47 protein-coding genes and 1 other RNA gene (1 of these 48 running past the window's edge) are annotated in these 57,671 nt (G+C 53.7%); 12 read left to right on the top strand and 36 right to left on the bottom strand.

The genetic code is table 11. The annotated features are described in order from the left end of the window. The 5 genes from ACFPQ4_RS06840 to ACFPQ4_RS06820 all read right to left on the bottom strand — a co-directional run. A protein-coding gene (locus ACFPQ4_RS06840; RefSeq protein WP_378111036.1) for a stalk domain-containing protein crosses the window boundary here: on the bottom strand, positions 1 to 783 show its 5' portion. Its footprint begins 801 nt before the window's first position; 783 of the gene's 1,584 nt are visible here — the first part of the coding sequence; the start codon lies at positions 781 to 783; the stop codon falls past the left edge of the window. A gap of 69 nt (positions 784 to 852) precedes the next feature. Beyond that, the gene (locus ACFPQ4_RS06835; RefSeq protein WP_378111035.1) at positions 853 to 4,161 is read right to left on the bottom strand and encodes a FecR domain-containing protein; all 3,309 of its coding nucleotides are present in this window, start codon (positions 4,159 to 4,161) and stop codon (positions 853 to 855) included. Between the two features lie 17 nt (positions 4,162 to 4,178). Continuing rightward, entirely contained in the window at positions 4,179 to 6,005 is a 1,827-nt protein-coding gene (locus tag ACFPQ4_RS06830; RefSeq protein ID WP_378111034.1) for a CHASE2 domain-containing protein, read from the bottom strand. A gap of 191 nt (positions 6,006 to 6,196) precedes the next feature. Continuing rightward, positions 6,197 to 6,433 (bottom strand): ferredoxin, encoded by a 237-nt coding sequence (locus ACFPQ4_RS06825; protein ID WP_378111033.1) that lies wholly within the window; start codon positions 6,431 to 6,433, stop codon positions 6,197 to 6,199. Positions 6,434 to 6,553: 120 nt separating this feature from the next. Further along, positions 6,554 to 7,837, bottom strand: coding sequence for a DNA polymerase IV (locus tag ACFPQ4_RS06820; RefSeq protein ID WP_378111032.1), 1,284 nt, complete (start codon positions 7,835 to 7,837; stop codon positions 6,554 to 6,556). 156 nt (positions 7,838 to 7,993) lie between these two features. Here ACFPQ4_RS06820 and cimA point away from each other — a divergent pair, with 156 nt between their 5' ends. Further along, the gene (gene cimA / locus ACFPQ4_RS06815) at positions 7,994 to 9,607 is read left to right on the top strand and encodes a citramalate synthase (RefSeq protein ID WP_378111031.1); all 1,614 of its coding nucleotides are present in this window, start codon (positions 7,994 to 7,996) and stop codon (positions 9,605 to 9,607) included. Positions 9,608 to 9,696: 89 nt separating this feature from the next. Here cimA and ACFPQ4_RS06810 read toward each other — a convergent pair whose 3' ends face one another. Then, complete coding sequence (locus ACFPQ4_RS06810) at positions 9,697 to 10,284, bottom strand: TlpA family protein disulfide reductase (RefSeq protein ID WP_378111030.1); 588 nt, start codon at positions 10,282 to 10,284, stop codon at positions 9,697 to 9,699. A 199-nt stretch (positions 10,285 to 10,483) separates the two neighbouring features. On the opposite strand from ACFPQ4_RS06810, the gene ACFPQ4_RS06805 reads away from it, so the two are divergent. Both ACFPQ4_RS06805 and ACFPQ4_RS06800 read left to right on the top strand, forming a co-directional pair. Then, positions 10,484 to 11,794, top strand: coding sequence for an MFS transporter (locus tag ACFPQ4_RS06805; protein WP_378111029.1), 1,311 nt, complete (start codon positions 10,484 to 10,486; stop codon positions 11,792 to 11,794). Between the two features lie 83 nt (positions 11,795 to 11,877). Continuing rightward, complete coding sequence (locus tag ACFPQ4_RS06800) at positions 11,878 to 12,309, top strand: M67 family metallopeptidase (RefSeq protein WP_378111028.1); 432 nt, start codon at positions 11,878 to 11,880, stop codon at positions 12,307 to 12,309. Between the two features lie 2 nt (positions 12,310 to 12,311). On the opposite strand, the gene ACFPQ4_RS06795 is transcribed toward ACFPQ4_RS06800, so the two are convergent. Genes ACFPQ4_RS06795 through ACFPQ4_RS06785 form a run of 3 tightly spaced genes read right to left on the bottom strand, consistent with a single transcriptional unit; the run spans position 12,312 to position 15,553 of the window. Next, positions 12,312 to 13,058, bottom strand: a complete 747-nt coding sequence (locus tag ACFPQ4_RS06795) for an exonuclease domain-containing protein (RefSeq protein WP_378111027.1) — start codon at positions 13,056 to 13,058, stop codon at positions 12,312 to 12,314. Positions 13,059 to 13,063: 5 nt separating this feature from the next. After that, on the bottom strand, positions 13,064 to 14,143 hold the full coding sequence (locus ACFPQ4_RS06790) for a DUF294 nucleotidyltransferase-like domain-containing protein (protein ID WP_378111026.1): 1,080 nt from the start codon (positions 14,141 to 14,143) through the stop codon (positions 13,064 to 13,066). Positions 14,144 to 14,188: 45 nt separating this feature from the next. Beyond that, a complete protein-coding gene (locus tag ACFPQ4_RS06785; protein WP_378111025.1) occupies positions 14,189 to 15,553 on the bottom strand; it encodes an ammonium transporter in 1,365 nt (454 codons plus the stop codon). A gap of 410 nt (positions 15,554 to 15,963) precedes the next feature. Between ACFPQ4_RS06785 and ACFPQ4_RS06780 the strand changes: the two genes are divergently transcribed. After that, positions 15,964 to 16,419, top strand: a complete 456-nt coding sequence (locus ACFPQ4_RS06780) for a MerR family transcriptional regulator (RefSeq protein ID WP_378111024.1) — start codon at positions 15,964 to 15,966, stop codon at positions 16,417 to 16,419. A gap of 54 nt (positions 16,420 to 16,473) precedes the next feature. Continuing rightward, positions 16,474 to 17,154, top strand: coding sequence for a zinc metallopeptidase (locus tag ACFPQ4_RS06775; protein WP_378111023.1), 681 nt, complete (start codon positions 16,474 to 16,476; stop codon positions 17,152 to 17,154). Between the two features lie 75 nt (positions 17,155 to 17,229). Here the strand turns inward: ACFPQ4_RS06775 and ACFPQ4_RS06770 are convergent, their stop codons facing one another. Continuing rightward, the gene (locus tag ACFPQ4_RS06770) at positions 17,230 to 18,132 is read right to left on the bottom strand and encodes a LysR family transcriptional regulator (protein ID WP_378111022.1); all 903 of its coding nucleotides are present in this window, start codon (positions 18,130 to 18,132) and stop codon (positions 17,230 to 17,232) included. A gap of 113 nt (positions 18,133 to 18,245) precedes the next feature. Between ACFPQ4_RS06770 and tpx the strand changes: the two genes are divergently transcribed. Then, complete coding sequence (gene tpx / locus ACFPQ4_RS06765) at positions 18,246 to 18,758, top strand: thiol peroxidase (RefSeq protein ID WP_378111021.1); 513 nt, start codon at positions 18,246 to 18,248, stop codon at positions 18,756 to 18,758. A gap of 63 nt (positions 18,759 to 18,821) precedes the next feature. Here the strand turns inward: tpx and ACFPQ4_RS06760 are convergent, their stop codons facing one another. The 4 genes from ACFPQ4_RS06760 to ACFPQ4_RS06745 form a co-directional block, all read right to left on the bottom strand. Beyond that, entirely contained in the window at positions 18,822 to 19,208 is a 387-nt protein-coding gene (locus ACFPQ4_RS06760; protein WP_378111020.1) for a DUF1499 domain-containing protein, read from the bottom strand. 79 nt (positions 19,209 to 19,287) lie between these two features. Beyond that, a non-coding RNA gene (gene ssrS / locus ACFPQ4_RS06755) (6S RNA) lies at positions 19,288 to 19,471 on the bottom strand. 34 nt (positions 19,472 to 19,505) lie between these two features. Further along, entirely contained in the window at positions 19,506 to 20,276 is a 771-nt protein-coding gene (locus ACFPQ4_RS06750) for a YesL family protein (protein ID WP_378111019.1), read from the bottom strand. Between the two features lie 34 nt (positions 20,277 to 20,310). Continuing rightward, positions 20,311 to 21,963, bottom strand: a complete 1,653-nt coding sequence (locus tag ACFPQ4_RS06745) for a degradosome RNA helicase CshA (protein ID WP_378111018.1) — start codon at positions 21,961 to 21,963, stop codon at positions 20,311 to 20,313. Positions 21,964 to 22,156: 193 nt separating this feature from the next. Between ACFPQ4_RS06745 and ACFPQ4_RS06740 the strand changes: the two genes are divergently transcribed. After that, a complete protein-coding gene (locus ACFPQ4_RS06740) occupies positions 22,157 to 22,993 on the top strand; it encodes a YitT family protein (RefSeq protein WP_378111017.1) in 837 nt (278 codons plus the stop codon). 115 nt (positions 22,994 to 23,108) lie between these two features. Further along, on the top strand, positions 23,109 to 24,338 hold the full coding sequence (locus ACFPQ4_RS06735; protein ID WP_378111016.1) for a putative glycoside hydrolase: 1,230 nt from the start codon (positions 23,109 to 23,111) through the stop codon (positions 24,336 to 24,338). 178 nt (positions 24,339 to 24,516) lie between these two features. Here ACFPQ4_RS06735 and ACFPQ4_RS06730 read toward each other — a convergent pair whose 3' ends face one another. The 11 genes from ACFPQ4_RS06730 to ACFPQ4_RS06680 form a co-directional block, all read right to left on the bottom strand. Further along, positions 24,517 to 25,476, bottom strand: coding sequence for an ABC transporter permease (locus ACFPQ4_RS06730; RefSeq protein WP_378111015.1), 960 nt, complete (start codon positions 25,474 to 25,476; stop codon positions 24,517 to 24,519). After that, entirely contained in the window at positions 25,477 to 26,553 is a 1,077-nt protein-coding gene (locus tag ACFPQ4_RS06725) for an ABC transporter permease (RefSeq protein ID WP_378111014.1), read from the bottom strand. Next, positions 26,546 to 28,087 (bottom strand): ABC transporter ATP-binding protein, encoded by a 1,542-nt coding sequence (locus ACFPQ4_RS06720; protein ID WP_378111013.1) that lies wholly within the window; start codon positions 28,085 to 28,087, stop codon positions 26,546 to 26,548. The genes ACFPQ4_RS06725 and ACFPQ4_RS06720 overlap by 8 nt, the downstream gene beginning before the upstream one ends. A gap of 21 nt (positions 28,088 to 28,108) precedes the next feature. Continuing rightward, positions 28,109 to 29,170, bottom strand: coding sequence for a BMP family lipoprotein (locus ACFPQ4_RS06715; RefSeq protein WP_378111012.1), 1,062 nt, complete (start codon positions 29,168 to 29,170; stop codon positions 28,109 to 28,111). 66 nt (positions 29,171 to 29,236) lie between these two features. Continuing rightward, positions 29,237 to 30,037, bottom strand: a complete 801-nt coding sequence (locus ACFPQ4_RS06710; RefSeq protein WP_378111107.1) for a purine-nucleoside phosphorylase — start codon at positions 30,035 to 30,037, stop codon at positions 29,237 to 29,239. A gap of 88 nt (positions 30,038 to 30,125) precedes the next feature. Next, positions 30,126 to 31,427 (bottom strand): pyrimidine-nucleoside phosphorylase, encoded by a 1,302-nt coding sequence (locus tag ACFPQ4_RS06705; RefSeq protein ID WP_378111011.1) that lies wholly within the window; start codon positions 31,425 to 31,427, stop codon positions 30,126 to 30,128. A gap of 18 nt (positions 31,428 to 31,445) precedes the next feature. Then, complete coding sequence (gene deoC / locus ACFPQ4_RS06700; protein WP_378111010.1) at positions 31,446 to 32,117, bottom strand: deoxyribose-phosphate aldolase; 672 nt, start codon at positions 32,115 to 32,117, stop codon at positions 31,446 to 31,448. Between the two features lie 17 nt (positions 32,118 to 32,134). After that, positions 32,135 to 33,082, bottom strand: coding sequence for a sugar-binding transcriptional regulator (locus ACFPQ4_RS06695; protein ID WP_378111106.1), 948 nt, complete (start codon positions 33,080 to 33,082; stop codon positions 32,135 to 32,137). A 287-nt stretch (positions 33,083 to 33,369) separates the two neighbouring features. Further along, complete coding sequence (gene pfkA / locus ACFPQ4_RS06690) at positions 33,370 to 34,338, bottom strand: 6-phosphofructokinase (RefSeq protein ID WP_378111009.1); 969 nt, start codon at positions 34,336 to 34,338, stop codon at positions 33,370 to 33,372. Between the two features lie 31 nt (positions 34,339 to 34,369). Continuing rightward, positions 34,370 to 35,449, bottom strand: a complete 1,080-nt coding sequence (locus ACFPQ4_RS06685) for a tetraprenyl-beta-curcumene synthase family protein (RefSeq protein ID WP_378111008.1) — start codon at positions 35,447 to 35,449, stop codon at positions 34,370 to 34,372. A gap of 27 nt (positions 35,450 to 35,476) precedes the next feature. Further along, positions 35,477 to 35,821 carry a hypothetical protein gene (locus ACFPQ4_RS06680; RefSeq protein WP_378111007.1) on the bottom strand — a complete coding sequence of 115 codons (345 nt, stop codon included), beginning with the start codon at positions 35,819 to 35,821 and terminating at the stop codon, positions 35,477 to 35,479. Between the two features lie 180 nt (positions 35,822 to 36,001). Here ACFPQ4_RS06680 and ACFPQ4_RS06675 point away from each other — a divergent pair, with 180 nt between their 5' ends. Together ACFPQ4_RS06675 and ACFPQ4_RS06670 are read left to right on the top strand one after the other, a co-directional pair. Beyond that, entirely contained in the window at positions 36,002 to 37,324 is a 1,323-nt protein-coding gene (locus tag ACFPQ4_RS06675) for a multi antimicrobial extrusion protein MatE (RefSeq protein WP_378111006.1), read from the top strand. Positions 37,325 to 37,357: 33 nt separating this feature from the next. Continuing rightward, positions 37,358 to 38,524 (top strand): MFS transporter, encoded by a 1,167-nt coding sequence (locus tag ACFPQ4_RS06670; RefSeq protein WP_378111005.1) that lies wholly within the window; start codon positions 37,358 to 37,360, stop codon positions 38,522 to 38,524. Between the two features lie 212 nt (positions 38,525 to 38,736). On the opposite strand, the gene ACFPQ4_RS06665 is transcribed toward ACFPQ4_RS06670, so the two are convergent. The 8 genes from ACFPQ4_RS06665 to hisS form a co-directional block, all read right to left on the bottom strand. Continuing rightward, positions 38,737 to 40,074, bottom strand: a complete 1,338-nt coding sequence (locus ACFPQ4_RS06665; protein WP_378111004.1) for a hemolysin family protein — start codon at positions 40,072 to 40,074, stop codon at positions 38,737 to 38,739. 233 nt (positions 40,075 to 40,307) lie between these two features. Then, positions 40,308 to 41,387 (bottom strand): GGDEF domain-containing protein, encoded by a 1,080-nt coding sequence (locus ACFPQ4_RS06660; protein WP_378111003.1) that lies wholly within the window; start codon positions 41,385 to 41,387, stop codon positions 40,308 to 40,310. A gap of 92 nt (positions 41,388 to 41,479) precedes the next feature. After that, positions 41,480 to 42,787, bottom strand: a complete 1,308-nt coding sequence (locus ACFPQ4_RS06655) for a replication-associated recombination protein A (protein WP_378111002.1) — start codon at positions 42,785 to 42,787, stop codon at positions 41,480 to 41,482. Positions 42,788 to 42,888: 101 nt separating this feature from the next. Next, on the bottom strand, positions 42,889 to 43,533 hold the full coding sequence (locus tag ACFPQ4_RS06650; protein WP_378111001.1) for a CotH kinase family protein: 645 nt from the start codon (positions 43,531 to 43,533) through the stop codon (positions 42,889 to 42,891). A gap of 160 nt (positions 43,534 to 43,693) precedes the next feature. Then, positions 43,694 to 43,918, bottom strand: a complete 225-nt coding sequence (locus tag ACFPQ4_RS06645) for a hypothetical protein (RefSeq protein WP_378111000.1) — start codon at positions 43,916 to 43,918, stop codon at positions 43,694 to 43,696. Between the two features lie 124 nt (positions 43,919 to 44,042). Further along, positions 44,043 to 44,789 carry a tRNA threonylcarbamoyladenosine dehydratase gene (locus ACFPQ4_RS06640; protein ID WP_378110999.1) on the bottom strand — a complete coding sequence of 249 codons (747 nt, stop codon included), beginning with the start codon at positions 44,787 to 44,789 and terminating at the stop codon, positions 44,043 to 44,045. Positions 44,790 to 44,806: 17 nt separating this feature from the next. Continuing rightward, the gene (gene aspS / locus ACFPQ4_RS06635) at positions 44,807 to 46,648 is read right to left on the bottom strand and encodes an aspartate--tRNA ligase (protein ID WP_378110998.1); all 1,842 of its coding nucleotides are present in this window, start codon (positions 46,646 to 46,648) and stop codon (positions 44,807 to 44,809) included. Continuing rightward, positions 46,638 to 47,927 (bottom strand): histidine--tRNA ligase, encoded by a 1,290-nt coding sequence (gene hisS / locus ACFPQ4_RS06630; protein WP_378110997.1) that lies wholly within the window; start codon positions 47,925 to 47,927, stop codon positions 46,638 to 46,640. Before hisS ends, aspS begins: the two co-directional genes overlap by 11 nt. A gap of 704 nt (positions 47,928 to 48,631) precedes the next feature. On the opposite strand from hisS, the gene ACFPQ4_RS06625 reads away from it, so the two are divergent. Both ACFPQ4_RS06625 and ACFPQ4_RS06620 read left to right on the top strand, forming a co-directional pair. Further along, positions 48,632 to 49,678 carry a LacI family DNA-binding transcriptional regulator gene (locus tag ACFPQ4_RS06625; RefSeq protein ID WP_378110996.1) on the top strand — a complete coding sequence of 349 codons (1,047 nt, stop codon included), beginning with the start codon at positions 48,632 to 48,634 and terminating at the stop codon, positions 49,676 to 49,678. A 187-nt stretch (positions 49,679 to 49,865) separates the two neighbouring features. After that, positions 49,866 to 54,266, top strand: coding sequence for a carbohydrate binding domain-containing protein (locus ACFPQ4_RS06620; protein WP_378110995.1), 4,401 nt, complete (start codon positions 49,866 to 49,868; stop codon positions 54,264 to 54,266). An 89-nt stretch (positions 54,267 to 54,355) separates the two neighbouring features. On the opposite strand, the gene ACFPQ4_RS06615 is transcribed toward ACFPQ4_RS06620, so the two are convergent. The 3 genes from ACFPQ4_RS06615 to ACFPQ4_RS06605 all read right to left on the bottom strand — a co-directional run bounded on the left by ACFPQ4_RS06615 (position 54,356) and on the right by ACFPQ4_RS06605 (position 57,260). Then, on the bottom strand, positions 54,356 to 54,538 hold the full coding sequence (locus tag ACFPQ4_RS06615; protein ID WP_378110994.1) for a hypothetical protein: 183 nt from the start codon (positions 54,536 to 54,538) through the stop codon (positions 54,356 to 54,358). A gap of 67 nt (positions 54,539 to 54,605) precedes the next feature. Further along, the gene (gene dtd, locus ACFPQ4_RS06610; RefSeq protein ID WP_378110993.1) at positions 54,606 to 55,049 is read right to left on the bottom strand and encodes a D-aminoacyl-tRNA deacylase; all 444 of its coding nucleotides are present in this window, start codon (positions 55,047 to 55,049) and stop codon (positions 54,606 to 54,608) included. A 15-nt stretch (positions 55,050 to 55,064) separates the two neighbouring features. Beyond that, entirely contained in the window at positions 55,065 to 57,260 is a 2,196-nt protein-coding gene (locus ACFPQ4_RS06605) for a RelA/SpoT family protein (protein WP_378110992.1), read from the bottom strand. Between the last annotated feature and the right edge of the window lie 411 nt (positions 57,261 to 57,671).

The following is a 57,671-nucleotide window of genomic DNA, read 5'->3' as shown; positions in this document are numbered from 1 at the left end:
TAGATTGCCTTTCGCATCGATCGCAAGCCCGCTAGGCTCGTTGAACATCGCCGATGCGATCGGTCCGTCCTTGAAATTACCCGCGTAGTCGACGGCGCCTGGGAAATATTCGATCGGGCGATCGGAGTTCGCCGTCAGCGTCGTGACTTGGCCGTCTGCCGAAATTTTGCGGATCGCGTTATTCAACGTATCGGCTACGTATACCGTTCCGTTCTTGTCCACTGCCACGTCGGACGGATGGTCGAAGCTAGCCGCCTCGCCCGCGCCGTCATCCGAGCCGAGCTTGCCGCTGCCCGCCAACGTCGTTACTTGACCGTCTTTGCCAATGCGGCGAATGGCGTTATTCTCGCTGTCCGCGAGGAAGACGTTGCCTTGCGCATCGATCGCCATCCCGGCCGGATGTTCGAACGCGGATTTCAGCAATGGACCGTCGCCATAACCGCCGATCGGCAAGTTCGATTCGTCTTGGCCGAGATCCAAACCCGCATATGTCACCGTGCCGGTCGCCGACACCGCGCGAAGCAGATGGTTTTCAAAATCCGATACGAGCAATCGCCCGTCGGGGAGTGCCACAGCCGAATACGGATGGAAGAACGTCGTATCGTTCAACGCTCCGTTAGTGTGGCCGAGCTCGGATTTGCCAGTCCAAGTACGTACCTCGTACAGCTTGGACGACTTCGTCCAGCCCGTATCCGCAGCGGCGGATGCGAGAGTAGGAACGGAGAGCGCGAGAGATAAAGTCAGTGCGAATGATATTTTTGTCTTCGTGCGAATATTAGGCATTTTTTAAACTCCTTTGAGTGAAGGTGCTAGATTGCTAGTCAATGAGCAACCAAATCAATAGAGAACAGACTAGCGCGGAATGGTTACGGACAGCTTCGATGACACGATATATTGACCGTCCTGGACGACAACATAATAGGTTTCATCAGCGAGGCTGGCCTCTATGTGATACGTGCCATCACCCGATGGTTGAACGAGTTGGCCGCGACCATCGTAGACGCCGACGAACGCTTTGCCAGACGGCACCATTGCGGGATCGACAATTACATCGCCGCCCTCATAGTACAGTTCAGCCGGATCCCAATATGGGAAATCCTGTAGTGCGTAGTCGGCCGGATGGAGCGTTTCGATACCGTTATATATAACCAATTCGTATTCAGCATACAGTTGACGCGTAATCGGGTCTAGTAGCCCCATAGTGATGGAATTGACTCCTGGTAGCAGCCCGTATAACGTAAAATATCCATAATCTTGATTGAAATTGTTCGTGCACTCTACGTAACTACCATATACGTTCGGCGAAATGCAGAGCGTGTCCAGCGAATTCAGCGAGTAGATATCAAGCGAAGTTGCCAAGTCTTGCGAATTGACGATCCACTTATTATCTCCTCCGAATCTCGCATCCAAGAGAGTCGTATTATTCTCGCTATCTTTTGCATCGATTTCGTCTAACTGAAGTGGCGGTTGCCGCTCCCCAATGAATACGACAATTCTATAAATGCTCGTATAATCATTCCGGTCCGTCAATAGTAGCGTGTATTCGTATTTGCCAGGCTCTAACGTTGAGTTCTCCTTGAAATGCGCTAAATCGATCACTATTGGTTGATTCGCCTCAGGCGGCAGTTCATTACCTACATAATCTTCGCCTTGATCCAGTTCATAACCCATAAGCTTCGTGCCGTCCAACGTCATCGCCAGCCTTACGCCATTATCTTCATCATTGTCGATATGAGCGAAGTAGCAATTGTAGTACTCGCATTCGCCTCCGACTGCATTGCGTGTTAGCGGCAGCGATGCAACCGACTGGAATCCGTCCAAAGAATGTTCGATGGACCAACTTACCATTCCAGTAGGCTGATCGCTTCTATTAACGGTTAACTCGTACGTATACGATCCGAAGCCATAGTAATCAATGACATAGACTTTGAATTTATTGATACCGACATCTAAATTTAAGCAGAAGCCAGAATGCTCGTTGCAAGCAATGGAACTGTAATCTGATTCGAACGACATCTTTTGTTCGTCCCAGACCCCCGCAACGTAGAATCTATCTCCGTACTCGAAATAGGCTGGCAAGCTAATCCGTGAGACGTCGATGCCGACATCGGCGGTATATACGTTGCCTTCATGCTCGAAGTCTACCGATTCGCTTTCGTAATCCGGATAGAAGTTCAATTGATCCTCGAACACTTGCGCCCAATCTGTCTGCTCGATTTCGTTCCCGAGAGTGAATCGCAGCGCAAGCGAATGATGGCTATTTTGCAAATAAAGCGTGAATTCGTAGATTTCTCCGGCCATGAGCCCGCTAGCCTGCATGCCATTGACATCAACGCCTTCGCAATTCATGCTATCGCACGACAGCGTCGCAATATCGTATAGCGTCCCGTAACTCGGGTTAAACGTTATCGAATCGATCTCCGACGACGCAATCGCGCTAAACGTTCCCGACCATTTCGATTTCCAATTCAAGCTTTCCTCGGTATCCGTCGAGGTTGTAAAGCTAATACCTTCCGGCAAAGAAGGTCTAATGACCGTTAAAGTAAATCGCTTCGTATTGGCTTCGGTAGCCGGCTCGCCATGCGGCTTCACGTCGATCGTTATCGTCGTTAGTTCATCCATTAAAGGTATGTGATAACCGTCGTATTCATCGAAATAGGCTGGAACGCCATTCGCTACGACATTCAGATCGCCGCCTGCTAGCGGATTGGAATCCTCCAACGGGTCCAACGTCTCGATCTCGAGACGGATGTCATCTAGCATGTCTGGCACCTTAAGCTGATAGGTGCTTTCTTCCAATGGAATATGAACTTCCATTGGCGAAGGAGATGCAGAAATCTCATCCGAGTATACGTCGTAGACCAGCATAACCGACTTCAACGGAGCCACATAAGGCTCCACGCTAGGAGATCCGCTAGAATTGGAACCACCCGACCCTGTCGTACCGGTCGGCACTGTTCCTTGCTCCGCGTCCCGCTTAGCCTTGTCTTCCTTCAACCGGTCTTTCTCCAGTTGATCTAGCTGAGCTTCGTAATCGTCGAACGCCTTCTTCTGCTTTTTCTTCAGCAATTCGGCGTTCTCTTTTTCTTTTTTCTTTTTCTCGTCCTTTAGCTTCTGCTCTAACTCCAATTGCTTGTCCCGCGCTTCCTTTTCCAACTGCAAACGTTTCTCGGCATCTTCCTTCGCTTGCTTTCCTTTAAGGCGTTGCTGCTCCTGCTGCTTTTTCTCCGCATCCGTCAAGTCCAACTGTTTGCGGCTTAGATCGATGTTCGCCGCGTGCTCGTTCGCTTGCTGGACCAGCCTGCTAAGAGTCGCTTGGTCGATCTTATTCGCGTTAAGCGCTTGGTTGAGGACCGCTGCAAGTAGATTTTCGATATTGCCCTGCACGCGTTGCACATCATTTTGTTGGATTTGCATTTCGTTCATGTAAGCATCCTGCAATCGTCTATTTTCCTCGTTAATCTCTGCCGCTGCACGAAGAAAAGATTCTAGTATGACGGAATCCATCTCATCCACCAGCGCCGAAAGATCGACCGTCGCGGTCGTTATGTCCGATTGTCCCGAACCGTTCGTCGTAACGAGTGCGTTCTGCGTCGGATAGATGAACTGTTGCTGCTTTTTGTTTTTATCTGTGCCCGTCGTCTCCGTCGATACGACGCCCGCCGCTACCATTACGCTGGTCGCCCCCGTAACCGGGTCGACTACAATGAATAGATGCGTGCCCCGGACACCCATGACAGCGGTCGGCGTCTCCAACGTGAAGTTATCTTCCGCGCTCGTGATCGACTTGACGTCGGACCATGCGGAGCCGCTCCATATGCTGACTTTCGTCGTCGTGCCTTTCTTGTTCGACAGCTTGGAGAACGTCAGCTTCGAATTCGAGGATACCGTCATCCGGTCGTCCTCCGAAGTTCCGTTCGCGAATTGCAGCACCGCCGAACCATTCGCGCCTACGGACAAGACGTCGCCTTCGTTCAGGCTCATTTTGGCGAATGCCGAAAACTCCTTCGAGCCTCCGGCCTTCTTGACTTTAACTGTGCCTTTCATTTCCTTAATGACCGCGACGCGCGACGTAGCGGCCGACGACTCGTTCGCCCATACGCCGAGAAACGGCATGACGATCAGTAACAACGCCATCAATCGAATCAAACTTTTACGCATTAAGTGTTCTCCTCTCATTATTCGATAATGCCTAAAACTTCATATACTTTAATAGGATGGGATTTGCCTTTGAACATGCGATCCTCGCCCTCGTCGAAGCGGAAGAACGCTTTGGTTTTCTCGTACACTTGCTCCGAGACGTGGACTTGTCCCTTCTTCGTCTGCGACTCGATCCGCGCCGCGATGTTGACGTTGTCGCCGATCGCCGTATAATCGACCCGCAAATACGAACCGATGTTGCCGACAACGACGTTCCCCGTATGTATGCCGATGCCTACGTTGACCTCGCAACCGTATTTTTCGAGAATATCGTCGCGAATTTTGTTCATGCCCTGCTGAATCTCGTAAGCCGTCTTGACGGCCATACGCTCGTGTTCCTCGACGTTCAGAGGCGCGTTGAATAGAATCATCGCCGCGTCCCCGATAAATTTATCGATCGTTCCTTCGTTCTTAAGCGTCGTCTCGGTGATCATGTTGAACATCGTGTTCAACGTGTCTACTAGCTCGGGAGGCGTCAGCTTCTCCGATAGAGGCGTAAACCCGCGAATATCGAGGAACAGAATCGTAATCAGCTTCAAGTCTCCGCCAAGCTCGATATCGATGTCTTTCTCGACGATTTGCTTAACCAAATCCGGAGAAATGTATCGGCCGAACTGCCTCGTAACGAAGCTCTTCTGCACGCTATCCAAATACGATTTGAGCGAGACGTTGGCCAAGTATGCCAGTACCATCGCCAGCAACCCGTACACGATGTCGATTCGGAACGTCGCGGCGTCGTACACCGCGTACTGTCCGTAAAGGACGCCGAGCGCGACCGCTACGAAAATCAGGAACGAGTACACATTCTTTACTCGCCACGGCAGCCATAAGAACAAGGCGAACAGCAGCAACGCCAGCAGCATTTCCGCCCAATCCGGGCTATATGACACGTAAATGCCCGTCATCAGCTGGTTGGCGATATTTGCATGGGCATAGACGAGCTTGAAGCCTTTCTCGATCGGAGATACGCCGGTATCTTGACCCCCGTCGCTCGAGAGTCCGACCGCCGTGAAGCCGATGAAGACGACCGCGTCTTTGAACCGATCCGTCTGAGCCGTTCCGTTCAATACGTCGACGAAAGAGAACGTCGTGAAGTCGTCCGTCTCCAGCTGGTAGTCGATCGTGATCGTATTTTTGGCGACGGGCTCGTCGTTCTTCTTCGGGTCGGTCATGTCGTCGTATCGGCTAAGATCCGCGCCAGCCATCTCCGCGGCTTTGTAGGCGAGAGACGGAATGACTTCCCCGTCCGGTCCTTGCAGCTTAAGCCAAGTCTGCCGGATAACGCCGTCCGGGCTGCTGACCTTGTTAATGTGCGCCTGCTGCACGAGATCTCCGAACAACTCGTAAGGCTTTAACACCGACGAAGGCTTGATCAGCTCGTCCCGTTTAGCGACGGACGTACTGAACACATCGCCCATATTGCCAACGACGGGTAAAATCACGTTAGGATACGTGGAGAGCGCCTCGGCGAACGCCATATCGCTATCCGGATCGTTGCTTGGCTCGCTGAAAATAACGTCGAACGCAATCGCCTTCGGCATATTGCCTTCTTGGTTCAAATTAGCTAACAATTGCGCGTATACGTCACGCGGCCAAGGGAATTGCCCCAACGCCTCGATGGACGGCTCGTCGATCGTGACGACTATGATGTTAGGATTCTCGACATGATCTGCCGTGGCCTCCATATTGAAGTCCGCCAACAAGTTATCAAGCTTGGAAAGCGCATGGGAATGATAGAGAAAATATACCGCCGCTAACAAAATAACGTTCAGCACGATAGCGATCCGCTTAATCTTTTCCTTCAAAAGATATCCCTCCCACTCTAAGAAAATCGTTCCATATTCCCTTTTATTATAACTGAGGCTCTATGATTTTTGTTGAATTTTGTCCAAAAAATGACTAATGTGACGACAGTAATGCATAGAACGACAAAAAAGCCCTTTCCTAGGACTTAGTCCCTAGAAAAGAGCTTTGTTTCATCGCTTGTCAGTTAAGATTACATATTGAACGGAGAGTCCGCTACTTTAATCGAATCTGTAGGACATCCATCCGACGCGTCTTGAAGATCGTCGTACAAGCTTTCGGGAATTTCCTTAGTACCGTGATTTCCATCGCCGGCATAGATCGTTTCAGCAAGACCTTCATCGTCGTAATCATAGATGTCGGGTGCCGTCGCGCCGCAAGCGCCGCAAGCAATACAAGTGTCTTTATCTACATAGGTAAACTTGGCCATGGAATAACCTCCTAATATCAATACGACTCTAACGATAAGTAGTCCATCTACTGTTCAATATAATACAAAACGTATGCGAGATCAAACAAATTTACAGATCGGTTCCATCGCTATACGGTCTTAATAATCATTCTCATTGCGAGAATGGTTTTCGCGTAAAAAGTCTTTCTGCAGCGACGTCCCCCGGCGCTGCTTATTGCGAATGAGCGAGGAGGGATCATCGCCTAACATGCCCGCGGTCAGCACGGCGTCTTCTCCGTATTTGTTCCTCAGCTTATCCATGGCTAGGGTCAATTTGTCTTGCTTCGGTTGCCGTTCGAACGAGAACAAATCCAATTGCACGGGGGTCTCCTTCTTAGCGGTCAACGTTTGCAGCGTCACGCCGAGCAGCCTTACGGGATTTCCGGCATTCCAGTGGGCGTCCATTAGCCGGCAAGATTCTTGATAGACCGTCTGCGCATCGTCCGTTGCTTCCAGCATCGTGGCCGACCTCGTAATCGTTCGCATGTCCGGGTCGCGGATCGTCAGCTGCACCGTTCTGCATACCATGCCCTGATGACGGAGCCGTCTTGCCGTCTGATCCGCCAAATTCAGCAGCACGCGATGGTATTGCTCCCGCTCCGTCAAATTTTCGGGCAGCGTCGTCGTATGTCCGATCGACTTCGGCGCCTCGTGCACCGGCTCGACGGGAGCGTCGTCTGCTCCGTGGGCAGCCTTCTTCATCCATGCGCCGTAAACCCCGAACCGTTCTTCCAACATGCGCTCATCCGCAGCCGCCAGCTGTCCGATCGTCCGAATGTTGAGCCGTAATAGTTTGTCCGCGGTTTTCGATCCGATTCCGTACAGCGTCTGACAAGGTTTATCCCACAATAGCGCCGGAAAATCCCGCTTGCGGAGCACCGTCACCGCGTTAGGCTTGCGCATGTCGGACGCCATCTTCGCGAGCAGCTTGTTCGGCGCGACGCCGATCGAGCACGGGAGAGACAATTCCTCGCTCACCCTGCGGCGGATCGTATCGGCGATCTCCAGCGGCGTTCCGAATTGCGAGCTGCCCGTAATGTCGAGGTAACATTCGTCGATCGATACGGGCTCGACGAGCGGCGTGTAGTTGCCGGCGATCTGCATGAAGCCTTTGCTGTATTTGCGGTACAGGTCGAAATCGGGCGCGATCAAAATCAGCTCGGGGCAAAGGCCAAGCGCCTGCCGAACGGTCATTCCGGTCCGAACGCCGAACGCCCGCGCTTCGTAAGAGCTCGTAACGAGTATTCCCTTGCGTAGTTCCACGCTGCCCGCCACGGCGGTCGCCTTGCCTTTGTACAACTCGGGTTGCTCGGCGGCGTGCACGGAGCAATAAAACGCGTTCATATCGATATGAAGGATAATTCTGCGTTTGCTATCGCTCACCGTCGCCGCCTCCTTGTTGCCGTTAAGATGTAAGTTTCATTATACAAATAGATCGGATGCCGCGGCAATAATAGCGGATCGCTCTCTACATTTAATGCAAGCCATGCTATAATAGTTTAACTTGTTTTTTGATCCGAAGGAGGCTTTTCTTTACGCATGTCAACACCCTTATGCATATTCGATACGACCTTACGCGACGGCACGCAAGGTGAAGGCATCAGCCTGACAGCAGAAGACAAAGTAAAGATCGCGCTCAAGCTCGACGCTCTGGGCATCCACTATATCGAAGGCGGCAATCCCGGCAGCAACAGCAAAGATATCGAGTTTTTTAAGCGCGTGCGCGAAATGAAGCTGCAGGCTAAGTTGACGGCGTTCGGAAGCACCCGCCGCAAAAATATCGCCTGCGAACAAGACGTGAATCTGAAGCATTTGATCGAGTCCGGCGCGCAAGCGGCGACCCTTGTCGGAAAAACATGGGATTTCCACGTACATACGGCGCTTCAGACGACGCTTGAAGAGAACCTTGCGATGATCTACGAATCGCTTGCGTTCGTCAACCGCGGCGGGATGGAAGCGCTATTCGACGCGGAACATTTCTTCGACGGCTACAAGGCGAACCCGGAATACGCGCTCGCCGCGCTCCAGAAGGCGAAGGAAGCCGGCGCCGCGTGGATCGTCCTTTGCGACACGAACGGCGGAACGCTGCCTAATGAAATCGCGGAAATCGTCTCCCGCGTCGTCTCCGTCATCGATGCGCCGATCGGCATCCACACGCACAACGATTGCGAATTGGCCGTGGCGAACTCGCTGGCCGCCGTCACCGCGGGCGCGAGACATATCCAAGGCACGATCAACGGTTACGGCGAGCGCTGCGGCAACGCGAATTTGTGCTCGATCCTGCCGACCTTGCAGCTGAAAATGGGATACTCCTGCGTTAGCGACGATCAATTGAAAATGCTGACGAACGTAGCCCGTTACGTAGGCGAGATCGCCAACGTTCATCTACCGGTTAATCAGCCGTACGTCGGAAATGCCGCTTTCGCTCATAAGGGCGGTATTCACGTTTCCGCGATTATGAAAGATTCCAAGACTTACGAACACATCTCGCCTGACCTTGTCGGCAACAAGCAGCGCGTGCTCGTCTCCGAGCTTGCCGGCCAGAGCAATATATTGTCCAAAGCGCAAGAGATGGGCCTCGACATGCAATCGGACGGCTTGAAATCTCGCGAAGTTATTGACAGAATCAAGGAATTGGAGCATCAAGGCTATCTATTCGAAGGCGCCGACGCTTCGCTGGAATTGTTGCTTCGCGACGCCGCCGGCGGAGCCAAGCAAGTGTTCACGGTCGATTCCTTCAAGATCAACGTCGAGAAATCGAGCGGAACGCTGAATACGGAAGCGATCATGAAAATTACGGTCGGCGGAGAACAAGTGTACACGGTAGCGGAAGGGAACGGCCCGGTTAACGCGCTCGACAATGCCCTGCGCAAAGCGCTCGTACAATTCTATCCGGGTATCCGCGACGTACACTTGACGGATTATAAAGTACGCGTGCTCGACGAGAAAGACGCGACCGCGGCCAAAGTGCGCGTATTGATCGAATCGACTGACTTCAAGGACACTTGGAGCACGGTAGGCGTCTCCTCCAACGTTATCGAAGCGAGCTGGGAAGCACTTGTCGATAGTATCCGCTACGCCCTGCTCAGCATGGTGAAGGACGAAATTCCATCCGGTGGGCGTAGGGAAGAGCTCGGGTTAATCAATCACTAATCGGAATCATTAAAGAAGGCTGTGTCGCAGCTCATCGGGTGAATCGATGAGTCGCGGCACAGCCTTTTTGTCTATTCTACTCGCCCCATTTAAGAAGCGATCGCTTGTTCCAAGTACGTCTCCCATTGCTCTCTGTCGATAACGCCTTCGATTCGCTGGAGGATGACCCCGTTGCGATCGACGATGAAGCTCGTCGGATAAGAAAACACTTTGTACAAATCCCCGGCTTCTCCTTTGTCGTCGGTGAGCACGGGCATCTTGAACCCTTGCTCTTTCACGAAATCCTTCGCTTCCCTCAGCTTGTCGAACTTAGTTACGTTAACTGCATATAAGTCGACTTTGTCCTTATGCTTGTCGTATATATCGACAAGATCGGGAGCTTCCAGTTCGCACGGACCGCACCATGCCGCCCAGAAGTTAATGATCAATACTTTATCCCGCTTGCCCCCGACTTTAAATTCCGAAGTTCCGTCGAGCGACGCAAGCGTGAAGCCCGGTGCGATCGCGCCTTGCTTCGGAGCCTTCGAGATGTCCCCGTTGACGCCTTGCACGTCTTCGTACGAAGCTTCCGGACTGTTTTCCTGCGTACCGGCACTGCTGTTGCCGTTATTATTCGTAAGAACGACGACCACGACCGCCGCCAGCACTAGCGCTAATATTACGATGTTCTTTTTCATGTGCATCCTCGCTTTTCAAGCATTCCTCATTGCACTTATTCTACCCCATTTATCGTCTATGTTCCAAGCGTTGTCACCGAACTGTAACGCCTTTCGTCCGTCAAGCCAAGCGCATAGCCCCCAGCGTTCGCGGGTACATTAGGTCTGTTCTACACCCGAATTCATTCCCGCAAACTCGTTAGGAGGACCGAAACACGCCATGGCGGCTACAAAATCCAGATCAAGGCTCACCGTAACGTTCACTAGCGACATTACGCCAACACATGAAGAAGCCGAGAAGGCGAAGTCCGGCGACAAAGGCAAAACCGAAGGCGGTCGCAAAAGCAAAGTATGGGAATATATTGCGCTTGCAACCGTCCCGCTAGTCCTCGTGCTAGGCAATTCGATGCTCGTCCCCGTATTGCCTACGTTACGCCGGGAGCTTGCCATCTCGCAATTTCAAAGCAGCTTGGTCATCAGTTTATTTTCCATTTCGGCGGCGATCATCATTCCTTTTGCCGGGTACTTATCCGATCGGTTCAGCCGCAAAGCGGTTATCATCCCTTCGCTTATTATTTATGGCGGCGCGGGTATATTGGCCGGGTTCGGAGCCGTATGGGATTCCTATGGCGTGCTCATTAGCGCGAGAGCTCTGCAAGGGATCGGCGCAGCCGGTACGGCACCGATCGCGATGGCGCTAGTCGGCGACATGTACAAGGATGGACAGGAAAGCCAAGCGCTCGGGCTAATCGAGGCATCCAACGGCGCGGGTAAAGTCATTAGCCCGATCTTGGGCGCGTTGCTTGCGCTTATCGTCTGGTATGCCGCTTTCTTTGCTTTTCCCGCTTTTTGCGCGCTATCGCTCCTGGCGATCATTTTCCTCATCAAGGAACCGAAGCGACAACAAGAACCGAAGCCGATTCGCGAGTACATCCGCTCGATACGCAAAATATTCGCCAAGCACGGACGATGGCTCATCTCTTCGTTTTTCAGCGGCTCTTTGGCGCTATTCATTTTGTTCGGCGTACTCTTCTTCCTGTCCAATATTTTGGAGGATAAACCTTATTCCATCGCCGGCGTACGCAAAGGCTTCGTCCTGGCTATTCCTTTGTTCGGTATGGTCACGACCGCCTACATTACGGGTACCGTGATTCGGAAAAACGGCGTGCTCATGCGATGGCTCATGAATATCGGCCTGATTATGATGGTTGTGTCGCTCGCGCTGGCGATCTGGTTCAACTCTAACCTGTACGTATTTATCGGATTGTTGACCGTAAGCAGCATCGGCACGGGTTTGCTTCTGCCCTGCTTGAACACGATGATTACCGGCGCCGTCGAAAAGGCGGAGCGCGGCATGATCACGTCGCTCTACAGCAGCTTGCGCTTCTTCGGCGTCGCGTTCGGTCCGCCGTTGTTCGGTTGGATGATGAGCGTTTCGCACCGAATGGTGTTCATGACGGTATCTATTTTATCGCTAGTCGCGCTTGGTCTCGTCTTCTTCCTCGTTAAGCCGGGCAAGCAGGTGCAATAACGTTTAAATGCCGTTAGTGATTCCCGATTGCCTAGCTCTCTTCGTTCACGCATACTAGCGTATGAGAGGAGGCAATTTCGGTTATGTCCAACGTAATGAGCGTCAAGCTTGCGCAACAGATGAACAACGATTTGATCGCGGCATGCCGCAGCCGTCTTCCCCAAGAAGCATGCGGCGTCATCTACGGGAAGAAGTCCGAATCCGGCGAGACGTTAATACCCGACGGCTTCTCGCTCGTTCGCAACGTATCGTCCTCGGCTAACGACAGCTTCGCCTTCGACCGCAACGATTGGATCGCAGCCTGTTACGAAGCACAAAAAAACCAACGACACATCGTTGGCGTGTTCCATTCCCATCCTGCCGGCACTTGCGCGCCAAGCGTACGGGACGAGCAAGCGCTCGTGCCCTGGGAATCGTATTGGATCGTCGGCTTTGCCGGACCGCATCCGAATACAGCTGTATTCAAGCATACTGGCGACGAATGGATACCTTTACCGCTAACTTGCGTACCCTAGCGTTAATGTCGGCTTAAATAGGCGTATAACTCGCCCAATGAGGACACTTGCCGATTCGCGATCATTTTCAAAAAATGAAAGTATAGTTTGGCGGTCATAATCGAATCGTGCAGCGCATGATGGCGCGTCGTAACGGCGATGCCGTATCGTTCGAGCACTTCGTCGAGCCCGTAATGGATGAGCTTCGGTTCCAGCCACTTGGCGATCATCATCGTATCGACGACGCGATGCGTCAAGTTGACTTTGGAAGTCCGCCACAGCGCGGAATTCAGAAATTGCTTGTCGTGTCCGCTGCCGTGGCAGATCAGTACCCGCTTGCCCGCGAAGTCCATGAAATCATGCAAGCTTTGCATAAGGTCCGGCGCTTTCTCCGCCATTTCGTTCGTAATACCCGTCAATTCCGTAATATGTCTAGGGATTTTACGTTTCGGATTTACGAGCTGATAGAACGGTTCCGCGTCCTCGAATTGATCGCCGCGAATATGCACTCCGCCGATCGATATAATTTCATCCCCGTTATAAGGGTTAAATCCCGTCGTTTCCAAGTCGAACACGACTGCTCCCATCTCCGAGAGCTGCATTTCGAGCGAACTTTCTTTGCGTTGATCCCGCGACATCGAACGAATGAACGCCATTTGCTGCGCATTGGACATGCCTAGCATTGACGCGATCGCCGGCGTCAGTCCACCCATTTTGTAGAGATTCCACATTCTCCCCATCGAATTCGTGCTTTTGGGTGGTTCCTTCATTCCTCTCACCTCCCGCCGAAGCGGCCCTTCATCTCCCGTTCAACCTTCCGTTGATAAAATTTACCCGCCTTCAGCGCTTTTTTGAGCGGTAGCATAAGCTCTTTCGTGAGCCTTGCCCGCGAAATTTTACCCGTTCCGATCATTTGGCCGTCTTCGCCCGCGATCGTAGCGATCAGCCTTAACCGCAAGAAGAAGGAGAACGCCTGCGAAGCCGTCTCGGCCTCTCCGATCGTCAGCAAGCCGGAGTGGCGCAACGCGGCGATTCTGCCGAGCGTGCTAGTCTCTCGAATCCCTGACCGCAAAGCCAACAGCCGAAACGCGTTAACCATCGGGATATACGCGCCATATTTAATATCCAAGCTTCCGGCATCGTCGCCGTACGGCTCCCTTAGCAACTGTCCGAAAAAACCGAGCAGCACTTTGTGCCTTAGCGTGTTCTCTAGCATTCGTTGCGCGATAATCGGATTGCCTAGCATATCGTTGAAAAAACGATCTTTAAGCTGATCCGCGAGAGCGACATGACCCGCGATCGGTCGGACGTCCGCCGCTATCAGCAAGTAACGGACGTTCTCCCAGTTCGGTTCGGTAAACCACCTGTCGATCTTGCTTTCCCACTCCGATATCGGCAAGCACCATTCGGCGTTAGATGCGATAACATTGCCTTCGCAAGGCGGATAACCGAGCGCGACTAGAGATTGCACGATGATCTCGGCAAGCCGTAAATAATAGTGACGGTAGCGCGTTGCTTGTTCTTCATCCGCCGGATTCGCGTACACGAGACCGCTATCCTGATCGCTGCACATCGTCTGCTCCGAGCGACCTCCGCTGCCGAACAACAAATATGCGTAAGGCACGGGAGGGGCGCCATGCCCCAACCGTGCCATTTCGATTTCCGCGAGCTTAATCGTCCTAGCGATCAACGCGTCATGCAGATGATTTAAGGCATCCACCACCGCATGAACCGGAGAGAAGGAGATTTTAGCCGATAACCGGCTTTGCTCCGACTCTCGCATCGACCTTAGCTGCTCAAGGTTCTCGGCGACGGCGATATCAAGCAACCGCTTCTCCCGCGGGGGATTAGACATGCGGCTTATGCCTCCTAATAAGGTCGCCGGTAGGTGATTGCTGAATTAGACCGACGTGCCAGCTTTTTTCATTTGTTCCGGATAGCCGTAGTTGCCGTGTTCGCTGAGATCGAGACCGATGATCTCTTGCTCTTCCGTTACGCGGAAGCCGATCACTTGTTTAACGATCCACAGTACGACGAACGATGCAGCGAATGCGAACGCGCCGCACACGACGACGGATTCGAATTGTACCCACAATTGCTCTCCGCCACCGCCGTCTAACAAGCCGGGTTTACCGACGCCTACTTTGCCGACCAGCTCTTTCGTTGCAAAAATACCATTCGACAGCGTGCCCCAGACTCCTGCCGCGCCGTGTACGGACAAGGCGAAGATCGGATCGTCGACTTTGATTTTCTCGAAGAACATAGCGCTGAAGAATACAAGCGTACCCGCTACAAGACCGATTACGACCGCAGCCCACGGTTCAACGTAAGCACAAGATGCGGTGATGGCAACGAGACCGGCCAAAGCGCCGTTCAGCATCGCCGTAATATCTGCCTTGCCTTTTACGAGCCAAGAGATAAGGAGCGCTGCTACCGCGCCGCCTGCGGCGCCGAGTTGCGTGTTGAACGCGACGTATCCGAAGAATCCATCGCCTACTGCAAGCGCGCTACCTGCGTTGAAGCCGAACCAGCCCACCCACAGCAACAATACCGCAAGCGCCGTGAATACTTGGTTATGACCGAGAATTTCGTTGGCGGATCCGTCTTTGTTGAATTTACCGATACGCGGTTTCAACAAGATCGTTGCCGCCAAGGCACCCATGGCGCCCGTTAAGTGAACGACCGTGGAACCGGCGTAGTCTTGCGCGCCGTCATCGGCGAGCCAGCCGTAGCCCCAGATCCAGTGAGCGATAACCGGATAGATGACCGAGGAGAACACGATCGTGAAGATTAAGTATGCGGATAGCTTAGCACGCTCTGCGAAGCCGCCCCATGCGATGGAGAGAGATACCGCCGCGAATGCCAGTTGGAATATGAAGAAGATCGAGGAAGGATAGCCTTCTCCATCGCCTGCCGTCAAGCTTGGTTCGAACAGGAAGCTTCCGGTACCGATAAATTTGTTCAGCGATTCGCTTGCTTCCGTACCGAACGAGAAGCCGTAACCTACGGCCCAGTAGATCAAGGAGCAGAGACCTAACGTGAAAATCGTCTTGCCTGCTACGTGACCCGCGTTCTTCATCCGGGTGGAACCGGACTCCAGCAAGATGAATCCGCCTTGCATGAGCAGTACGAGTACGCCCGCGACCAATACCCAAATCGCGTTCAGTCCCATGTTCAGCTGCGCTACGGATGGATCATCCGCAAATGCAAGCGTTGGAAACAGGACAAGCAGAGCCCCAATTGCTAACAAACTTTTCTTGACCACGACAACCACTCCCCACATGTAATGTTTCATGACACAATAAGAAAGACTTAGTGTCATTATAGGTTGATCTTCACGATTTGACAATACGTTTTTTGTAAATTCTTTAATGGATTACGCCAAAAATCTAACATTAACTTAATAAAAGTGAACTAATGTTAGGATTTAGACTACAAAATCATGAAATCGCGTTTCATTTTTGCTATTTCGTGGACAACCGCCTGGCTTTTGCCGTTCAAATCTCCCATGCATTCTGTATGTACTTTATATGTGTTAGTTTATATGTCATCCCGGTAGAAAATGACTAGACTTTGGGCGCGCAGAGTCAAGCATTACGTTTGACTGTATGGTTAGCCTTTGAGTATGATATTAATAGGATTGAAGCTGAATATCAGGAAGGAATGGTGAACGCCATGCGTCAAGGATCGATGAATGCCCCGCGCCTGTACCGGATCGGCGAACTATCCGACTTGTCCGGCATTAGCGCAAGAACGATCGATTATTATACCGGGCTCGGCCTTCTGGCGCCGGCCAAGCGATCGACCGGCAATTATCGCTTATATGATGATGAAACTTTATCGCGCATCCGACGTATTGAACAATTGAAGGCGCAGAAGTTCTCATTAGAAGAAATTCGAGAGCAGTTCGCTTCGCTTGACCGGGTAACGCACGACGAAGCCGTCACCCGCAAGCTGGAGGAGCTCCAGAACCATCTCTCCCAATTGGAACGGGAAGTCAAGGAACTCGAGCCCGTTCTCGACCAATTGAAGCCTCAGCAAGCCAAAAAGCTGTTTCGTGCCATTACACCGCAGACCGCAGCATGCGTAGAAGCGCTTCTTTTGCTTTTAGGGAAAAGTAACTTCATGTGACGCGCCTATCCTCAGCAGGCTTATCGGCTACAGACTCTTGGAAGGAGATTCACCATGTTCTTTCACCCGATGGATTTTCTAATCATTATCGCTTTTCTGTTATCGCTGTGGGCTCAATTTCGCGTGAAAGGTACGTTCAATAGCTGGTCGGAAGTACGCGCGCGCAGCGGATTGACCGGTTACGAAGCCGCCCGCCGAATGCTCGACCGCAACGGACTTCACGACGTGCCGATCGAACCCGTACAAGGCCGCTTGACCGACCATTACGATCCGATCCATCGCGTCGTCCGGTTGTCCGAGCCCGTCTACTACGAGCATTCGATCTCGGCCATATCGGTCGCTTGCCACGAAGTCGGCCACGCGATCCAGCACGCGCACAGTTATCCAATGCTTACGTTGCGCCACCGGATGTTCCCGTTAGTAAGGTTCGCTTCCGGTATCGCTCCATTCTTGCTTATCGCTGGTTTTTTATTCCACGCGATGAACTTAGTCGGTGTCGGGATCATCTTCTTCTCGGCCGCGGTCGCTTTCCAGCTCGTGACGTTGCCGGTCGAGTTCAACGCCAGCTCCCGCGCTCGCGATATTATGATATCAGAAGGCTTCATAGCCCAAGACGAGGAACACGGCGTCGCCAAAGTTTTGAACGCTGCCGCGCTAACCTATGTCGCAGCCGCTCTAATTTCGTTGCTGGAGCTCATCAAGTACATTATGATTTTCACTCAAAATCGAGAATAACCGGCTATTTAATAAAAATGGGCTATCCCGATAAGGGATAGCCCATTTTTATTAAACTTTGGAGAATCATTATTTTTACTTGTCCTTATACTCGCCATTAAAGAAATCAATCAAGAACGAATGGAACATCTGTACGACCATCGGCATCTTTTCGCCGGAACGTCGGATAAGCGCAATCGATCTGGTAACGTGCGGCTCGCTGATTTTGACAACGGCCGGCATCATCGCACTCGTCTGATACATCGCAATCTCCGGAAGCAAGCTAACGCCCATTCCCGCCGCAACCAAGCCCCGAATCGTATCCGTCTCTTCGCCTTCGAAGCCTATCTTCGGCGTGAATCCAGCTTCTTTGCAGGCATCCCAGACGATCGGCCTCAAGGAGTAACCTTGGCTGAACAGAACGAATTGGTCATCCTTAAGCTCGCTAAGCTTAATCGAATCTTCCATGGCGAGACGATGGTTGGCCGGCAAAATCGCGAACAGCTCTTCTGTCAGGATGATTTCGCCCGTCACGTGATCGCTCTTGTCCGGATAAGGAGAGATAAACGCTAGGTCAACTTCCGCTTCCGTGACATCCCGGATCAGCGACGGATACATCCCTTGCCTGAATTTGAACTTCACGTTCGGATGCAGCTTTCGGAATGCGGCGACGACTTTCGGCACGAGTTGAATACCGAGGCTATGCGGGAAACCGAGCCGGATTTCTCCGACTTCAGGGTCTAGAAATTCATGAATTTCCGTTACGGCGCGATCCAAATCGGCTAGAACGCTTTCCGCTCGCTTAAGGAACAATTGGCCCACCGGAGTCAATTGGACGTTGCGTCCTCGCTGCATGAACAATCGAACGCCAAGTTCCTCTTCCAGCCGATGAATTTGCCGGCTGACCGCCGATTGAGCGACGTGAAGCTCCTCTGCCGCTTTCGTTACATGCTGCATGCGCGCGACTTGCACGAAGTATTGCAGCTGCCTAAGTTCCACGATTTCGCGCCTCCCCTGACGTTCCCATCCACAATTCCAAAGATTGGACAACGGTATTCGATAAAGATTATAATGATTACGGCAACCCTTATCAACGAAGGAGGAACAATTTCATGTCTCAAGAACGCTCCGCTACGCTTAAAGGCAATCCGATTACGCTAGTTGGCCCATCGCTCGCGCCAGGTCAACCGGCTCCTGACTTCACGTTAAACAAAAACTTGCTCGAAACTTCTTCGCTGAAAGACTTCGCTGGCAAAGTTAAGCTCATCAGCGTCGTGCCTTCGCTCGATACCGGCGTATGCGATGCCCAAACTCGCCGCTTCAACGAAGAAGCTTCCAAGCTTGGCGATAACGTCGTTATCATTACCGTCAGTGCTGACCTTCCATTCGCGCAAGCGCGTTGGTGTGGTGCGGCAGGCGTGGATCGCGTCGTCCTTCTGTCCGACTACAAGGACAACGTCTTTGGCAAATCCTATGGTGTCTTCATCAAAGAATTGCACTTGGACATGAGAGCGATCTTCGTCGTAGACAGCAATGATCAAATTACTTACGTCGAAGTACTCGGCGAAATGACGGAGCACCCGAATTACGAAGCAGCGGTAGCAGCGGTTAAAGCGCTGATCTAACTACATCGTAAAAACAACAAAAGCGAGGGATGGGCTAACGCCTTCCTCGCTTTTTTAGATTCATCATGAGGTTTTGTATGAAGCAAGTTTACGATCGAGCACGCTATAAATTTCTTGGATGATTCGATAATTGGCACCGAGATCGCCTAGCGATCCACGCGATGCGGAATAAATATCGACCGCCGTGCTGCCGGGGCTTGTACCGACGACCTGGATAGTGATATCCATCGTCCGACCGACCGACGTCTTCTTCTCCATTACGATCTCACCGACGTTTTGCACTTCGTGAAGGACTTTATATCCCTTCATCTTCTTAAGAATCGAGCTGACTTCATCCCAAGCGCGGTCTTTAGAAAGCCGATAGTAATGGGACTTGAGCTTCGGGTCTTTCGCACGATCGCTCGTATGTTCGTGGCTTCGGATCAATCCGATCAGCACTCGCTTCAGCAAAGCTCTCTCTCCCTCCGGGTGCCATTGGCGCTACCATCTATCTTACCACGCCTAACCCGGCGATTAAAGAGTAAGGTTAGAAAAACCCGCCTATGCCGTCCGGCGTGTATGTTCCGAACCCGCTCTCGCAGGTGGGTGCTCGCAGCGCATGCATTTGACTTCCCCTTTCGGGGGCGTGTCAGCCGCAGGGCAATTTAGGGCTCCCTTGGAAACAAACATTGGTTCAAAACAATTAAGCGCCGTAACGTACATCGCAGGAATAGCTCCATTATAGATCAGGCGAATACGTAAGTAAACTTACGCCTCTTTACCTTCTTCTTCCTCGGCCTCTTCGGCTTGTTTCGCCTCGAGCGCATCCTTCAGCGACATCATCTTCTGCATAACGAGATTAAAGTTATAGAAGGTGTATACCGCGATAATGCTTCCGAAGAAGAACGGGATGAGGAACGTGAACTTAAAGCTTAAGTACAGAACGGCTGCCGTACCCATAGCCATGACGACCGAACGGAAAGGTCTTCCGATCGTCAAGATCAGAGCGTTCTTGATCAATTGCACCGTTTTCATATGAAAATGGGACAAGAGCGAGAAGAAATGCAAAAGCGAAATCGTTAACAACGCCATGAGCGCAATAAACAAATACGCTACGATCTGGAATCCGTCGATCTGGGTAAGGTATACCCGGAAATCGATGATCATAATCGCGAAGAGCAACGCGTAGAAGATGCCGCCTACCATTGATTGCACGTAATTTTGCTTGTAGTTCCGGAAGAACGTCTTCAAGAGCGGAACGTCCGTATCGCCTAACACCCATTTCCGGGCGACCGAGAACATAGCCGAGGTCGCCGGAAACAGAGTGAAGGGAGCAAGGACCGCAAGCAAGATTACGCTGGTTTGGAACGAACTGAGTACTGCCTCATCCGTCTCCGCCAGCTGCAAGCTCTGAAATCCGACCAATGCGAAATACCAAAACGGCAATGCCGTAACCAACCAAAGTACGTTCGTAACCGATAGCCGCATGACCCATTCAGACAGCCGATAGAAGCCACCCATCATGCCCCGCATCTCCATGGGGTTTCCTCCCTGATGACAAGCGTAGATATACTTAGATGTTTACGAAGTCTTCGCTATGCGATCTGTTGCCTTTCGGCTCGTCGCGACGCTCCGTGCGTCCACCGCGATAGCCTTCGCCGCCGCGACTGCCGCCGCTGCTGCTGTTGCCACCATTGTATGGCTTGCGTTGCTGACCGCCGTAGCCCGTGCCAGGACCGCGGGAATCGCTGCGTCCTTGGCCTTGACGCCAAGAGCTTTGTCCGCTGCTGCTGCCGCCGCTGCTGCCACCACGGTAGCCGCCGCTCGATCCGCCGCTCGATCCGCCGCCGCGATAGCCGCCGCCGGAACCGCTGCGATTGCCTTCGAACTTGCGCTTCTTGCCGCGAATTGGATCTTCTGGCGTCAGCTCGATGTTTACGTCCTTCTTATCGCCGGTAAGCAGCTTCATTGCCGCCGCCAACAATTGAACGGAATCGTACTGCTCCAGAAGCTGCATCGCAACCCATTTGAATGCAGCTGTGTCTTCTTCGCCGCTCACGGTTTCGATAATGCGCTCAGCCATAAGCTTTTGCTTGCCTTCCATCGCTTCGGACATCGTCGGCAAAGGCTTCTTAGCGATCCGATGACGCGTGATCTTCTCGATGAAGTGAAGGTGATCCGTCTCGCGTGGCGTTACGAACGACCAAGAAGTACCTTCTCTGCCTGCGCGGCCCGTACGGCCGATCCGGTGAACATAGCTCTCGGGATCTTGCGGCAAGTCGAAGTTAATAACGTGCGTGACGCCGGATACGTCGAGACCGCGAGCCGCAACGTCCGTCGCTACGAGAACGTCGATGCTTCCGTCGCGGAACTTACGCATAACCGTATCGCGTTGATTTTGGGACAAATCTCCGTGCAAGCCATCGCAAGCGTATCCGCGCTTCATGAGCGCCTCGGACAATTCAGCTACGCGGCGTTTCGTACGTCCGAAAATAATGGCGAGCTCGGGCGGTTCCATGTCGAGCAAACGGCAAAGTCCGTCGAATTTCATCCGCTCTTGCACTTCGATGTAAAATTGCTGGATCAAAGGCGCGCTCACTTGTTTCGGAATTACCGAGATGTGCTCCGGATTACGCAGGAACTGCTGCGCCAGTCTTTGGATGTTCGACGGCATCGTAGCCGAGAACAACAACGTTTGGCGTTCTTCCGGTACAAGCTTCAGGATCGATTGAATGTCTTCCATGAAGCCCATGTCGAGCATTTCGTCCGCTTCGTCCAGTACGACCGTGCGTACGTCGTCCAAGCGAATCGTCTTGCGGTTGATATGATCGAGCAAACGACCAGGTGTACCGATGATGATTTGCGGTTTCCGCTTCAAGGAGCGGATTTGACGCGAGATGTCTTGACCGCCATATATAGCCAAAGAACGGATTCCCTTGAATCGTCCAAGCTTCTCGATTTCCTCAGCTACCTGAATAGCTAATTCGCGCGTAGGCGCCATGATCAATGCGACGATGCGTTCCTCGTTAACGGGAATACGGCTAATAAGCGGAATACCAAAAGCTGCAGTCTTGCCTGTACCTGTCTGTGCCTGACCAATCATATCTCTGCCGGAAATCGCGACAGGGATAGCTTTCGCTTGAATCGGAGTCGCTTCTTCAAACCCCATCTCTGAGATGGCTTGAAGAACGTCCGGCTCCAACCCAAATTCTGCAAATGTACTCAAATTCTCTAACTCCTTCTGTATTGGGCCTACTAATTACGGCTTCCAAAAAAAATAATCAGTTCATTATAACACAAACCTGTTTGTAAACTCCACTATGAGGAAACGAGTACCATTTTTTTTCGCATGATCGGCTCTCTCCAGGAGAACCTAACCCCATATCCTTCCTTGGATGCTAACGACAGGAGTGCTAACGATGAAAAGATTTGCCGCATTAGGGCCCGCAGTATTGATGGTGCTTAGTTCCGTTGCTGTCGCTTGCGGGTTTAAATGGTTGCTTATTCCCGAAGAACTTCTCAGCAGCGGCGCATCCGGCGTGGCCATGATTATCGGGTACGTGAGCGGCTGGGATATCGGCTGGTTGTATTTTGCCCTGAACTTGCCGATTTTGCTCTGGGGATATCGCGTGCTTGGACGGCGGTTCGTCGTGCTTAGCATGGTCGCCGTCGTGTCCACGACCTTGTTAATGCAAATCATTCCTGAAATCGAGATCACGAACGGAGATCGGCTGCTCGGTTCCGTTTTCGGAGGCGTACTTGTCGGTTTCGGAAGCGCCATATCGTTACGTTACGGGGGTTCTTCAGGTGGATTCGATATCGTAGCTTCCATCGTTTCCCGGTATCGGGACGTCCCGATCGGCTTGCTCGTAATTGTGCTCAACATGTTCGTCGTCACCGCGCTCGGTTTTTTGATCGACGATTGGAACGCCGCCCTATATTCTATGCTGTCGATCTACTTAACGGGAAGAATTGTTGATATGGTTCATACCCCTCATCGAAAAATAACCGCCTTTATCATCACCAAAAATACGCAGGAGCTGGCGGAACGTCTAATGTCGATCCCCCGCGGCGTTACCATCATTAAGACTAGAGGCGCATATACGAGCGAGGAACGAGATATGCTGATGACCGTAGCGACGCGATACGAGCTGGCGGAATTGCGTAAAATCATTTTGGAGGTAGATAAGAAGGCATTCGTCAACATCGTTCAAACGATCGATGTCATAGGCGAATTCCGCCGCCGGACGACCTAGGCGAAATAATCGATTCATATTCGCCACGAAGCTACAAAATACTACAAAATACCTGTGTCTCCCCCAGTCAAACTCGTTTATAATCAACTTACAGAGCTGATTGGGGAGAGATTATATGGATATTTTATTCGCATTGTTCCTACTGCTTAACACCGCCTCTGGCAGCGGACAACAACAAGATCATTCGGCAATCGGCAAGCTATGGAACACGGTAAAACTCACCCTAGCGCACGAAGCTCACGCAAAGCCAGGCACGACGCAAGATAACGGAAGTACCGATCCCGCCGTTACGGATCCAACCGACGCGCCTACCGAAACGGAACCGTCAACCGATCCGCATGCGGACCCGCAAAAGGATGCCCCTAAAGTCAAGGGCGTTTATGTTACCGCTTACAGCGCGGGCGGCGAACGAATGTCCAAATTGCTTCAACTGCTGGACACGACCGACTTGAACAGCATGGTCATCGATATCAAAGACGACACGGGTTATATTACTTACAAGACAGATAACGAAACATTGAAGGCGCAGGGCGATCCTAAACCTTTCATCAAAGACATCGGCAAGCTGATGACGACGCTCAAGGAGCATGAGATTTACCCGATCGCTCGGATCGTCGTTTTCAAGGATAGCATTCTCGCCAAAAAACATCCCGAGCTATCTTACGTTCAAAAAGACGGCACCCTCTGGCATAACGGCAACGGGGATAAATTCGTTAACCCTTACCGCAAAGAAGTATGGGACTATAACGTAGAAATCGCCAAGGAAGCGGCCAAGATGGGCTTCAAAGAAATCCAATTCGACTACGTCCGGTTCCCGGAAGGCTTCGAGAAGAAATCGGACTCTCTCACGTTCACGAAAAACGAACTGAGTCGCGTCGATATCGTAGCCGGTTTCGTGGAATATGCTAAGGAGCAGCTCGAGCCGCTCGGCGTAAGAGTATCGGTAGACATCTTCGGTTACGCGGCCTCCGTGCCAGCCGCCGAGGGAATCGGGCAAGACTTCGTCAAAATTTCGAACGCCGTCGACGTCATCTCCCCGATGATCTATCCGAGCCACTACAGCACCGGATGGTTCAAGCAGAAAGATCCGGACAAAGCACCTTACGAGACGATCAAAGGCGCAATGCTCGACACGCACAAGAAGCTCGATCCGCTAGGCGATTCGCAGCCGATTATCCGGCCTTGGATCCAAGACTTCACGGCCAAGTGGCTCGGCGCGGGACATTACACGAAGTACGGCGCCGCCGAAGTCGAAGCGCAAATCAAGGCGCTGCGAGACACGGGCGTCGACGAATTCCTCTTATGGAACGCAGGCAACACTTACTCGACAGGCGTAAAATATTAATGCACTTATCATTAAGGCCGTCCCTTCCCGGACGGCCTTTTATTTGCTTGGCGGAGGGTTAGCGGTACCTCGTGCCGCTAATGGCGGCCATTAAAAAAATGGCTGCTGTCACGGTTAGGACCGGACAACAGCCATTTTCAATTCACTTAGGATTTATCTGCAACCGTTCCATTCCCCGCTAACGCTTGCCGGCGAAGTACGGTTCCCCTAGCGCCCCCGGCGCTTTGGAACGTCCTACCGCGCCTACGAGCACGACAATCGTCAGCACGTACGGCAGCATGTAGATAAATTCCGGCGGAATGTTCGACGACCAATCGAACAGCTGAAGAATGTTGTTGATCGACTGCGCGAATCCGAAGAAGATCGCCGCACCCATCGCGCCTAGCGGATTCCATTTGCCGAATATTACCGCGGCAAGCGCGATAAAGCCTTGGCCGGAAATCGTGTTATGCGAGAAGCTGCCCGTCGTCGTCATGGCTATCGTCGCACCACCTAAGCCAGCGAGTACGCCGCTCAGCAAAACCGCGATATAACGCATGCGAAGCACCTTGATGCCGACCGTGTCGGCCGCGCTCGGATGCTCGCCTACCGCGCGAAGACGCAGACCGAAAGGCGTTTTGAACAGCGTGTAATAAATGACCGCGACGAGGATGAATGCCAAGTACGTCGTCGGATACGCATGGAACAGTCCTTCGCCGATCACCGGAATATCGGACAAGAGCGGTATCGCGACTTTGTGGAAAGTCTCGTTGACGAGACTCGTTTCCCCTGCCCCTTCGAACATCAATTTAACGAGATACAGCGTCGAGCCTGCCGCTATAAAGTTGATTACGATACCGCTGACGACCTGGTCGGCACGGAACGTAATGGTGGCTACCGCATGGATTAGCGCATACAAGACGCCGAACAATCCGCCAGCCAACAAGCCGATCCACGGCGTCGCGCCTCCAAAGCCGGCTTCCTGCGCATGGTACGCGGACACCGCCGACGCGAACGCTCCGGCCGTCATCAACCCTTCCAGACCGATATTGACGACGCCGGAGCGCTCGGATAGAATGCCTCCCAGCGCCGCCAGAATAAGAGCGGTCGAGAACACTAAGGCGGTGTTTAGCATATTTCCGAGTGTAACCAGATCCATCTAAGCCACCTCGCCTTTGCTTTTCCGAATTCTAAGTTGTTTTAGAACCCAACGGATAATACCGGGAGTCGCCACGAAGAAAATAACCGAGCCGATAACGATTCGGATAATTTCCGGCGGAACGTCCGCGCCGAAGCTCATGCCTGCCGCGCCGTACGAGAGCGAACCGAATAGGATCGCTCCGAACAGTACGCCGACCGGCGTATTGCCGCCAAGCAACGCGACCGCGATGCCATCGAATCCATGACCGGTATGGCTTGCGGAGATCGCTTGGTTCAAGAACACGCCCAGCACTTGGAATACGCCCGCGAGTCCCGCTAACGCTCCGGAAATGAACATCGCTTTGACGACGCCGTTGTTCACGTTAATGCCGGCGTATTTCGCTGCATCGGGGTTGAAGCCGACGACGCGCAGCTCGTAGCCTTGCTTTGTCCGCCATAGATACACATAGAAGAAGACGACCGCCAACAGCGCGAAGAACATTCCCCAATGCATACGGGCGTCGTCTAGAGCGCGGGAAAGCCAACCGATCGTCACGTTCGCCGAATCGTCGACGAAGTAGGAACGGCCTTTGCCCGGCTCAAGCAAAAACCGGTTGACGAGATAGTTGCCCAAATACAGTGCGATCCAGTTAAGCATGATCGTCGTAATGACTTCGTTGACGCCGCGGGCTGCTTTTAGATAACCCGCGATCATGCCCCAGAATCCCCCGAACAACGCTCCGACGATTATCGCAAGCGGTGCATGGATAAACCATGGCGCATGCACTTGCACTCCGATAATCGTCGCACCGGTCATCCCCATAATATATTGGCCTTCCGCCCCGATATTGAAGAGACCCGTACGGAACGCGAACGCGACCGACAAGCCCGTAAAGACGAGCGGCGTAATCGCCGTCAAAGTCTCTCCGAATTCGTAGCGGCTGCCGAATATTTTATCCAATAAGGAGCGATATGCCAGTATCGGATCATAGCCGCCGAAAAGCATGATGATGGCCCCGACGATTAGTCCCAGCAAAATGGCGACGAACGGAACGACCGCGGAGTCTTTCGTGACGACTTTAATGAGCTTATTCACGTTGTTCGCCTCCCTGCGGCGCTTTGTAGTCGGTCATCATTAAGCCGAGCTGCTCGTCGTTCGTCTGCGACGGATCTACTTCCCCGACGATCCGGCCTTCGTATATAACCGCGATTCTATCCGACAGCTGCATGATCTCGTCTAACTCGTACGAGATCAGCAACACGGCTTTCCCCATGTTTCGTTGCTCGACAAGACGCTTATGAATAAATTCAATTGCGCCTACGTCCAAGCCGCGCGTCGGTTGAGCGGCGATCAGCACTTCCGGGTTTTTGTCTACTTCCCGGGCAATAATCGCTTTCTGCTGGTTACCGCCGGACAAAGCGCGCGCCTGCGTGTGGATGCTCGGCGTACGCACGTCGAACTCGGCGATCAACCGCTTCGCATGCTCGTCGATCGCGGCATAATCCAAGAAGCCGCCTTTGTTGAACGGCGGTTGGTAATACGTCTCGAGCACCATGTTCTCGCGCATCGGGAAATCGAGCACGAGCCCGTGTTTGTGGCGGTCCTCCGGAATAAGCGATACACCGGCCTCGGAGATGACGCGCGTCTTCGAGCCCGTCAAGTCCACTCCAGCAATCTTCACGGTTCCGCTATCGATCGGACGCAAACCGGTAAGCGCTTCGATCAACTCGCTCTGACCGTTGCCTTCGACGCCCGCAAGACCTAGAATTTCGCCGCGTTTCAAGACGAACGACGTTTCGTTCAATGCGCGAAGTCCTTGGCGTCCCTTGACGACAAGCTTGTCGACTTCGAGCACAGGCTCGCCTAGCACGGCGTTTTTTTTATCTAGCTTAAGCGATACTTCCCGACCGACCATCTTCTCGGCCAATTGGTTCGGATTCGTGCCGGCCACGGGCAAGCTGTCGATCACTTTGCCGCGGCGAACGATTGTTACCCGATCCGCGATCGCCATTATTTCCTTAAGTTTGTGGGTAATCAAGATGATCGACTTGCCTTGCTCGACCAGCTTGCGCATGATGACAAGCAGCTCTTCGATCTCTTGCGGAGTAAGGACGGCCGTCGGTTCGTCGAAAATAAGAATGTCCGCGCCCCTGTACAGCGTTTTTAATATTTCGACCCGTTGCTGCATGCCGACCGAGATTTCATCGATCGTAGCAAGAGGGTCGACGTTCAATCCGTATTGCTTGGAGAGTTTCTCGACGTTCTCGTTCGCTTGCTTGTAATTGACGGCTAAGCCATGCTTCGGCTCGCTTCCTAGAATGATGTTCTCCGTTACGGTAAAAGGGTGCACCAGCTTGAAATGCTGATGCACCATTCCTATGCCAAGCTTAATGGCTTTATTAGGGCCGTCGATCGCGACCTCTTGACCGTTAACGAAGATTTCCCCTTCTTCTGGCTGATACAGTCCGAACAAAATGTTCATGAGCGTCGACTTGCCCGCGCCGTTCTCGCCGAGCAGGGCGTGAATCTCGCCCTGCTTCAGCTCGAAGTTGACGCGGTCGTTGGCGACGATGCCGGGGAAACGCTTCGTTATGTTCCGCATTTCTACGACTGTTCTCGCCATGTTCATAGTAGCACCCTTTTATCGATATTATTGGGCAGTCGGTACCGTGATTTCGCCGCTGATGATTTTAGCTTTGTACTCTTCCACTTTGGCAAGCACGTCCGCAGGAACGTTCTTCGTGGAAGTGTCAGGCAAGCCTACCGCGTTCTCTTTCAGACCGAGAACCGTAACTTTACCGCCTTCGAATTTACCGTTGATCATGTCGTTCGTTACGCGATATACCGCTTCGTCAACGCGCTTAAGCATCGAAGTGAGCGTAACGTCGTCGCCGAACTCGATGGATTGGTCTTTGTCTACGCCGATAACCCATACTTGCTTGCCCGCTGCTTTGCGTTCTTTGGCTTCGTTGAATACGCCGTTGCCCGTTCCGCCGGAAGCGTGGAAGATGATGTCCGCGCCGTTGTTGTATAGAGTAGCTGCAGCCGCTTTGCCAAGGTCGGGTTTGTCGAATGCGCCAGTGTAGTTTTTCGTGACCACAGCCTGTGGATTTACCGCTTTAACGCCGGCTTCGAAGCCGAGGTCGAAACGTTTGATAACCGGGATGTCGATACCGCCGACGAAGCCGATTTTGTTCGTTTTCGTCATAAGTCCCGCAACAACGCCGACCAAGAAGGAACCTTCGTTCTCAGCGAACGTAACGGATTCGACGTTAGGCGCTTCAACGACGTTATCGATGATTGCCAGCTTCGCGTCAGGGTTGTTCGTTGCTGCTTCTTTAACCGCATCGCCCATCAAGAAGCCGATGCCCCAAGTGAGATCGTATTTGTCGTGAACGAATTGGTTGATGTTCGTCAAATAGTTCGTAGCTTCTTTGGACTCGAGGTACTTTACGTCTGCACCAGTGTCTTTGGACAGCTTTTGCAAGCCTTCCCAAGCGCTTTGGTTAAACGATTTGTCGTTAACGCCGCCAACGTCGGTAACCATAGCGAACTTTTTGCCGACACCGGCAGTGCTAGCAGGGCTAGCTGCTTCGCTTGGGCTTGCACCTTGATTCGTGTTGTTGTTGTTGTCGTTCTTTGCTCCGCAAGCCGTTAGCGCGAGCGAGGCTACGAGCATAATGCCTGTTAAGATTTTCGCTGTCTTTTTCATTTCATGACTCTCCTTTGTCTAATAGATATATAATGTGTTGCGTAAAACCATGAGTGGGGTGGCGCTTTACAGCTTCGCGACGATTTCTTTCACGAGGGAAATGAACTTCGGTTTCGTGCGATTCGCCACTTCGATAACTTGCTCGTGGCTTAGCGGTTCGAGTTCTTCTCCGATCGCCATGTCGGTCACGCAAGAGATGCCGATGACCTGCATCGCCATATGGCTCGCCACGATCACTTCCGGCACCGTAGACATGCCTACGGCGTCAGCGCCTAAGCGTCGTAGCATAACCAGTTCTGCCGGCGGTAAGTAATTCGGACCGGAGATGCCCGCATATACGCCTTGCTGAACTTCTATGCCAAGTGATGCCGCGGTGTCCTTGACGAGCTTGAGCAACTCGGGCGTGTACGCCCGGCTCATATCCGGGAATCGCGGTCCGAGCGACGGCTCATTGCTGCCGATCAAAGGATTCGCGCCGGTTAAGTTCAAGTGATCCTGAATGATCATCAGGTCCCCCGGTTTAAACGCGGGATTCATGCCTCCGCATGCGTTCGTGACGAACAATTGCCGAACGCCGAGCGCCTTCATGACGCGTACCGGGAACGTAACCTCTTGCATCGAGTAGCCTTCGTAATAGTGGAATCGTCCTTGCATCGCGACGACGGGTTTGCCTTGCAATTCCCCGACGACGAGCTGTCCCGCGTGTCCTTCTACGGTCGATACCGGAAAATGCGGAATCGATTCGTAAGGGATTTTAACGGCGTTCTGTATTTCTTCCGCAAGCTCTCCTAGACCGGAGCCTAATATAAGGCCGATTTGCGGCTGCGCTGTAATCCGTGATTGAATGAACGCTTTAGCGTCTTCCATCGACTGAAGTAATTGGCCCATTCCATCACCTCCTTCCAAGTATGCCCCTCCGCAAACTAATATCCGTCGAGGCTAGTATCATTCGAGCTTATACGATCTCTCCCGACAAAAGAGGCTGAGGAGTGACCGGCGCATCCTGAATGACGATCGATGCGACGATTTTGCTACGAACTTCCGCTACTTCTTCGCTATTCGCGTGAATCGTAGCTAGGGATTCGCCCGCAGTCACGGGATCGCCGACTTTCTTATGCAACACGATGCCTACCGCCAAGTCGATAGCGGATTCCTTCGTAGCCCTTCCGGCTCCGAGCATCATCGCCGCGAGGCCCATGCTTTCCGCCGCGATCGAAGCGACGTAGCCGGAACGCTCCGCCTTCACCTCGATCTGGAAAGATGCCGTCGGCAGTCGGCTTGGCTCGTCGACGACGGAAGCATCGCCTCCTTGCGCCGTAAGGAAAGTCTTGAACTTCTCGATCGCCTTGCCGCTAGCGATCGCTTCTTTAAGCAGCTCCGCCGCTTCCGCCTGCGTCGCTGCGATGCCCGCGAGCACCGTCATATGGCTGCCGAGCGTGAGACATAGCTCGGTTAAATCTTTAGGTCCGACTCCGCGCAACGTATCGATCGCTTCCCGAACTTCAAGCGCGTTGCCGATCGCGTTGCCGAGCGGCTGGCTCATGTCAGACAGAACCGCGATCGTACGCCGTCCGACGCGATTGCCGATATCGACCATGCATGCCGCGAGTTCCTTGGCTTCGTCCATCTCTTTCATGAACGCACCGTCGCCGGTCTTGACATCGAGTACGATCGCATCGGCTCCCGAAGCAATCTTCTTGCTCATGATCGAGCTTGCGATGAGCGGTATTGAATTGACTGTACCCGTTACGTCCCTAAGCCCGTACAGCTTCTTGTCCGCGGGCGTAAGCTTGTCGCTTTGGCCGATAATGGCTAGCCCGTTGCGATTGACGAGGGAGATGAATTGCTCGTTATCGATCTCGACGTGGAAACCCGGTACCGATTCGAGCTTATCGATCGTTCCGCCCGTATGGCCTAAGCCGCGGCCGGACATTTTGGCAACCGGCACGCCGACGGCTGCTACAAGCGGCGCGAGTACGAGCGTCGTCGTATCCCCCACCCCGCCCGTGCTGTGCTTATCGACTTTGACGCCCGAAATGCCGGACAAGTCGATAACTTCGCCGGAATGCACCATCGCCATCGTCAAATTCGCCCGTTCGTCAGGCGTCATTCCCCGGAAGAAAATCGCCATGGCCATAGCCGACATCTGATAATCGGGAATGGAGCCTTGCGTATATCCTTGGACGAGTGCATCGATCTCGGACTTCGAGAGCTCTCCGCCATCTCGTTTTTTCGTTATTAAATCAACCGTTCTCATAGGCGGCATCCTCCCGCTTTAATAACCTTGGTTCGTTCCGCCCGTCACGATCGCGATAGACGAGCTCGCGCCGAGTCTGGTCGCGCCTGCTTGAATCAGCTTGCGGGCAACCTCGAGATCTCTTACTCCGCCTGAAGCTTTAATGCCCATCTCCGGTCCGACAACGTGCCGAATGAGCGCGATGTCTTCGATCGTCGCTCCTCCGGTGCCGAAACCGGTCGACGTTTTGACGAAATCCGCGCCAGCCGCCTTGCATAGCAACGACGCCATGCTTTTCTCTTCGTCGTTCAAATAACACGTTTCGATAATGACTTTCACTGCGGCTTTGCCTTTGCAAGCTTTGACTACGGCTTCGATATCTCGCGATACGGCGTCCTTAAGTCCCGATTTCAATGCGCCGACGTTCAACACCATGTCGATCTCGGTCGCTCCCGCTTCGATCGCGTCGGTCGCTTCCGCCGCCTTGATCTCGGTACGGCTTGCGCCTAACGGAAATCCGATTACCGTCGTCACCCCGACGTCGCTGCCTTTCAAGAGCTTTGCCGCAACCGGTACCCAGAACGGATTGACGCACACGGTCGCGAAACCGTATTGTTTAGCTTCTTCGCAAATGCGAGTAACGTCTTGTTCCGTACTTACAGCGCTTAACAACGTATGGTCTATCATCCCTGCGATTTGTTCCGCTTTCATCCGCACCTATCCATCCTCTATCTCTTTGATTTATCGAGCAACGCTTTGGCCGTAATTTGATCGGTGACAAGCGTGTTGCCGTATCTTCCTTTCAATGCTCCGTAGATCGCGTTCACTTTCGATGCTCCGCCCGCGACCAGTATCGCGTGCTCCTTATGCCGAAGTTCCGCCAATTCGATCCCGACGGTCCTTTCGTTGAGGCCCGGCAAACAAATTTCGCCGTCTTGATCGTAATAACGGGAGCAAATATCGCCGACCGCCCGCGTCATAACGATCTCAAGCTCATCCGGACGCAGATAGTTCGAATTGATTAGCACCGAATCCGGAGTAGGCGCTCCCGCCGTAAATACCGCGATGTTCGCGTTCTTCCCCATGTCCATGACGCGGCGGATGTGCCGATCCGTCATCATGGCTTGTTTCACGAGGGTCTGATCCACGATCGCAGGCAAATACATGAAATAAGGAACAACCCCGAACGCTTTGCCGAATAAATGGACGATCTCGGAAGGGGAAATCGAGATATCCGCATCGCTAACGCCTCCGTTAAGCTGCACGACGAGCGAATTTTTAAGCGACTTCGACTGCAGATGGAGGGCCACTTGATACATCGTCGAGCCCCAGGAAGCTCCGATCGTGTCGCCGTCCTTCGCCAGGTTCATGATGTAATCGGCGGCGGCTTGGCCGATATATTTCTTCACGATGACTTCGTCATAAGTAGGAGTAAATGCGATGATGACCTGTTCGAGCTGAAACTTCTCCTTCAGCTTCTTGCGCAGCTGCTCGATGTCTTTGGTCGGGTCGTGGATCTCGATGTTCACGATGCCTTCCGACTTCGCCTGCTGCAACAGCCGGGAGACGGTCGGCCTCGATACGCCGAGCATTTCCGCGATCTCGCTCTGACTGTAGTCAAGCTGATAATACAGCTTGGCGGCCTCGATTACTTTTTTGATTTTGTCGGATTCCAACAATTGTCACACGCTTTCATAGGGCAGAATTTTGAAATTATGTTCACCCTGGATGAAATTATGTTCTACTGCGCCTATTATAGCCCATTTAATGCCTTTCCGCTAGGTAAAATTACGCATAAAAAGCCGACGCTCGCTAAGGAGTGTCAGCTTTCCTCGCACGGATTTTAGCGCATTTCCAATATACCCTTACGCCTTCCATTCTATTCCACGAGAAACCCCGTTTCGCTCCTACGACGCAGAGAACCGCCGGGTGATTACCCGACGGTTCTGTTATTATCCAATGCTTATTGCGCAAGGCGCATAGCCAAGTTGTAAAGATCGATATTGAATGATTTCTTCGTGGAGACGACTTTATCGATATCCGTGGCGACGAATTCGCCTTTAATGATGCCGATCGCTTTGCCGGAATCGCCTTCTTGCAGCTTTTGCACCGCGTAATCGGCGAGCTGGCTAGCTAGGATGCGGTCGTTATGCGTAGGCGAGCCGCCGCGCTGAATATGGCCGAGCACCGTAACGCGAGGCTCGATGCCGCTGAATTCCGTAATGCCGCGGGCGATGTCTTCTCCGGAACCGACGCCTTCGGCGACGACGACGATGCCGTGGCGTTTGCCTTTGAGGAAGTTATCCTTCATGCGCAGCGAAATTTCCTTCACGTCGAACGGAACTTCCGGCACGAGAATCGCTTCCGCGCCGCTCGCAAGACCGGCGTAAAGCGCGATATCGCCGCAATGGCGCCCCATTACTTCTACGACGGATGAACGCTCGTGCGACGTCATCGTGTCGCGAAGCTTATTGATCGCATCCACTACGATGCTGACCGCCGTATCGAAGCCAATCGTGAAATCGGTGAACGGAATATCGTTATCGATCGTGCCCGGCAAGCCCATCGTTTTGATGCCGAGCTTGCTCAGCTTGTTCGCGCCTTGGTAGGAGCCGTCGCCGCCGATGACGACCAGTCCGTCTATGTCGTGCTCGCGCAGCACGTCCGCTCCGCGTTGCTGGCCTTCCGGCGTCATGAACTCTTTGCAGCGTGCCGTCTGCAGAATCGTGCCTCCGCGCTGAATAATGTCGCCTACGCTGCGCAAATCCATCGGACGCAAATCTTGATTCAACAGTCCTTGATAACCCCGTTGAATACCGAATACTTCCAATCCGCGGTATAATCCGCTACGCACGACGGCGCGAACGGCCGCATTCATCCCTTGAGAATCTCCGCCGCTCGTCAAAACGGCAATTTTTTTCACTGCACTCATTTCCGATTCCTCCTAAATAGTGTCCAAGCCCTCAAAGGGCCTTTCTTATCCAATGGCTGTTCAGCCAGAAAAACACGCGCGTCCAAGGACTTCCTTTCATGAGGCGCCTTGCGGTCACCTTGACGTGATGCTGCCCCTTCACCTTCGGATCCGACAAATACACCGCGACGAGACCTTCGACGATCATGCGATGGAATTTGCTGAATGGCAAGTCGTCGGCAGACCTTCTCGCCGATTGCACCATATTAGCCAACCTGTCGCCCATCACGCCCTTATCGGCGTAATAGCTGCAGAAATTCAGATCGCCGCCAAGCTCGTCTTCCGCCTGATCGATCAAGTAATCGAGCAGGATATGTAAGCCGCATATCGACGGAAAATAATTATCGCGGATCCGCTTCGCTTGACGAGCGTCCAGCGACGCGTCGCTAGCGGACAAGAAGAGCATGAACACGCCTAGCGTAGATCCCGTGGCCGCCGCGAACTCGTTCCACATGAGCTCGGGATAGCGATCGGCATAAGCCGCCCACCACGATTGAAGCGCGGGTTCGCGCTTATCGCAGGCGATATGCTTGTATACCTGCAGATCTCCATATAGCTGCACAAGCTCGCGCACATGATGTTCGACATGCGAATAAGCCGGCAATTGCGCGATCGACGCTTGGCACTGCGCGACTAGCGCGGACAAGTACCCTCCGTCGTCTTGCTCCGTTCGAAGCGCATAGTAGTTACGTTGCGCCGCTCCCTGAGTAACCGCATCGAGCATGCTCTGATGCAACAACCTAAAATCTTCCGCATCGAGCGACGTGCTTCTGTCGCACAAATTGTCCAAATAATCGCTGATCGTCTGTAAAGCGACGATTAGCGGAATAAGCACATGACGCTGCTCCAAGTTAGCCGCGGCATATACGCCGCCGCCCTCGCAATGGAATTGCTTCGTCGTCATACTATCGATAGCTTGCTTGCGAAGCTCGGGATCGGGAATCGCTTCCGCCACTCGTCGCCAACGCGCAAGCTCCGCTCTTACTTCCGGCAACACGTACTTATACACTCTCGTCATCAGCGTGAACGGTCCCTTGGGCGTTCGGCCCGACAATAGCTCTTTACCGTCCATTCCGGTCGATACCCTCCGCTTGCTCGATCAGCCATGCCGTTTGCTTTCGCGATCTAGATCTTGCTGCGTTCGGAACCAAATATGCAAATCGTTAATTCGACTTGCCAGTTCCGCGATGTCGCTGTTCAGCACACACGACGCGGCAAAATCTTCTTCCTCGTATAACATCGACTGCTTGATCTTAATTTGTTCTTCGAAACGCTTCACATGATCGGGAATGTTGCCGCGAATGTGTTCCCATTGCGCGAGTATGGCCATCTGGCGCCCTAGCTCCAGAGAGTCCCAATCCTCCATAAGACGGGGCACGCGAATCCCAAGCCGTTCGTTAAACGCGAATTGGCTATCCAGCCAAGTTCTCTCTTCCGCCTGCATGCGCATCATTCACCTATCTGGAACCTTTGAAAACATATCATTTTCTAATTTATCATTTCGCGACAACGAAATCCAGCACAAACCTTCCGTTATTCAACCGCGTTATAAGTGGAAATCTGATATAATACAAGCAATATTGTCGTCTTTGTCAGTCATTTCATGTCCGCGGAGCGTGTATTGATGAATCCTTCCAAAACGATGAATCCCGCTAACGAGCCGGTCTCGCTGAGGCGGCTTTTCCTGTTTTTCATCCCGATGGGCGTTTCCGTATTGTTAATCAACCTGTCCCACGTCATCATTAACGGCACGCTCGCCCGCTCCCACTCCAGCGCCCAAGAGACGATCATCGCCGGGTATGCGCTCGGGATGAGCTTGCTGACGGTATCCGAACGCCCGGCGGTTCTGCTTCGACAGACGTGTTCCGCGCTCGTTCGAGACCGTCTTTCGTTCCGGGCGGTCGCGCGCGTCGCCGCGTACGTATTCGGCGTCGGACTATTGTTCGGCGCGGCCGTCGCCTACACTCCGTTGGGCCATTGGATATTCGGAGGCGCTTTCGGCGCCGATCCGGTCGTTGAACGCGAAGCGATCGACACGTACCATGCGCTCATGTTTTTGTCCGTGTTCTCCGGATTGCGTTGCTTGTATCAAGGCATCATTATTTATAAAATGCGGACGCGCTGGCTCACGATCGGCATGGTGTTCCGGTTATCCGGCATGTTCGCGCTATCGCAATACTTTCTTCACGTCGGCGTACATAGCGCTTTGCAAGGCGCAACCATCTTCTTGTTCGGGATGATCATCGAAGCGACGATCAGCTGGATGGAAGCGCGCCGATTGCTTAAGGAGATGCCCGAAAAGGACGAGCAATGCGAAGTAACGCAGCCTAAACAAGTATTGACCTTCTATAATCCGTTGCTCTACTCCGCGCTCATCGTTGTCTGGGTAAGCCCGATCTTGAACGCTTTGCTGGGCACGACCGAGAAAAGCTCGCTTACGATCGCTTCGTTCGCGGTCGCGGGAAGCTTGATGAACCTCATGCTTGGCTTCTTCACTTATTTTCATCAGATTGCCCTGCTCTTCGTCAAGACTCATCCGCTTCTCGTACGCAAGTTCACGCTTATGCTCGGCTTTATCCCAACAATAACGATGTCGATCATGTGCTTTACGCCCATTGGCTCTTGGATGTTCTCGCATGTTCTCGGAGTCAAAGACGAATTGCTTCGGGCCAGCATTCACGCGCTTCGCGGCTTCCTGCCGCTCGTGTTCGTCTTCCCATGGCTCGATACGCTTAACGGTATCGTCATGGCGCACGGGGAAACTAAGCTCATGTTCGGCTCACAGCTCGCCAACGCGATTACGACGGTCGCTACTATCGTTGCGTTAGCGTTCGCGTTGCCCGATTGGAACGGCGCGCTCGGCTCGATGGCACAGTCCGGCGGCGTTGCCGTAGAATTGGTATTTCTTGCTTGGTTGTTCCGGCGCAATCACCGGGCGGCCAAGTAAATCGAAGTTCATCGTATAGGGGATTATTAAGCAATGGAAAATCAACCGTTTAATGAAAAAAGCCAGCTGTTCATTCTTCGCGGGATGCAATTCACGAACTACGCGTTCATGGTACTCTTGATTTCTTATTTCCCGCTCTACTTCGATAGTCTGGGCTTCTCGAAATTCGAAATCGGCGCCATCTACTCGATCGGTCCAATGCTGTCGATCGTCTCCAACATCGTCGTCGGCATCGTAAGCGATCGAACGCAAAACCTGCGAAGAATTTTGAGCATCCTGTTTATGGGTCAAATATTAGGACTCGCATTGCTGCTCCCGCAAAAAGAATTCGGCATCATGGCGGGCATCATGGCGTTCTTCTACTTTTGCCAGACGCCGATGAACGCGATGATGGACAGCATCAGCCTACTTGCCGCGCAACGAATGAACCGGAGCTTCCCTTCCATCCGGATGTTCGGCTCGCTCGGTTACGCCGTATGCGCTGTACTATTCGGATATATTTTGAAGCATTACGGCTCGGATCAGACGATCGTCATCGGAATTGCCGTCGTTGTCGTGTCGCTCGTCTTTTCCTTGCTCGTCGGGAATTACCAAGCTTCGCTGCGCAAATTCGAATTCGGCGGCCTCGTCAATATTTTCAAACAGCGGGAGACGATCGCGTTCTTCGTCATGATCATGTTGGTTTCAATCGCGCATCGGATCAATGAAGGCTTCTTGGCGTTGGACATGCGGGAGCACGGCGCCGACGACTCCGTCATCGGCCTCGCGTCGCTTGCTTCGTCCGTTAGCGAAATCCCGATGTTCTTCTTGCTGGCGAAATTCGGTCATCGGTTCCGCGAGCTGCCGCTGCTCGCCATTGCAAGCGCCATGTACGTCGTTCGATTAAGCCTGCTCAGTCTTGCTAACGAACCGTGGATGATGGTTGCGCTACAGACGATGCATAGCGTCACCTTCGCCATCTTCTACATTACCTCGTTGCGGTATTTGCAGATCATTATTCCGGACGAATTCCGTTCCTCCGGGCAAGCCATCTTCGCGGTCGTCTGGAGCGGCTTGGCGGGGGTAGCCGCCGGCACGCTCGGCGGTTGGTTGATCGATGCGATCGGCTTCTCGTCGGCGTTCAAGTTGGGCGCGTTGTTTGCTTTCTTAGGTGCGGCTGGGTTTTTGCTGATGCATTATCGGAAGTCATCCGTTTCGTAATCGTCGATTTAAACTTTGTGCCGGGTATATATCTTCTTCCGCTGCGGCTTCACCCCACAAAGTGAAGTTAATCTCCGAAGAATATTCCGATATACCCTTTTTAACTGTCCGACTACAATAACGCACAATATACCACCACGCAAAAACGGGTTGGAGCGGAAACACCGCGCCAACCCGTTTTTATTGTTAGTTATGAGGCCCTACTAATCCCTTCAGCCGGTTTCGGCTGTTTGAAGCTCCCATACCGCTTCGTCCATTCTAGTTACGCTGACGCGGGAAATGCGCAGATGATCTGTCTCTTCGATCGTGAACCGGAGACCTTCTTCCGATTCGACGTATTGGTTTTTCTTCGGAGGGCTCTCGATCTGGGAATAGATCCAGCCGCCGATCGTATCGTAATCGTCCGTCGGTATATCGAGGCCGAAAAAGCTGTTCACTTCTTCGATCAGCATCATGCCGTTAATGGAATAAGTGCTTTCGTCGCGCTTCTCGACATCGGGACGTTCTTCATCGAATTCGTCTTGGATTTCGCCTACGATTTCTTCCATGATGTCTTCCAGCGTTACGAGCCCGGCGGTGCCGCCGTATTCGTCGATCAAAATGGCGATTTGCGACTTCCGTTTCTGCATTAGCTTCAGCAGCGCGCTGATCGGCATGCTTTCGGGAACGGTCGTCATCGGACGCATGATCTCGCGAATATCGTGAATGGCGTCGGTCGCTTTCAGAAGGTCTTTAATATGAACGAAACCGATGATATTATCTTTGTCTTTATCGCACACCGGGTACCGGGTATGCATTTCGCGCAAGGCGATTTTTTTGTTTTCCTCGAAAGGAAGATTGACATACAAGCACATCATCTCGAGACGCGGAATCATAATCTCCCGGGCGTTCGTCTCCGCGAAATCGAAGATGTTGCCCACGAGCGTAAGCTCCGTATTGTCGATCAAACCGCTCTTGTGGCTTTCTTTGACGAGGATGCGGATCTCTTCCTCCGTATGCGCGGAGTTGGACTCTTCGGCCGTATTAATGCCGAACGGTCGCAACAAGATGCCGGCTGTACCGTTCAATAACCAAATAAATGGTGTCATCAGCTTACGGAAAAACATTAGCGGAGCCGCCACCCACAACGTAACCATCTCGGCTTTGCGGATCGCTACCGTCTTCGGCATCAATTCGCCGAGCACGATATGCAGCAACGTAATGAACGAGAATCCGATTAAGAACGCTAACGGGTGAATAAACTTTTCGCTCACATTAAGCGATACGAAAAGCGGTTCGAGCATTCTCGCAATGGCGGGCTCGCCGATCCAACCGAGTGCCAAGGAAGCTAACGTAATTCCCAATTGGCATGCCGATAAATAGGCGTCCAGATGGTCCATGAGCTGCGACGCGCGTTTGGCGCGCGAATGGCCTTCTTGAACCAACGATTCGATTCTAGTGCCGCGTACTTTTACCATCGCGAATTCCGCGGCCACGAAGAAGCCGTTCAAAAATACGAGAAAAGCAATCAAGACCAAGTTCACGCTTAGCGGAAAGGGGTCACCGTCCAAATAATCCCTATCCCCGCATTCGAGAGAGGATAGGTACACCTCCTTTAATGTACATTAATGCTTTACTATAGCTTAGACGGTTTACAGCGGACCGTCAAACGCCGGATGCCACAGCAATTTGCCGTAGTACCCATCTCTATTCGCTCCTGCCTGCCTCCTATGCCGATTTTTCGGACCTTAAGGCGGGAAATCCTCGATTCCAACGATTTTACTCGTATAACCTGCGAACGATTCTAGTACAAGGGTGCTTCTATAGTCGAATTGCGACCTTGCTTCTTCGCTAGATAGAGCGCTTGGTCGGTCGCTTGCACCCATTGCTCCAAGCTGGCATCGGAACTTTGTTGCCTCGTCCCCACGCCGACGCTTATTGTTACGATCGCGCCTTCCGCGGCGCCTTCATGCGGGATTCCGCATTCCTCGACCGCCTTACGGATCCGGTCCGCGACGGATTTGCCGGCGTTGCGATCGTATCCGGGAAGCAAGACGGCGAACTCTTCTCCTCCGTATCGGTAGGCGGTTCCGCCCGCTTCGTTCGCTACGCCTTCCACGAGCTTCGCGATCGTCTGAAGACATGCATCTCCGGCTTGATGGCCATAGTGATCGTTATAGTCTTTAAAGCTGTCGACGTCCAGCAGCACTAACGATAAATGTCCGTTATCTACGCTCGCCGCATTCCAACTTATGAGTATTTGCTCGTCGAAAGCGCGTCGATTCGAAATGCTGGTCAATCCGTCGAGCCTCGATAGCTTCTCAAGCAGCGCGTTCGCTTCCGTCATCTTCCTCTCGGCTTCCTTGCGCAAGCCGATGTCCCGGCAAATGATAAGCACGGCCGGTCGGCCATTATAAGGAATGCCGATCGCCGTTACCTCCACGTCTATGACAGAACCGTCGGGCCGCACGAACTGCTCGTCCATCGTGCCGACTTCGGTTTCCTTAATCGCGCTCTTCGCCCGCTTGGCAACGACTTCGGCAAGATGCGGCGGAACGAACTTCATGACGGGTTGACCAATCAACTGCGAGGTATGCTCGATCCCCATAAGACCTAAGCAAGCCGGATTCGCGAACACGATTATGCCGCCCTGGTGGACCGCTATCGCATCCGGGGAACTATCGATCAGTCTTCTATACCGGCGTTCGCTCTCGATCGTTGAACGCAATGCCCTGCGCGTCGTGCGGAACAGGAATCCGTTCGCCAAGATGGCCAGCAACGAGATGAAGATCGTTAAATAAGAGTTAGAGACGCAAATAATAACGATCAATCCGATAGAGCAAATATAGATCATCGACAATCGCCGATCGGTGCCTCGAAGCATGGTCATGCCTCCATCGCTACGCTTTGTCGGAATGGATCGACTACTGTCATTTTACACGAAGATCGTACGAAAATGCTAGGTTTTTCCTATTGTTAGGTGCGTTTGCGCTTCATTTGGTTCAAGCGGATTTTGTCCTCCGTGCCTTGCTCGGTCGCTTCGTAGAACGTGCGTCCAGCCAGCTTGTCCGGCAAGTAATTCTGGGCGACGTAGTGACCCGGATAATCGTGAGGGTACAAATAGCCGACATGTCCGAGCTTTTTGGCTCCGCTGTAGTGACCGTCCCGCAGATGGAGCGGCACTTCGGCCGTTTTCACCTCGTCGAACGTCGACATAATGTTGCCGATCGCAACCGCGACCGCGTTGGATTTCGGGCTCTCCACCGCGAATAATATCGCTTGCGAGACGATGTACTTGGCTTCCGGCCAGCCGATGCGATGGTACGCCTCCATCGCGCTGACCGCCTGCACCATGGCTTGCGGATTGGCCAGACCGATATCTTCGCTGCACGCCACCGTCAACCGGCGCAGGAACACCATAGGATCCATGCCGAGCTTCTCGACCGCGTACAAAAACCAGAACAACGCCGCGTCGCTGGAGCCTCGGACGCTCTTATGAAACGCCGACAGCACGTCGTACTGCGTCGATTCGTCCGCCTGCACGCTCGGCTGGCGAATGGACTCTTCCGCGACGTCGAGCGTAACGCGAACCGTGCCGTCGAGCTGCGACGGCGTCGTGACCGCCGCAAGCTCGAGCGCGGTCAGCGCGCGGCGAATGTCGCCGCTGGCCATCGCGGCGATATGCTCCAGCGCTTCCTCGTCGATGGTCAGCTTCATGAAGCCGAGCCCTTTAACCTCGTCCGCGATCGCGCGACGCATCGCGGCCATCGCGTGGACTTTCGTCAACGGCTCTAACCGGAACAACGTCGATCGGGACAGCAGGGCTCCGTTCACCGAATGGAACGGATTTTCGGTCGTCGCGCCGATGAAAATAATGGTGCCCCTTTCGACCGCCGGCAATAACGCGTCTTGGCGCGCGCTGTTAAAGCGGTGCACCTCGTCCAGGAACAGTATCGTTTTGCGCCCGTACAAGCTTTTGTTCTGCTCCGCCTGTTCGATCACTTCGCGAACGTCCTTGACCGAAGCGTCTACCGCGTTAAGCCTCACGAAGTCGCCCTTCGTCTGCTTCGATATGATGTGCGCTAGCGTAGTCTTGCCGCAACCCGGAGGGCCGAAGAGCAAAATCGAGGAAACGACATCCCCTTCGATCGCCCTGCGAAGCAGCTTCCCTGGACCGATCAAATGCTCCTGGCCTATATATTCCTCAAGCGACTCCGGACGCATTCTGTCCGCGAGCAACCTCGCCCGCGGCTCCGAGTCCGCCCGGTAGCTGAATAAATCCATCGTATTCCCGCCTTTCTGCTGTTCTTATCATAGCAGATCGGGGCGGTTACAGAAAGACAAACAGGAACGGGCGTTCCCTCACAATCGGGCTAGAGCCGCGACTACCGCCGATCTGCGCTCGCGGATGTAGGTTCGAATGCGACTACTAAGTCGAGTCGGGCCGTCAAGCGCGCGATCGCCCTCTTGGCCTTCGGCTCATGTATGGCGCGGATGAAAGCCGTCAGTCTTGCTTTTTCCGAGGCTCCGCCGAACCGATGCTCATAACCGGATAGCAGCGACTGCTTGCGCTCGCCGGTTCCCGGCACGTACAAGCCGAAATCCGAGTTGTTGCTCACCGCATAGAACAAAGAGGCCGCGCCAAGGCCGCGTCTACGGAAGAAAGGCTGCCCGACGCCTTCGATTGCCAAATACAACCCTGCCGGAAGGCCGTTAACGACGAGCCTCACGTGCCTCGTCGTGGGAGAAGGTACGCCGATCTTATTGAAAAAAGCGAAAGAAAGCGCGTTCCTGATCATTGAAGGATCGTCGTATTCCGCATTGAAGTGGGTATGTCTGCCGTTCTCGGAGATTTCGTACGATCGCTTAGGGTAATTCCTTGTATGTCCACCACGGTATCGCACTTTAACCTGTACGGAGCGCTCGCCTTCGCGTAGGCTCGCGTCGACATAGCGCTCGCTCCATAAGTTTCTCTCCAACGCCGCGATCGCGGACTCGCTCATTCGCAGCTCCATGACCGGTACAGTCAAGCCGACTCCGCCTTTCCGCCGCAGCCCTTACTGTTTCGTCGGAATCAACGTATGTCGCCCCGACGTTCGCGGAAACGGCGTATAACCAGTGGCACGCCCGGTCAAACAAAATAGCAAGCCCCGGTCGCCCGGAGCTTGCTATCAACCTTTGCTATGCAAGTTAAAGCCAACCGCCGATCCCTTCGGAACGACCGACCTTCGGGAAATCGTCTCCCCAGAGCGGACCCCAGAAACCCGAAGGCGCCACAGCGTTCGGAGTGCTGACATTTTCCTCATGCTGAGTTCCCGTGCCGTCGGATGTGTTAGCAGGACTCGTTCTTTTGCGCTTATGGTGATGTTTTTTCTTATGGCAGTCGCACTGATGTTTATGCCTGTACGTTCCCACTTAGCAACGCCTCCTCATAGATGATGCTACAGTCTATGAAGCCAAAGCGTTTGCCGATAGGGACACCAGCATAGGCCAAATCGCGAATTTACCTATCCGAACGAACTCCCCACCAAAGCAGCAACTATTCTCCGAATCCGACTAGATCCTTGACGACTACGCTTACCATAATCAATCCTGCCACGGGCGGCACGAACGCGTTGCTCGACGGCGGTTGCTGCGCTTTGCGGATTTCCGGCGCGTTCTCCGGCACGATCCGCTGCGTGACGTCTTCGCGCGGCTTCATAGGGATCTCGGTCGAGAATACGACCTTTACGCCGCGCTTGATGCCTTCTTGCCGCAGCTTTTTGCGGATGACCTTCGCGATCGGGTCCATCGATGTCTTGGAAATGTCGGCGACTTGAAACCGCGTCGGATCCATCTTGTTCGCGGCGCCCATGCTCGAAATGATCGGAATGCCGCGTTCTAGACATTGCTTGATGAGATGGATCTTGTAGGAAATCGTATCGGACGCGTCCACCACGTAGTCGAGAGGATACTTAAACAGCTCCTCGTACGTCTCTTCGGTGTAAAACATCCGAAGCGCGATCGCGTCGCACTCCGGATTGATCAGCTTGATCCGGTCTCTCATCAGATCCGCTTTCGGCTGTCCGACGGTCGTCGTCAGCGCGTGAATCTGTCTATTGATGTTTGTGATATCCACGACGTCCTTGTCGATCAAGATGATCCGGCCGACGCCGGAGCGCGCGAGCGCTTCCGCCGCGATACCCCCTACGCCGCCGATGCCTAGTACGGCGACGGTGCTGCCTTTCAGCTTCGCCAGACCTTCGGGTCCGATCGCAAGCTCCGTCCGTGAAAATTGATGCAGCATCGGAATCGCTCCTTCGATTAGCCTTGGCTTGGAACTGCCGAAGCTTCCGCTTCCGCAGCTTCGCCAGGCGCGGCGGCTTTCGTCTGCGCCGCGATTGCCTTAGCCGACAAACGCACGTGCAGATCGTCCAGCTGGCGATCCGTTACCGGCGACGGAGCGTCGCACAGCAGGTCGGTCGCGCTCGCGGTCTTAGGGAACGCGATCGTCTCGCGCAGGTTCGTGCGGCCGGCCAACAGCATGACCAGACGGTCAAGACCGAACGCGATGCCGCCGTGCGGAGGCGTGCCGTAGTCGAACGCGTCGAGGAAGAAGCCGAATTTTTCTTTTGCTTCTTCCATCGAGAAGCCAAGCGCCGTGAACATCTTCTCTTGCACGTCGCGACGGTAAATCCGCATCGAACCGCCGCCGACTTCGTAGCCGTTAAGCACGATGTCGTAAGCTTGCGCGCGGATCGCGCCCGGATCGGTGTCGAACAGAGCCAGGTCCTCGTCGTGCGGACGGGTGAACGGATGGTGTTCCGCGACCCAACGCTTGCCTTCCTCGTCCCAGCCGAGCAACGGGAAGTCGACGACCCACAGGAAGCGGTACGCTTTGTTGTCGATCAAGCCGAGTTCGCGGCCGACTTTCAGGCGCAAGTTGCCCATGACGTCCGCGGCCGTCTTCAGCTTGTCTGCGGAGAACGTGAGCAAGTCGCCTTCTTCGACGTTCAGGCGCTCGGTAAGCGCGGCTTTCTCTTCCTCGGTGAAAAATTTAACGATCGGACCGCGCCATTCGCCGTCTTTGACCGTGATCCACGCGATGCCTTTGCCGCCGTAACGAGCGGCGAACGGTTGCAGGTCGTCGAGCTCTTTGCGGCTCCAGCTCGCGCAGCCTTTGGCGTTGAGCGCTTTGACGACGCCGCCGGATGCCGCTACGGAAGCGAACACCTTCACTTCGCTGCCCTTAACGATATCGGTAACGTCTTCGATCTCGAGGCCGAAGCGGAGATCCGGCTTGTCGGAGCCGTATTTATGAATCGCGTCATGGTAAGTCAGACGTTGGAAAGGCGTAGGAATTTCGACGTCCAGCGTCTCGCGGAATAGCTTGGCCATGAGGGTCTCCATCATGCCGAGCAATTGATCCTGCGACAAGAACGAAGTCTCGATGTCCACTTGGGTGAATTCCGGTTGACGGTCCGCGCGAAGGTCTTCGTCGCGGAAGCAGCGGGCGACTTGATAGTAACGCTCGAGACCACCGACCATAAGCAACTGCTTGAACAGCTGCGGCGATTGCGGAAGCGCGAAAAACTCTCCCGGATGTACGCGGCTCGGAACCAGGTAATCGCGCGCGCCTTCCGGCGTGCTCTTCGTCAGGATCGGCGTTTCCACGTCGATGAAGTCGTTCTCGTCGAGATAATCGCGGAACACCTTTGTCGCTTTCGAGCGCAGCTTCAACGTCTTCTGCATTTCCGGGCGCCGCAGGTCTAGATAACGATATTTCAGACGAAGCGATTCGTCGACTTCGACGCCGTCCTCGATCGGGAACGGAGGCGTCTTGGCGGCGTTGATGATTTCGACTTCGTGAACTTGCACTTCGATTTCGCCCGTCGCGAGGTTCGCGTTGAACGTCTCGGGATCGCGATCCACGACTACGCCTTTGACGGCGAGCACGTATTCGTTGCGGGCGCGGCTTCCGATTTCAAGCGCCTGGCCGGAAAACGCAGGGTTGAATACGACTTGCACGATTCCGGTACGGTCGCGAAGATCGATGAATAGAATGCCCCCGAAATCGCGCCATCCTTGCACCCAACCGTTTAGTACGACGGGTTGGCCCACGTTGGCCTTAGTCAATTTTCCGCAGTCGATATTTTTAAGCATCATTGTTGATCGTCCCCTTTTCCTCTGTAGGAAGGTATGTTTGTATCGCTTCGGCCAGCCCGCTGAGCGGGACCGCCCGTTGTTCGCCCGATGCCATATGCTTCAAAGCGATTTCTCCGCGTTCGAGCTCGTCGTCGCCGAGCACGGCTGAGAACTTCGCGCGTTGGCGGTCTGCCGCCTTGAACTGCGCCTTCGTCTTGCGCCCCATATAATCGCGTTCCGCGATAATGCCCGCGCTGCGCAACCGGTGCAGAATACCCGGCGTCGCTTGCTCCGCGCGCTCGCCGAGCGCGACGAGATAGACGTCGAGATCGCCGCCGAGCTCCGGATTTACTCCTTGGCTCTCGAGCAGCAAAATCGTGCGTTCCAAACCAAGACCCAAGCCTACGCCCGGTTGGTCTTCGCCGCCGATTTGCGACACGAGTCCGTTATACCGTCCTCCGCCGCCGATCGTATCTATCGCTCCGATGCCTTGCGCTTTATATTCGAAGGCGGTGTGCGTGTAGTAGTCGAGTCCGCGAACGAGGCGAGGATTAATCTGGTAGGGTACTTCCATCTCGTCCAGGATCGCCTTTACCCGCGAAAAATGATTTTCGCATTCTTCATCCAAGCTGTCCAAAATAGACGGCGCGCCTTCGAATTTCGCCTGGTCGACTTTGCAATCGAGCACGCGAAGCGGATTGCGCTCCATGCGCGACTGACAGTCTTTGCACAGGCTGTCCTTCATCGGCAACAGGAAAGCTAGCAGCTTCTCGCGGAACGCATCGCGAACGGCCGGCGTGCCTACCGAGTTCAGATCGACCGTGACGCCGGTCAGGCCCAGCTCGGAGTAAAAGGCATAGCCGAGCGCGATAACTTCCGCGTCAAGCGCCGGATCCGTCGATCCGATCGCCTCGATGCCGAATTGGTGGAACTGACGGTATCTGCCCGCTTGCGCCCGCTCATAGCGGAACATCGGACCGATGTAGTATAGCTTGGAAATATCCGGCTCTCCGTACAGCTTGTTCTCCACGTAGGCGCGAACGGTGCCCGCCGTGCCTTCCGGCCGCAGCGTCATGCTGCGATCTCCGCGGTCCATGAACGTGTACATTTCCTTCTCGACGATGTCGGTCGTCTCGCCGACGCCGCGATTGAACAGATCCGTCGCTTCGAAAATCGGCGTGCGAATTTCCTGGTAACGATAGCGCCGTCCTAGATCGCGGGCTTTATTTTCTACGTGCTGCCATAAGGCGCTCTTACCCGGCAATATATCCTGCGTGCCTGGCGGCTTCTGATACCCCATGTCTAATCCACTCCTTCTCTAGACAATCAAAAAAGCCCCCGCCCCACGACGATCTTCGGATCGTCGGGGACGAGAGCCTGTAGTTGCATGCTCCCGCGGTGCCACCCGCCATTCAAGCTGACTTATGACCCGTCCCCGTTCGGGTACGAGCAAAGTTCGGCTTGCGCTTCATCCGGTTAACGCCCGGGTACGCCGTAACGCTAGTGGGCTCATCGCTCTTTCGAGCGGAAAAGCCGTTCGCATCGGGTTCTCAAGGGGGTCTTTCGTCCGTTCATTGCCGGAAAGCTTGCAGCCAATCTGCAACTTCTCCTAACGGCGATCGCCGCGGTCGGTTGGCAGGAAGGGCTTTCCTCTCTGGGGACCTGGGTCCGGACTACTTTGCCCTGTCATCGAATTTGTGGCAGGTTTACAATTGTTATTTATTGTAGACGGTTGCAAGGTGACTGTCAAGGCGACGTACGTCCCGCGGAAAGAAAATAACCTACCGAAAGCTTCGGCAGGTTCAATGTTAAATATATTGAAAAAAGGGGGTCGTCTATAGAGTAATCCATTTAGGTTAAGCACACGTGAATAAAAGATTACAGTTATATTACAAAAAGCATACATTCGATGCGTATTGACCCCAAATATTCGTTTCGATAGACTATGGCTAGGTTAACGGATCGAATCATAACATACGCGATCGGCGGATAGGACGGCTCTCAATGAATATTTTCGATATTTCGCGCTTGGCGGGCGTATCGCGGAAAACCGTGCAACGGGTTCTCAATAACGCGACGAACGTCAAACCAGAGACGCAAGAGAAAATCAGACGCGTCATGGAAGAGCATCACTACGAGCCTAGCGCGGTCGCCCGCAAGCTGTCGTCGAGCAAACCGACCACAGTCGCGATCTTTATTGTCCAAGACGCCAAGCAATATAAACTGTACACGGACGATTTGTACTACGGGGCAGTTATCGGCGGCATTATTAGCTATTGCAACACAAGAGCTTATAATACGCTCGTATCGATCATGGACGTTACGGATCCGGATCAATTGCTTAGCCTCTTTAAGCAAAAAACGGTCGACGCCGGCGTAATCATCAGCTGGTGCAACGTCGAGGCGATCGTAGATAAAGCGACGAAAGCCGGATTCCCGATCGCCGTCTTCGATCAGAACAACGCGGATCCGCTCGATGGGCTGGTGCCAATTCCTCGGTTGGACGATTGGACGAGCGCCTACAAAGCCGCGACGCACTTACTCGATCTCGGCCATACGCGGCTTGGCATCGTCACGGGCGACATGAACATCCCTTGCGCGCCGGTACGTCTTGCAGGATTCGTCAAAGCCGTCGAGGATCGCGGCTTGCGCGTTTCTCCTCACCATATTCACCACGGTCATTTCGTAGAGCAAAGCGGGGCGGAAGCGATCGACCGATGGCTCGCGGACGACCGTCTACCGGAAGCCCTCTTCTGCTCTAACGACCTCATGGCTTATGGCGCTTTGAAGGCGTTAATCCGTCAAGGCATAAGCGTGCCGGAACAAATGTCCCTTATCGGCTTCGACGACCTGCTCATCTCCGAATACATGCATCCCCCGCTAACGACGATGCGCGTTCCCCGGATCGAGATGGCGATCGATATGACCGAGCGATTAATCGACCGGCTAGAAAATCCGAGTGAGCGATCGGTTTCTTTTTCCCCTGCCGTATTTCAAGCCGAACTCGTCGAAAGAGCCTCGACGTTTGCCCGTTCCGACGATCGAAGATAGTTAGTATGCGCTTGCTAAAAAAGGGTTGATTATTAAAAAATCTCGTTCTATAATCAAAAATGTCCCACGTAGGACATTATTTTTTTACACTCACGGTAAGCGCTTACATGAATCGACTAAAACCGCGGCCGGAGGAACCGCAAACGACGCAATAACAAGTCGAACAAAGAGAGGACGAATTAGCGATATGCATGGACAACGCCTTTTCAAAAAAAGCATGTTGACCTTTGGCACGTTCATCCTTAGCCTGACTCTGGTTTGTAACGGAGCGTTAGCCGCCTCCGCATCGCAAGGAGCGACCGCTATTTTCAAAGACATGACCACGACGCATTGGGCAGCGCAATCGATCGGCAAACTTAAAGATTACGGCCTTATTTCCGGTTATTCGGACGGCTCGGTCAAACCCGACAGACCGGTTACGCGAGCGGAGTTCGCAACCATCGTCAACCGTTTATTCGGTTATCCGCAACCTCAGCAGACGTCCCTCGCGATCAGCGATCTCTCGGAAAGCTCATGGGCTTATAAAGAAATCGCTAAGGCGGTCTCCGCCGGTTACTTGAAACTCGGCCCGAACAACGAGGCCAAGCCGAACGAGCCGCTTAGCCGCGCGGAAGTCGCGGTGGCACTGTCCGTTATCTATCATTTGGCGTCTGCCGCCGGAGACAGCTCCGGTTCGTACAACGACATTCAAGGGCTTGACGCCGCCTCGCAAGCCGCGATCCGTTCGCTTACGAGCGCGGGCTTTGCCAAAGGCTACGCGGACGGCTCGTTCAAACCGGGCAAGACGATTACTCGCGCGGAGCTTGCCGTATTGCTTGACCGGATGACCGCGCTGTTCGTGAACGAAGCGAAGACGGTATCCGCCGGCACGGTACACGGCAACGTCGTCGTGAACCATACCGATGCCATTCTCAAAGATACGACCGTCGAAGGCAATCTGTATTTGACTCCCGGACTTGGCGAAGGAAACGCCCGATTGGATCATGTTAAAGTATCGGGAACGACGTTCGTTCAAGGCGGCGGCGAGCATAGCGTGACGATCGACGGCTCGACGCTCGGCGTACTCCACGTGGATAAAGCGAACGGAACCGTACGCGTCGTCATTAGCGGTACCGTGGATCGGCTGATCATCGACGGATTGACGCACGTTGTCCTTGCCCCGGGCGCCGTCGTTAAGCATTTGATCGTAGCTTCGGACGGCGGATCCTCTAAGATCGAAGGCGACGGCACAATCGAGCATGTGGACAATCAAGCTGCAGGCGTCTTGTTGAACGGCGCTCCGCTCCTTTCTACGGGAACAAGCCCCGGCGGCGGTTCGTCAACCGGATCTAACGGGTCCGGCGGCACTTCCGACCCTTGGACGCTCGTCTGGAACGACGAGTTCAACGACGGGACGATCGATCCTACCAAATGGACGTACGATCTGACGAACGGACAATCCGTCGGCAATCCGGGCTGGGGCAACAACGAGCTCGAATACTATACGGATCGCCCGGAAAACGTCAAAGAAGAGAACGGCAACCTGGTTATTACGGCGCGAAAAGAAAGTTACGAAGGTTACGATTACACGTCGGCGCGTATCAAAACGAAAGGCCTGTTCAGCAAAACGTACGGCAAATACGAAATTCGCGCCAAAACGCCGGTCGGCAAAGGCTATTGGCCCGCGATCTGGATGCTGCCCGAAAATTACGCTTACGGGACATGGGCGGCTTCAGGAGAAATCGACATTATGGAAACCTGGGGCAGCCGGCCCGACACGATCGCCGGAACGCTCCACTACGGGCAACAATGGCCCGGCAATACGTATACCGGCAAGGAATATAAGATGGATAACGGTACGATCGATCAATTCCACACGTATTCGCTCGAGTGGGAGCCGAACGAAATTCGATGGTACGTCGATGGACATTTGTATGCCACGCAGAACGACTGGTACAGCAAGAGCGCCGACCAACCGGCTAACAATGCGTATCCTGCCCCGTTCGACCAGCAGTTCCATCTGCTCATGAACGTGGCCGTCGGCGGCAACTTCGACGGAAACCCGACCGAAGATACCGTGTTCCCGCAACAGATGCAAATCGATTATGTTCGCGTCTACGAGTTGACGGGTCGACCATACGCCGCGCCGATCCCTCCGACGTTGGCGAAAGAAAACTACCTTCCGGGCTCTAATTTGCCGCAAGCGCCGGACAACGACCTCGTCTATAACGCGGACTTCACGCAGAACGTCGATGGCGACGCGGGAATGGGCATCGGCGGCACGGCGCACTGGAGCCTCTTTAAAGAGCCCGGCGCGGACGCCGCAAGCGTAGCGATCGAAACGATCGGCGGCAAGAACTTTGCCAAGGTCAGTATTTCGAACGCAGGAGGCAATCCTTATTCGATACAACCGCAAGCGATCGTCTCTTTGGCCAAAGGCCGCAATTACAAGCTGACGTTCGACGCGAAGACGGATACGTCAAGGGATATGAACGTGAAGCTGACCGGCGGCGCATCCAGAGGCTTCGCCGCGTACTCGCCGGCGCTTGCGGTACCTCTGACCGGTGATCTGCAATCCTACGAAATGTCGTTCCAGATGAAGCAAGACTCGGACGTTGCCGCGCGCATCGAATTCAATATGGGCACGAACAGCCATCCCGTCTGGATCGGCAACGTAAAGCTCGTGGAGATCGATACGATCGCGTTCGATCATGACGTCAAGAAAGTCCCGTTCGGCGTCGAAGGCAATCACATTTATAACGGTACGTTCGACCAAGGCGAACCTACCCGCCTCTCCTACTGGCACATCGGCACATCCGGATCCGCGCAAGCTTCGGCGACCGTCGATCCATCCGAGCGCAAGCTGCGCTTGAACGTAACTAACGGCGGGACTTCTGCCGATCAAGTGCAAGTCGTGCAACGCGGGCTCAGCCTGATCAACGGACAGCAATACCGCTTAACTCTTGACGCTAGCGCAAGCGCGGCGCGCGATCTCGCCGTTCAACTGCGCAGCAATAACGGGGACGATATTTACTCATCCGGTACGTTACACCTTTCAACCTCGGAAAGCCCGCAAACCTTCTCCTTTACTTACGCCGGGGCGACGACCGAAGACGCACAGCTTGCCATACTGGCCGGCGGCGCGACAGGCAGCGTGAAGCTAGACAATATTAAGCTCGTTCGCACGAGCATCTATCTCGATCCAAGCGTCGCGAAATTCCCGCTTCAGAACGGACAATTCGATCGCGGCCTTGCCGTATGGGAGACGTTCGGATTAGACGGGGGCACGGTAACGGCTTCCGCTGACGACTCTGCCGCGAAGCTATCCATCGGCGCGGTCGGTCCGAATCCTTGGAGCATCATGCTGAACCAAGGTAATCTTAGTGCTTCCGCGGGCGTCCGATACGTCGTCGCGTTCGACGCCTACGCCACGACGAACCGTAAGCTTGAAGCCGTCTTGGAGAACGCGTCGTTTAACCGCTCCTTCGACCAGACCGTCGATCTGACGACGACCAAGCAACGGTATGCTTTCGAATTCACCAAAGGGGGCAGCGAGACCGTCGCCCTGAAGTTTTTGCTAGGCAAGCTTGCAGGAGATCCAACGCTAGGCGCACACGACGTCTACATCGACAACATCGTCTTCGAGCCTAAGGCATCGGTGGAGCTTAGCAACCTCGTCGCGAACGGGCAATTCGGCTCGGATATCGCGGGGTGGACCAGCTTCTATGGCGGTGGCGTTACCGGTTCTGTGTACGGCGCCGACGGACATATGGTCGCGGAGCTAAGCGGAAGCGGCGGCGATTTCTGGAACGTGCAAGCGGATTACAAGGGCATCACGATCGAGCAGAACAAAAGCTATCGCCTCACCTTCGACGCGAGCGCCAGCTTGAGCCGCAACATTCAAGTCGTCGTCGAGCATGCAGGCGAGCCTTATACGCCTTATTTAGCCACTCGTACGCTGTCGTTGACGACCACGCCTCAAACGTTCAGCTATACGTTCACTTCGACTTCGGCCACGGATGCGGGAGCCCATATTAACTTCCTGCTTGGCAAAGTAGGCGATCCGATCGGCGACGCGCATACGGTTTCCTTCGATAACGTCAGCTTGGTCGAGGTGCAGCTTCCTCCGTTAGTTCCGCCGGAAGGTCATGCGGTACTGAACGGAACTTTCGATACCGATACGCAAAGCTGGAGCACGTATACGGGCGACGGTTCTAATGCCGCGATCTCGGTTGACGGACAGAAGCTCAAGGTTCGATTCTCCGCTTACGACGGTTGGTTCCCATGGTCCACTCAGGTGTATCAAGACCATTTGAAGCTGGAATCCGGCAAGACGTACGTATTGAGCTTCGACGCCAGCTCGTCGTTCGACAAACCGGTAAGCGTCGAAGTCGGACGAAGCGGCGGAGGCACCGCTCATCTTGCGGCTCATCCGATCGCCTTGACCGGCGCTACGCAGACGTACACGGTCGAATTCACGGTGACCGGCGATACGGACCAGAACGCGAAGCTGAACTTCCTGCTCGGCAGCAACAACGTACCCGGAGAAAGCTTCACGCCGCACAGCATCTGGATTGATAACGTTTCGTTGACCGAGAAAGCCACGTAACGAACGTACAATGTCAAAAAAATCCCTATCGTTTACGCAGTCGTTCAACGTCTGCGAATCGATAGGGATTTTTTAATATTCAAGTCCGGTTAACCCCGGCCGCCCGGAGGATGCCGCCTTCCGTTCGCTGCGCCCGCCGTCGGGCCCGAAGCGCCAAGCTCGCCCGCGAATTCCTCGTTTCCGGTTCGGAATACCATCGCCTCGCGGCGCTCAGGCATCAAGCCTTCCCGCATGAACCATTCCAGCTTCGTTTCCTTACTCGATTGCCGCATGCCATCATCTCCCGTAGAGGTGTCGACATGTAGTATCGCCAGTAAGCGGCTTATTCAACCAAAACGGTTAATTGCGGCTGTCTATGATTAGTGTCACGGGTCCGTCGTTCACGAGCGCTACGTCCATCATGGCGCCGAACTTCCCGGTCTCGACCGTAAGGTCCTTCGCTCTCAAACGTGCGTTGAACTGCTCGTACAGCGCCTCCGCTTGCTCGGGACGAGCCGCGGCCATGAAGTTCGGCCGTTTGCCTTTGCGGCAATCGCCGTATAACGTGAATTGGGACACCGATAGAATCGCGCCTCGAACGTCCTCTACCGACAAGTTCATCTTTTCCTCATCGTCCTCGAAAATTCGCAAGCCCGCCAGCTTGTCCGCCATCCAGACGACGTCTTGCTCCCCGTCCTCGTGTCCGACGCCGACGAGCAGCATGAGTCCTTGACCGATTTTGCCTATCACGTTTCCTTCGACGGTAACGCTCGCCTCGGAAACTCTTTGTACGACTACTTTCAAACGAAACCCTCCAAGCTATTGCATCATCCGTTGCACCGAGAAAATATCTTTCACCCGCTTGATCTTATCCACGACGGCTTGCAGGTGGTCTTTGTTGCGGATGAGTATGGTCATGTGCATGATCGCCATCTTGTTCTTGTCGGAACGACCGGATACCGCGGCGATGTTCGTCTTGCTCTCGGACACCGCGAGCAGCACCTCGTTAAGCAGTCCGCGGCGATCGTGACCGAGAATTTCGATCTCTACGCTGTAATTGGACTCGACCGCGTCTTCCCAATCGACCTCGATGACGCGCGCCGTTTCTTCGCCCTCTTCTCCCGTAGGAATGTTCGGGCAATCCGTCCGGTGAACGGATACGCCGCGTCCGCGCGTAATATATCCGATAATGTCATCACCTGGCACCGGGTTGCAGCAGCGCGCGAACCGGACGAGTAAATTGTCTACGCCCTTCACGCTGACGCCGTTCGTCGGACGACGGCGTTCCGCCGTCTGCGCCGCTGGCGTCTTCATCTCTTGTACTTCCGTTGTCAGCTGAATTTGCTTCGCTTCTTCGGCTTCCTTGCGCAGCTTCTCGGTCAGCTTCGTGCACACTTGCGCCGCCGTAATGCCGCCGAAGCCGATCGCGGACATCATATCCTCGGTATCGTTGAACGTGAATTTTTTGGCCGCTTCCTGGAGCTTCTCTTCCGTCATCCACTCCGTTGGATCGAGCCCTTGCCGCTTCAGCTCGCGTTCGAGCGACTCGCGGCCTTTTTCCACGCTTTCCTCGCGCTTCTCTTTCTTGAACCATTGGCGGATTTTGCTCCGCGCATGGGAAGACTGCGCGATCTTCAGCCAATCTTGGCTTGGACCGTACGAATGCTTGGACGTGAGAATTTCGACGATATCGCCCGTCTTGAGCTTATGGTCGAGCGGGACGATTCTCCCGTTCACCTTCGCCCCGATCGTCCGGTTGCCGACTTCCGTATGAACGCGGAACGCGAAATCAAGCGGCACCGAACCGGCCGACAGCTCGAATACTTCCCCTTTAGGCGTAAAGACGAATACGAGGTCGGTGAAGAAATCCATCTTAAGCGATTCCATGAACTCCGCCGCATCCCGCGTTTCTTGCTGGAGCTCGATAATTTCGCGGATCCAATTCATTTTGTCGCCGAAGCTGCCTTGCGCGACGCCCGAATTGTTGCCGTCCTTGTATGCCCAATGCGCGGCGATCCCGATCTCGCTCGTGCGGTGCATCTCCCAAGTGCGGATCTGAACCTCGGTCGGTTCGCCGGTCGGACCGACGATCGTCGTATGGAGCGATTGGTACATGTTCGCCTTCGGCATGGCGATATAATCCTTGAATCGCCCCGGCATCGGCTTCCATAGCGTATGGATTATGCCAAGCGTAGCGTAACAATCCTTAACGTTATCTACCAAAATACGGATCGCGAGCAGATCGTATATTTCGTTAAACTGCTTGTTGCGCGTCGTCATTTTGCGGAAAATGCTATAAATATGTTTTGGCCGTCCGGAGATGTCGCCTTGAATACCCATCTCGTCCAGCTTTTCGCGTATGCGGTCGATCAGCTCCGTAATGTATTGCTCCCGCTCGGTACGCTTCTTCTTCATCAGATGGGCGATCCGGTAATATTGCTGCGGGTTCAAAAACCGGAGCGCGATATCTTCCATCTCCCATTTGATCGCGCTAATCCCGAGCCGGTGGGCGATCGGGCAATAAATTTCGAGCGTCTCGTGGGCGATTCGCCGCTGGCTCTCTTCCGATTGGAACTTGAGCGTGCGCATATTGTGAAGGCGGTCGGCCAGCTTGATCAGAATAACGCGAATATCGTTCGCCATGGCGACGAACATTTTGCGATAGTTCTCGTTCTGTTGCTCTTCCTTCGATCGGAACTGGATGCGCTCCAGCTTCGTCACGCCGTCGACAAGCCCGGCGATCGCATCGCCGAACCGATCGCGCAAGTCGTCGACAGTCACGTTCGTGTCTTCGACGACATCGTGCAATAGCGCCGCCATCACCGTAACGACATCCATCTGCATGCCCATGCAAATTTCGGCAACCGCAACGGGATGCAAAATATAAGGCTCTCCGGATTTGCGCAATTGACCGCGGTGTGCTTCGTCCGCGTATTCGTACGCGTCTTGCACTCTGAGCAAGTCCTGCTCCTTCATATATGTCGATGCTTTTTCGAGCAACTGCTCCATGCCCATGCCGAGTTCCTTTCCGCCGGCGCCCGGCGCCGGAAGTGTCCCCTGAAGTTATTCCTTCCATTATGCCTCTTAACGCTCCGAAACGTCAACCACGTCCATTCGGTCGAAAGTCTTGGGTTTCGCCTTCATTCGACAAATGCATGTGCAAGTTTCGGAATGGAAACAATGCATACCAACTCTTGCTAGAAAGAAGGAACTGGTGTGCCTCGCGAGATCGGTGTTCATGAATGACGCGGTCATTAGCGTCAGCTCTCGATGCTTGTTGCGTGATTTAATACCTTATACACGACGGTCGGAAAATGTGCCTAGAGCCTAGAGCCATCCTTCAGCTTCCTTGGAAACAACAAAGAGGCTGTCCCAAAAGTCATTGACTTAGGGACTGCCCTGTTTTATTCATTATCGATTTAGGTT

Origin of the sequence: Cohnella yongneupensis (genome assembly GCF_042655785.1) — a bacterium.
Taxonomy (GTDB): Bacteria; Bacillota; Bacilli; order Paenibacillales; family Paenibacillaceae; genus Cohnella; species Cohnella yongneupensis.
Note: the sequence above shows the minus strand (reverse complement) of the source record. Positions and strands in the feature narration are given on the sequence as shown.

Excerpts from the sequence above, each read along its gene's own strand:
- ACFPQ4_RS06835 (WP_378111035.1), bottom strand. The coding sequence starts at position 4,161 with ATGCGTAAAAGTTTGATTCGATTGATGGCGTTGTTACTGATCGTCATG.
- ACFPQ4_RS06825 (WP_378111033.1), bottom strand. The coding sequence starts at position 6,433 with ATGGCCAAGTTTACCTATGTAGATAAAGACACTTGTATTGCTTGCGGC.
- cimA (WP_378111031.1), top strand. The coding sequence starts at position 7,994 with ATGTCAACACCCTTATGCATATTCGATACGACCTTACGCGACGGCACG.
- ACFPQ4_RS06810 (WP_378111030.1), bottom strand. The coding sequence starts at position 10,284 with ATGAAAAAGAACATCGTAATATTAGCGCTAGTGCTGGCGGCGGTCGTG.
- ACFPQ4_RS06805 (WP_378111029.1), top strand. The coding sequence starts at position 10,484 with ATGGCGGCTACAAAATCCAGATCAAGGCTCACCGTAACGTTCACTAGC.
- ACFPQ4_RS06800 (WP_378111028.1), top strand. The coding sequence starts at position 11,878 with ATGTCCAACGTAATGAGCGTCAAGCTTGCGCAACAGATGAACAACGAT.
- ACFPQ4_RS06795 (WP_378111027.1), bottom strand. The coding sequence starts at position 13,058 with ATGAAGGAACCACCCAAAAGCACGAATTCGATGGGGAGAATGTGGAAT.
- ACFPQ4_RS06790 (WP_378111026.1), bottom strand. The coding sequence starts at position 14,143 with ATGTCTAATCCCCCGCGGGAGAAGCGGTTGCTTGATATCGCCGTCGCC.
- ACFPQ4_RS06780 (WP_378111024.1), top strand. The coding sequence starts at position 15,964 with ATGCGTCAAGGATCGATGAATGCCCCGCGCCTGTACCGGATCGGCGAA.
- ACFPQ4_RS06775 (WP_378111023.1), top strand. The coding sequence starts at position 16,474 with ATGTTCTTTCACCCGATGGATTTTCTAATCATTATCGCTTTTCTGTTA.
- tpx (WP_378111021.1), top strand. The coding sequence starts at position 18,246 with ATGTCTCAAGAACGCTCCGCTACGCTTAAAGGCAATCCGATTACGCTA.
- ACFPQ4_RS06750 (WP_378111019.1), bottom strand. The coding sequence starts at position 20,276 with ATGGAGATGCGGGGCATGATGGGTGGCTTCTATCGGCTGTCTGAATGG.
- ACFPQ4_RS06740 (WP_378111017.1), top strand. The coding sequence starts at position 22,157 with ATGAAAAGATTTGCCGCATTAGGGCCCGCAGTATTGATGGTGCTTAGT.
- ACFPQ4_RS06735 (WP_378111016.1), top strand. The coding sequence starts at position 23,109 with ATGGATATTTTATTCGCATTGTTCCTACTGCTTAACACCGCCTCTGGC.
- ACFPQ4_RS06730 (WP_378111015.1), bottom strand. The coding sequence starts at position 25,476 with ATGGATCTGGTTACACTCGGAAATATGCTAAACACCGCCTTAGTGTTC.
- ACFPQ4_RS06720 (WP_378111013.1), bottom strand. The coding sequence starts at position 28,087 with ATGAACATGGCGAGAACAGTCGTAGAAATGCGGAACATAACGAAGCGT.
- ACFPQ4_RS06715 (WP_378111012.1), bottom strand. The coding sequence starts at position 29,170 with ATGAAAAAGACAGCGAAAATCTTAACAGGCATTATGCTCGTAGCCTCG.
- ACFPQ4_RS06710 (WP_378111107.1), bottom strand. The coding sequence starts at position 30,037 with ATGGAAGACGCTAAAGCGTTCATTCAATCACGGATTACAGCGCAGCCG.
- ACFPQ4_RS06705 (WP_378111011.1), bottom strand. The coding sequence starts at position 31,427 with ATGAGAACGGTTGATTTAATAACGAAAAAACGAGATGGCGGAGAGCTC.
- deoC (WP_378111010.1), bottom strand. The coding sequence starts at position 32,117 with ATGAAAGCGGAACAAATCGCAGGGATGATAGACCATACGTTGTTAAGC.
- pfkA (WP_378111009.1), bottom strand. The coding sequence starts at position 34,338 with ATGAGTGCAGTGAAAAAAATTGCCGTTTTGACGAGCGGCGGAGATTCT.
- ACFPQ4_RS06685 (WP_378111008.1), bottom strand. The coding sequence starts at position 35,449 with ATGGACGGTAAAGAGCTATTGTCGGGCCGAACGCCCAAGGGACCGTTC.
- ACFPQ4_RS06680 (WP_378111007.1), bottom strand. The coding sequence starts at position 35,821 with ATGCAGGCGGAAGAGAGAACTTGGCTGGATAGCCAATTCGCGTTTAAC.
- ACFPQ4_RS06675 (WP_378111006.1), top strand. The coding sequence starts at position 36,002 with ATGAATCCTTCCAAAACGATGAATCCCGCTAACGAGCCGGTCTCGCTG.
- ACFPQ4_RS06670 (WP_378111005.1), top strand. The coding sequence starts at position 37,358 with ATGGAAAATCAACCGTTTAATGAAAAAAGCCAGCTGTTCATTCTTCGC.
- ACFPQ4_RS06660 (WP_378111003.1), bottom strand. The coding sequence starts at position 41,387 with ATGCTTCGAGGCACCGATCGGCGATTGTCGATGATCTATATTTGCTCT.
- ACFPQ4_RS06655 (WP_378111002.1), bottom strand. The coding sequence starts at position 42,787 with ATGGATTTATTCAGCTACCGGGCGGACTCGGAGCCGCGGGCGAGGTTG.
- ACFPQ4_RS06640 (WP_378110999.1), bottom strand. The coding sequence starts at position 44,789 with ATGCTGCATCAATTTTCACGGACGGAGCTTGCGATCGGACCCGAAGGT.
- aspS (WP_378110998.1), bottom strand. The coding sequence starts at position 46,648 with ATGATGCTTAAAAATATCGACTGCGGAAAATTGACTAAGGCCAACGTG.
- hisS (WP_378110997.1), bottom strand. The coding sequence starts at position 47,927 with ATGGGGTATCAGAAGCCGCCAGGCACGCAGGATATATTGCCGGGTAAG.
- ACFPQ4_RS06625 (WP_378110996.1), top strand. The coding sequence starts at position 48,632 with ATGAATATTTTCGATATTTCGCGCTTGGCGGGCGTATCGCGGAAAACC.
- ACFPQ4_RS06620 (WP_378110995.1), top strand. The coding sequence starts at position 49,866 with ATGCATGGACAACGCCTTTTCAAAAAAAGCATGTTGACCTTTGGCACG.
- ACFPQ4_RS06615 (WP_378110994.1), bottom strand. The coding sequence starts at position 54,538 with ATGCGGCAATCGAGTAAGGAAACGAAGCTGGAATGGTTCATGCGGGAA.
- ACFPQ4_RS06605 (WP_378110992.1), bottom strand. The coding sequence starts at position 57,260 with ATGGGCATGGAGCAGTTGCTCGAAAAAGCATCGACATATATGAAGGAG.